This is a genomic window from Geomonas sp. Red32 (assembly GCF_023652955.1).
Classification (GTDB): Bacteria; Desulfobacterota; Desulfuromonadia; order Geobacterales; family Geobacteraceae; genus Geomonas.
Map to the genome: position 1 here is coordinate 1,488,833 of NZ_JAKLOY010000001.1, position 57,671 is coordinate 1,546,503.

Here is a 57,671-nt window from a genome sequence, read left to right on the forward strand (position 1 = left end):
GGAGGCGCTGTACTGGAGGTAGTGGGGGGCGGGGGAGCAAAATCTACGTGAGGGAACGGCTTTAGTGTGAAAAAATGCTAATGTTGTCTCGTTCGCCAGTTAGCGCGAAGGAGGGATCATGAGCAATTTCACTGTCGATGCCCTGTTCCGCCATGTCTTGGTCTTCCGCGGGGCTTTGGCGAGTGCTGCTGCGAAGGGTGTTTCATTGCCGACACTCGACGATTTCCCCCGTGGCGCCTGCGCGGATGCGTCGTTGCTGCTGGCCAAGCACCTCCAGGAGAAAGGATGGGGGAATGCATTCCTGGTGGTGGGAGAGCGCCGGGGGGAGAGACACGCTTGGCTTCAACTGGGTGACGTCACCATTGACATCACTGCGGATCAATTCGAAGACCAGCCCTGCGGAGTCATTGTCAGCGCCGAAAGCCGTTGGCACTCCGCATTTGAAGCCCATGCCAGTGGGGTTGCCGATTTCTGCCTGTACGAGCCGGCCTCCGCCACCGCACTGGCCAATGCCTATGAGGCAATCGCGAACTCTATGACTGTTCCTGCCGTCGGGGATGCGAATGGCACAATGATCTGAGTCCGCCGGGGGGAGACGGGCGGAGCAGATACAGAGAGGGCTGATCCTGGAGACCGCATAATGAAGTTACGGGAGACGACGCTGCGGGATGGTTTCGCGCCCCTTCCCCAAAAAATGGAAATGGGCCGGGGCTAGGAGCGGCCGTGGGGGATACCGAGCTTGTCGAGACGCCAGCGGAGGGTGCTGGGATTGACGCCTAAAAGCTCGGCGGCGCCGTTCGGGCCGTAGATCTTTCCTTTGGCGATCTTCAGTACGTCGCTTAGGTGCCGCGCCATCGCTTCGTCAAGCCTCAGTACGACGGGGGCCCCGTCACGGCGCGGCGGCTGATGGAGCTCTTCGCGTCTCTCCAGCGGCAGTAACTCGAACCTCAGCTTTCCTCCCTGGTGCAGGATCAGCTCCCGTTCCACCAGGTTTTCCAACTCCCGGACGTTGCCACGCCAGCTGTAGTTGACCAGCCGCTCTATCGCTCCCGGCGCCAGCTCCGGGGCCCGGTCCATCCCCAGTTCCTGGCTCTTGCGCTTGATGAAGAAGCGGGTAAGGGGGAGGATGTCCTCTTTGCGCTGCCGCAGGGGGGGGACGATGATCGGGAAGACATTCAGCCGGAACCAGAGGTCCTCGCGGAAGTCCTGCTTGGAGACCATCCGCTCCAGGTTCCTATGGGTGGCGGCAATGACGCGGATGTCGATAGGGATCGGGCGGCTACCTCCCACCCGCTCGATCTCGCGGTTCTGGAGGACCCTCAAGAGGCGGACCTGGGCAGCTGGGGGGAGCTCGCCTATTTCGTCGAGGAAGATGGTCCCGCCATCGGCGCGCTCGAAGCGGCCGCGGTAATCGCTGGCCGCCCCGGTGAAGGCTCCCTTCTCGTGCCCGAATAGTTCGCTGTCCAGGAGGTTTTCGGGGATGGCCCCGCAGTTCACCTTGATGAACGGTCCATTTTTCCTGGGCGACGCGGCGTGGATGGCGTTGGCAATCACCTCCTTGCCGGTACCGGTCTCTCCCAGAAGAAGCACCGTGTTGTTGAGCGGCGCCACCTGGCGGACCATCTCGGCTACATGGCGCAGTCCACCCTCGGCGCCGATGACCGGTCCGGTCAGGCCGATCAGCTCCTTGCTGAGGAAGTGGTTGTCGTCCAGAAGCCGGTCGCTGTACTTGAGGAGTTTCTCGTAGGAAAGGGCATTGACCAGGGCGATGGCGAAGGGATTGGCCACCCGGGTAATCAGCTTGAGGTGGCACGGAAGGTACCTCCCCTCACCGTGGGCGCCAAGGACCAGGGTCCCGATCCGCTCCGCGTCCAGCGTGAGAGGTACCGAGATCAGCGAATTCCCCTTGAGCCGGATGTAGGGGGCCAGCAGGGTGAAGTACTCGTCCTGGTCGTTATGGATGATGGTGGGAATCGGCTGCCGATCCTGCATCCGTTGCCACACTTCCTTCGGGAGGTGGATTACCTGGTCGAGCTGTTCGCTCCCGGCCACGATGGTGGCAATTCTCCTGATCGCCTTGAGGCTCACGTCCTGGATGTTGATGCTCAGGGTGTCCAGGGGGAGGTGGAGACTCATGTAGTCGAAGGCCCGCTTGAGGGCGGTCTTCACGTCAAGGCTGCTGCAGATCCTGACCGTCACTTCTCGGAAGAACTCATCCTTGTTGACCATCGTTGCTCTCCTCCCGTGATGAACTATCGCAACATATTGCTGTATATCATTAAAACACAACATATTGCAAAATTAACCGCAACATGTTGCGTAAAAGATATGGTTGATACAGCTAAAACCATAGAATAACAGCGACTATTGGATTGGCACGCGGATGGCAATGGAGAGTGCGTGAGTGAAAGGAACGTTTCACCCGCCGCCATCGCCTCCTCGTTGTCCCTCCTGTGGGGGGGCGGTGGCGGCGGGTGGACGTTCCGTTCTTATTTCCAGAACAGGAGGAACCATGAAGAGAAGCACCGTTTTGCTGTCGGCACTCTCCCTCATCCTGGCGGGGAGCAATTCTTACGCGAAGCCTTTGGAGGACATCCTCAAGGAGAAGGGGGTGATTTCCGCAGAGGATTACCAGTCGGTGAGCAAGAGCAGTCCGGTTTCCTACGCCCCCGGTAACGGCGTCACCATCACCTCGCCCGACCGCAACTACAGCCTGAACCTCGGCACCTCGCTGCAGCTCCGCTATACCTTGACCGACCTCGACGACGTCAACAACAACGCCACCAAGCAGGCCCAGGACTCCAGCAAGTTCGAGCTTCGCCGCATCAAGATGTACCTGAACGGCAACGCCTACTCGCCGGATCTCACCTACAAGGTGATGATGAATCTGACCAACCTGCAGGGAGGCGGGGTGAAAAACGGCGGGATCCTGGAGGAGACCTACCTCAATTACCGGCTGGCCGACGAATTCCAGATTCGCGCCGGGCAGGACAAGATCCCGTTCGGACGGCAGTTCATTACCTCTTCCACCGCGCAGCAGTTCGTCGACCTCTCGGTGGTCAGTAACGCCTTCGTCCCCGGCTACGACACCGGCGTCATGCTGAACGGCCGGATTGCCAATGGCCTGGTGAACTACAACGTCGGCGGCTACGGCGGCGTGGGGCAGAACACCTACCGCTCCACCACCGACAACGCCTTCGCCGCCCGCCTGACCGTCAATCCGCTGGGAGACATGAAGTATTCGGAAGGCGACGTCGAATACAGCGAGAAGCCGCTGCTGTCGGTGGGGGGGAGTTTCTACCGTAACACCCTCAACCCGAGCGAGTACAACAGCGCCACGGCGACCAACAACAACATCATGTTCGCCAACGTCAACACCGGCTGGTTCGGGCTGGGTAACCAGCTCTCGCCGTCGGCCAAGCAGATCTCGGTCACCGAGTCGGCCGACATCAACACCGCCGGCTTCGACACTGCCTTCAAATGGCGCGGCTTCTCGGCCCAGGGCGAGTACTTCATGGCCCAGGCCGACGGGCAGACCACCGGAAACCGTTTGCGGGCCGAGGGCTTCTACGTCCAGGCGGGCTACTTCGTGATCCCCAAGACCCTGGAGCTGGCCGGTCGCTACTCGTACATCGATCCCAACCAGGACGTCGCGGGAGACCGCTGGACCGAAAGCACCGGAGCCGTCTCCTGGTACATCAACAAGCACAACCTGAAGCTGCAGGCTGACTACACCAACGTCCACCGGCAGGCCCTGATCGCCACCACCAACAAGGGGGCCAGCGCCAACCCGACCGACGATCAGCAGGTCCGCCTGCAGGCACAGCTTCTCTTCTAACCCTGCCACTTCCCGCCGGTCCCGGAAGGTTGACGGGCCGGCGGGAAGAGACCGGTTGAAGGCGCCGGGCCTCTCCCGGCCAGGCTGATCCGTCAGCAGAATTCAAACAAGGAGTACCAAGATGAAGAAGATCGCTCTACTGTTGTTCGCCGCTTTGCTCTCCCTCCCCATGGCCGCCTCGGCCGCCGAGGCGGGGAGTGTGCAGGGCAAAAACCCCTGCCTCCTCGGCTCGGAGAAGTGCCCGGCGGGCCAGGCCTATACCATCCAGGAGATCATCACCGGCCTCCAGGCCGAGCTCAACAAGGGGGGCAAGGTCTACACCCGGGAGGAGTTGGTGACGCTGCAGGCCAAGTTGGATGACTACCAGCACCTCCTCGTCAGCATGACCACCAACTGACCCGGAATATCGGTGGCCGGTCATTCGACCGTGGCCGCCTCCCAGAACCGGCAAACGGGTGTACCAAGCGGTGCACCCGTCGTTCTTTCTCCACCCTTCCTTCCCATCAAAACGCCGCTGGAGAAGCATTGACCGCCAGCTACCGTTTCTCTTCGTGGGCCCCTTCTACTCACTTCCTCTTGCCGTGCAGCAGCGACACCGCGATGGCGGTGGCGAGGGATACGAAAATGACGGCCAGCGATACCGGCGTCGAGATCTCCCAACCGCTTACCCCCGCAATCATCTTCCCTCCCACGAAAACCAGTACGAAGGCGATCGCGTACTTGAGGTACACGAACATTCCCATGACACCGGCCAAGAGAAAGTAGAGCGACCGCAGCCCCATGATCGCGAAGATGTTCGAGGTGATCACGACGAACGGGTCAAGGGTGATCGCCAGGACGGCCGGTATGGAGTCGAGGGCGAAGATCAGGTCGCTCCACTCGATCAGCACGAGTGCTACTAAGAGCGGACTCGCCACCAGCACTCCGCGGCGGCGGGTGATGAACCAGTCGCCCCTGGTGCGTTTGGTCACCGGGAGGATACTCCGCACCGCCCGCACCACGAAGTTCGCCTCCGGCTCGGGCTCGCCCTGGCCGCCGAAGGCCATTTTGATGCCGGTCACCACCAAAGCCGCTCCGAACAGGTAGAAGAGCACGTGGAAGCGCTCCAAAAGCTGGATGCCGGCCAGGATGAAGACGATCCGCATGATGAGCGCGCCGATGATCCCCCACTTCAGGACCCGGGCCTGGTGCTCTCCCCGGACCCCGAAGTAGGAGAAGATCATGATGAAGACGAAGAGGTTGTCCACCGACAGCGACTTCTCGATCACGTAACCGGTGAAGAACTCGAGCGCCCTGGCACTTCCCATGGTGAAGTAGATGGCGGCGTTGAAGGTCAAGGCAAGGAGGATCCAGACGGCACTCCAGGCCCCCGCCTCCTTGAAGGAGACGTGGTGGCTCTTCCGGTTGAGCCCGAGATCGATAAGAAGCATGACGCCGAAAAGAACGGCGAAGACGATCCACATGGTGGCGGTAACGGTCATCGCGGGATTCTCCTTTTACCTGCCGTTTCCCCGGGCCATCGCTTCCAGTCGCGCGATCCGCTCCTCCATGGGGGGATGGGTCGAGAAGAGGTTCATGAGGCTCCCACCGGTGAGCGGGCTGACGATGAAAAGGTGGGCGGTTGCCGGACGGGCCTCTTCCATCGGGATCGTCTGGGAGGCGTTGTGGAGCTTGGCGAGTGCCCTGGCCAAGGCCAGCGGGTGGCCGCAGATCCGTGCACCGGTCTCGTCGGCCAGGTACTCGCGCGACCGCGAGACCGCCATCTGGATCAGCATGGCGGCGATGGGGGCGATGATGGCCATGACCAGGGAACCGACGATCCCGCCTGCGTTATCTTCGTCGTCGTGACGCCCGGCGCCGAGGATGGCTCCCCACTGGAGCATGCTGCCGAGCATGGAGATTGCCCCGGCGAAGGTGGCGGCAATGGTCCCTATCAGGATGTCACGGTTTTGCACGTGGGCAAGCTCGTGGGCCATGACCCCTTCCAGCTCTTCCAGGGAGAGGATGCGCAGGATCCCTTCGGTGGCCGCCACCGCGGCGTGGGAGGGATTGCGGCCGGTGGCGAAGGCGTTGGGGCTTTCGGTCGGGATGATGTAGACGCGCGGCATCGGGAGGTTCGCCTTGGCGGCCAGCCGGCGCACCATTCCGTAGAAGGCGGGGTGATCCTGCTCCTGGATTTCCTTGGCTCCGTACATGGCGAGGACGATCCGGTCGGAAAACCAGTAGGAGAAGAAGTTCATGGCGCCCGCCATGATGAAGGCGAAGACCATGCCGGTCTTGCCGCCGATGGCGCCGCCCATGAGCACCATCAGCATGGTGAGAAGGGAGAGGAGAAGGGTGGTCTTGAGTCTGTTCATTGTGTACCTCCGACGATAGATTTTTCGCCGGGGGCATAAAAAAAAGACCTTTACCCCCGGCATGGTTGCCTGGAATAAAGGTCTTGTTGGCAGGTGATCTGCCCCGGTCCCGGGCCTTGCGGCCGTATTGACGAGATCCGGGTCGGCCTTTTGGGGTGGCCGATAACTACTCCCCTTTACTTGGCCATACTATAAGCAAGGATATGGTCTCTGTCAAGCTGTTGTATATGACAGCCTGCCGGTTATGGACTCACTCTCAGCGTGCAGCTGGTGACTTTGAGGTCTCGGTGGTGACTGTCCCTGAAAGTGAAGCGGCCAGGGGAATGCCAGATGGCGGTTACCAGTGAGTGTCCCTCCTAGTACCGCTCGAAATTATCGTCGCCCGGGCTAAGGTCGAGGTCGGTCCCGACGGCACGTTGAACCGGCGCCGCTTTCGGCTGCGGGGCAGCCTTGGCCTTGGTCAGGCGGGGAACGCTCTTCTTGGCGGGCACCGGCCCTCGGCCACCGTGGTCTTTGAGCTTGAAGAAGCCGATGGTGGTCTGCAGCTGCTCCGACTGGGAGGCGAGCTCCTCGGCGGTGGAGGACATCTCCTCGGAGGCGCCGGCGTTTTGCTGGATAACCTGGTCGAGCTGCTGGATGGCCTTGTTGATCTGGATGGCGCCGGAGTCCTGCTCGCGGCAGGAAGCGCTGATCTCCTGGACTAGCTCCGCGGTGCGCTGGATGTCCGGCACCATGCGGGTTAAAAGCTCCCCGGCCTTCACGGCGATGTCGACGCTGCTGGAAGAGAGGTCGGAGATCTCGGCGGCGGCTTTCTGGCTCCGCTCGGCGAGCTTGCGAACCTCGCTCGCCGCCGGCGACCCCCTTGCCGTGGTCGCCGGCGCGGGCGGCCTCGATGGCAGCATTCAGGGCGAGGAGGTTGGTCTGGCGCTTGGCGGTGGCTCGCTCGGCAGGAGGAGTGCGGTGGAGCGCCCGGTGACGACCGGGGGGATGGAAGGCGGTGACGGGGAACGGAGCAGCGTTTCGCCGGTGGCCGCGACCGTGGGGCGGGCGTGTTCCTCCTGGCGGGAAGCGGCCATCTCCTGGCAGACGACCGCCCGCGGTCCCATGGTCCGGTGATGGTCCCTTGAGCAGAGATCGGGTATGCGCATCCCCAGGAATGCGAGGACGATTGACAGCAGGATTATCGTGAAGGCCGCGCGGTTTTTCAGCGTGATCCTCCAATTGGGGGAAACGGTACAGGGGTAGATCATGACGCCTTTTCGGTACGTTAGGGTGGCTGCCCTACCACTATCGGCGACAAGGGGGTTCGCTTAAGTAACAATCCGGTTACAGGGTGGTCATTCTGGGTGGGTGGAGGGGATGGCGGGGAGAATTCCTTATTTCTTGTGACAGCCGTCACACATGGTGGGGGCCTGGAAGCTGGCGTCGAGGGACTGGTGGCAGCCGAGGCAGAACTTGTGGGCGAAGGCTTTGCCGGAGTCGGCTATCGAGGGGAGGTTGTCGTGGCAGGTGGCACACTGGGGAACCGGCTGGTGCCGGTCGTGATCGAAGGTCACCTCGCCGTTTTTAGCGGGAAAGGTTATGGGGCCCATGTGGGTGGCGGCCGATCTTTTCAACATCTCCGCCGAGGCGCCTGCGGCCAAAACGCAGACGAGGAGTGCCGCCAGAATCGTTTCTCTCATTCTCATGCCCCTCCTCGAATCGATCTCATTGGATCCCGCTTTCCTGCCGGGCGCAGCATAACACGGTGCGGTTTCACCTTCAACGGCAATCGTCTATCCAAATCGGCGCCGGGTCCGTCACAATAAATCCGGGATTCCTAAACAAAGACAAAAGCTTGCAAGAACATTTCGGCCGGCCGAAATGGGTTCGGCGCACCTTATCGTCCCGCCGGGAGTTAATCTTCGCCCGGCTCGCCGCCGCAGACGTGGGAGAGCATGGCCATCCTGAGCCCCTGGGCCGATCGTCATCCCGGGGCTCGTCTTGAAAACTCTTGGGTTCTCCCGTCAGTTATGTTACGGAAGGGCTAGTGCTTAATGAGGAGAGCGGCGCGGAGCAACGGGAGTCGGATCACCATGGACAGTAAGGTCAGTGCCGGAAGTTGTGTCTTTGCAGGATTCGTCACCTTGATGGTGGCCATGGGGATCGGCCGGTTTCTCTACACCCCGCTCCTCCCGATCATGCTTACCGAGTACGGGATGAGGACCGATCAGGCCGGGCTTCTCGCCTCGCTCAACTACATCGGGTACCTGGCCGGTGCCTTTTCCGCCGGGCCACTCTCTCACCGGTTCCGGGAATACCGGGTGCTGGCGGCCGGCCTTATCCTCTCCTGCCTCACCACGGCCGCTACCGGCCTCACTACCGATTTCGGCTGGGTCTCGGCGGCGAGGCTCGTGGCGGGCGCCGCCAGCGGCCTCGCCTTCGTAGCGGGGTCCGGCATGGTGCTGGTCGTGATGGCGCGCGAAGGGAAGGAGCGCCTGGCCGGGCTCTACTACGGCGGTGTGGGCGCCGGCATCGTGGCGACCGGCCTGGCCGCCTCGCCGGCCGCACGCGTGATGGGCGCCGCCGGTACCTGGGTGGTATTCGGAGTAGTTGCCGCCTTCCTCTCGGCGATGATCCTCTTCCTGTTGAGACACGAAGGAGGGGAGCGCAAGAGCGCCGCGGTGGCCAAGGAGGCTCTCCCCCGTTCGCCCGCCTTTCTCCGCCTGGTGATCGCCTACGGGCTGGAGGGCTTCGGCTACATTATCACCGGGACTTTCATGGTGGCGGCGGCCAATGCCACCGTCGGCTCCACCGGGGCGCAACTGGCCTGGGTGGTGGCAGGGTGCGCCGCGCTTCCCTCCGCCTTCCTCTGGTCGCTGGCGGCCCACCGGTGGGGGCGGCTGAAGCCACTGGTGGCCGCGTTCTTCCTCCAGTCCGCCGGGGTGATCCTCCCCGCGCTCTGCCCCGGCGTGGTCTCTCTCTTCGCAGGCGCCATCCTTTTCGGGGCCACCTTCATGGGGATCGTCACCCTCGCCCTTTCGGAAGGCGCCTCCTTCGCCCCCACCGCCCGCTCCCGGGTGGTGGCCCTGATGACCGGGATCTACGGCATCGGACAGATCCTCGGCCCTTCCCTGGCCGGCTACTTCTCCGCCCGCACCGGGTCGTACCTCTGGTCGCTCTCCATCGCCTCGGCCGCGGTGGCCCTGGCCGGAATCCTTATTGTTTACGATGCCTTCAATCCCCGGGATCAACCCGGTAGCTAAAGGAGATGCCATGTTCAAACGGATAGATCATATCGAGATAGTCGCCCGCGATTTCGAGGGCGCCATCGCTTTTTACTCCGAGGTTCTCGGTTTCACCCTGAAGGAGCGGATGCCGGTTCCGGCTCCTCCGCTGAAGGAGATCGCCTACCTCTCCCTGGGAGACACGGTGTTGGAATTGATGCGGGTGGAAGGTGCCACCGATCCCGAGCGGGCTCCCTGGGAAATGGGGTACCGGATGATGGCCATCGAGGTTGAGGATATGGACCGCGCGCTCGCCTTCCTTGCGGGAAAGGGGGTGCCGGTGACCTGGGGACCGGTGACGCTGGGGCCGTCGAAACGGACAGAGATCAAGGACCCTGATGGCAACTCGATTGAGCTGAGACAGTGGTGAGCCGAGCTGTGAGAGTGAGCACCGAGCACAGGTAAAGGGAGCCTGGAGCTAACGGCTTCAGGGCAGGCGAGCCTTCACGAATCCCTCCCCACCAACCCTTTTTTTCTATCTGTAAGCCTTCTGTAAGTTCGCCCCGAATACACTTGCCCCTCAAAATCCCGAACCCCGGTGACAGCCAGCCCGGCTGGCACCGGGGTTCGGGCCAAGGCTAGTTGTCTATGCGGTGTCTCTACAACCAGAGGTGCAATTGAAAAGGGAGGAGCAATGGGAATGGTTTCAAGGATTTGGTCGGTAATTTTTGTCGCGCTGGTAATCGCCGGATGCGGCGGGGGAGGGTCGTCGTCGCCGGCCCCGAACAAGGTAAACCTGAGCGGGCTGGTCTCGATCGGCCCGGTGAACAAAGCGACCGTAAAGGCGTGGGGGCTGGATGCCAACGGCAAGAAGACCGTGGCCTTCGCGGTGGCGACCTCGGCCAGCAACGGGAGCTACACCCTCCCCACCTTCGAGCACAACGGCAGCATCCTGATCGAAACAAAAGGGGGCACCTATAAGGACACCGCCGGGGCTACGGTGGACAATCCGGGGCTGAAGGCCGTCATCCCGAGCGCATCGGGGTCGGTCCGCGTGCCGGTCACTCCCCTCACCCACCTGGCGTTTTCCTGCGCAAGCTCCTCCAGCACCGGGCTCACCGCAGCCAACATCGCCAAGGCCAACGCTACCGTCACCACCGCCTTCGGGATCGACGTCACCAATACCTCGCCGATCGACGCCACCGACCATGACGCGGTCACCGCCGCCACCACCACCACTCAGCAGGTGCAGTACGGCGTCGCCATCGCCGCGGTTTCCAAGGTCGGCATGACGAGCTTCCTTTCCGAGGTTAAACCGGACCTGTTGAAGCCCACGCCGCAGTTAAGCGCCACCACCGAGGAGCACCTGATCACCGCCATCAACGATCTGGTCGACGCGGGGACTCTCGACGGAACGCTTACCGCCATCACGACCGCCACCAGCACGGTGACCACCACCATCACCAATAACGCCAACTCGCCGATCCTCGTGTCGCAGAACGCCAATGCGGTGGCCAACGCCAAGCAGCTGGTGACCGACCTGCGCAATACGGCCCTCTCCTTCTACAATTACACCTCCGGCCACGGCACCGGCGGCATGAACGCGGTGCTGCTCACCCCGTACAACGCGCTCTCGAATGAGGTCCAGACCAAGATCCAGCCGGAGCTGGCCGCAGTGGTCGAATCCATCGGCTGGGTGACCAATTTCTCCAGCATCCCGGCGGGAACCACCGTTACCGGCCCCAACGGAAATACCCTCACCATAACCGACTCGGGAACGACCAGCACCTTTACCGTCAAGGACCCCAACGGCACGACCATCGGCTCCGGGACCTTTGCCGCCGATTCCGCAAACCAGCCCACTACCGCGACCATCAACGGCAACCTGACCACTCCCAGCGGTACTTCCACCGTGACGGCACAGCTCTCGGGGATCACCTGGGATGCCAACCAGAACATCACCGGACTCTCGGTTTACGGCTCGTTCGTCACCAAGGACACTGCGGGGAACACGGTGATGACCGTCAACCTCGGTTCGGCATCGAACCAGTGCTCGGCTCACTTCACCACCAACACGGCCACCAACACCTTCTACATGACGAGCCTCAGCTTCAACGGGTCGGTCACCTCCGCTACCACCCAGATCACCGGTTCCATCAGCATGCCGTCCCTGGTGTTCAACCCCAATTACAACTCCTCGTTCCCGACCAAGGCCACCGTGACCGGGACCATCAAGGCGCTGAACACCAACGGTCTGATCCTGAACGGCACCCTGCAGGGCGACCTGACCAACGCGGCGACCATGGCAAGGTCGGTGACCGCCTCCAGCTTCCCGATCTGGGACGCCTCGTTCACCGGTTCCGTGGTCGCCAACACCGGCCTGAACGTCAGCACCACCCTGACCGCCAGCAGCAACACCTACGACGTGGTCAAGTTCACGGTCCAGTTCCAGAGGGTGCGGCCGGACGGCACCAAGTTCACCCTGAGCGGGACGGGCACCTACGACGGGAGCAGCGACACGGTCACCGCCCAGGTCACCAACCAGGACGGCCTGGCCATCAACCTCAACTTCGCCAAGCAGAACAGCGGCGGCTTCTCGGGGAACATCACGGTCAGCACGACCGACACTACCACGGTGGCCTTGCTTTACATGCAGCAGTCGGTACCGTGCATCAAGTTTGCGGACAACTACTTCGAGTCCGTATTCTAAGGCCGCCAATGTCCAACCGCATCACCAGAAGGGGGGGGCTCAACGCCCCCCCCTTGCATATCGTTTTCCTGGCGCTGGTGCTCTTCTCCCTCGCCGGCTTTGTTTTCCCCGCTTACGGCGCCTCGCCCCTGAGCGGGTTCAACCCCGCGCGGCTTGCCGGGGGGGGGCGGGAGGCCTTTGTGGAGACCAGCGTCTTCGCGGGCGACACCGCCCTGACCCTGGCCGGCATCAACAACGACACCTGGAGCGGGAGCTTCACCCCGCGCGAGCACGGCCACGGCGAGGCCTACTGGAACATTGCCGGCGGAGTGGTCCTCAACGGCTTCAGAGTGGCGGCCGTCAACCGGGGTGAGTGGTTCGTCAAGGCCAACAAGGACACCCAGGAGTTCTTCTACCGGATCAAGAAGCATCTGGATTTGCCGGTGGGGAAAACCTACGACATCAACCTCTCCATCAACGGATTCGCCGCCACCGGCGTGGAACTCTCCTACGGACGCTCTCTCGGCGATTTCCTGCCCGGCGCCAGCGTGGGCGCGACGGTCCGCTACCTCCGCCCGGCCACCATGCAGGAAGGGTCCGTAAAAGGGACGGTCACTCCCAACAGCCGCAATACCTACGACTTCAATCTCAACGTGAATTACGAGTACGACCGGAACATCCTCTACCGGCGCAGGAATACCAGCGTGGGCGACGGCCTGGGGTACAGCGCGGATGTGGGGGTGGCCTACCAGCGGGAATCGTTCCGGTGCGGCGTGTTGGCTCGGGACTTGGCGGGAGAGATCATCTGGTATGCGGTTCCCTACACCGATGCCGTGGCGAGCACCGACCGGTTGACGACCTCCCCGGACGGCTACCAGAATTTCAGCCCGACCATCAGCGGCTACGAAGGGAACAAGAGGTTTCACCAGCGCATCCCCTTGAAGGTCGACTTCGAGGCAGGGTACACCGCCGGAGATCTGGACGGCCTGGTCACCGTCAACCTGGTCGACAACGAGCCGCACTATTGGCTGGAAGGAAGCTACCGCCTGGGAAGCCGGTCAAGCGTTTCCCTGGGGTACAACGTCGAATACTCGGCGGTGAAGGCCGGGTTCGCCTTCCACGACTTTTCGGTTTCGGTCCTCTGCGACGACGTCAGGCTCGCCTCGGCGAAGGCCTTCGGAGGAGAGCTCGCCTACCATTATTCCTGGTGAAGCGGATTTCCCCGCATCAGCAGGAGCCGGACACCGTGTTCCCCTGTTCCTGAAGGCAGTTGGCCAGCCGCTGGCGCAACTCCCCGGCCGGGGTTTCCTCCTTCAGGCCCCTCCGGTACCAGGCGGCGGCATGCTCCCACTCCCCCCGCGAGGCGAAGTGGTCGCCGACCCGGGTCAGCAGCCCCAGGAAATCGCCGGCCAGCCGATCCCTCATCGGGAAGGCCCACGGTTCGTCGTCTCCGGGGAGAAAGCGTCCCTGGTAAAGGGAGGCGCACTTCTCCGCCAGCGACTCAATGCGTGCCGGGCTTTCCTGCCGGTCATCCTCTTTGAGAGCCTCTTCGACCTCGCCCCGCAGGCGCTCGAAGGCCCAGGTGTCGAGCCAGCAGAATCTCGGGTCGAGGGAAAGCTTTCCCGCCTGGAGCTGCAACGCTTTCTCGCACCCCAACTGTTTCCTCAGCCGGTGCAAGGTGGTGTCGAAGGAGCGCTGGGCGAGGTCCCCGTCGGCATCGGGCCAGAGCGCGTCGCAGAGGCTCTCCACCGGCACCCCCTTTCCTCCCAGCGCGATCAGTGCCTTCATGAGCTCCACCGGTTTCTTCACCTTGCCGGCGATGGCGATAGGCGCCCCATCCCCCAAAAGCTCGAAGCCCCCCATGGTCCGGATCTTGAGCGGCCACGGCCAGGCGTCCAGATGCAGGGGCGGCGACTCCGGCACCAGCCCCCATTTGTGGACCAGTCCCCTGACGTATTCCGGCTCGATGCCGTTTTCAAGAGCCTTGACGCATAACCGGAGCAGCGGAGACGGGCAGGTCAGCCAGCTCCCGGCGTACCCTCCCGCCCGGCCGATCGCCATGGTCCGGGCCAGCAGGTCGACCGCCTCATTTTCCCGGCCGGCGTCCAGTTCGAGGAGCACGGCCGACAAGAGGCAGAAGAACTCGAGGAAGCTGTTTTGGAAAGCGCGAGCCTCATCGATTCCCTGGGAGAGGTACTCCCGGGCCCGGTCGATGTTCCCCATTGCTCTCATGTTCTCCGCCATGAAATTCAACGTCACCGCATTCACCGGGCGGAATCCGGATGCCTGGAATTCTCGCAGGGACTGCTCCAGGTGCTGAGAGGCCGCCGCGTGCTCCTTGCTCCGGGTCCTCTGCCACCCGCGCAAAAGGTGGAAGTAGGCCTTGTCGAAAGCGGTCCACCCTCCTCCCAAGCGGCGCTCCAGCATTCCGATCAACTGCTCGGCGGTGGAGAAATCTCCCATGCTGAGGGCGCAGGACGCCCCGTTCCCCAACAACTGGCAGTCCAAGACGTGAAGGCCGATTTCGTCGGCCAGCTTGATCGCGTCAATCGCCACCTGGACCCCCGATGCCCAGTCTCCGGTGAAGAAGGCGTGGAGCGCCAGGCCGTTTCTGATGGTGATGTCGGTCATGGGGGAGAGCTTCCCGGAGCGGGCCATCCGCTGGACCTGTTCCAGCATGAAGGTGGCCCGGACGAAGTTTCCGTTCCAGAGGTCGTGGACCAAAAGCTGGACCGCCGAGGTGAGCCGGAAGTTAATGTCCGCCTCTCCATTGACCACGGGAGCACCCAGCTCGCGCCATCTCGCGATCTCGGGGTGATCCGGCTGCCTGAAGGCGAGGGCGTTGTAGATGCTCATGGCGATTTGATCCTTCAGATGCCGGGAAGGAAAGGTCACGTCGTCTATCCGCATCCCCTCGAGCAGCGCAAGCCACTGGTCCAGATGGGTAAAATCACCGTCGTAGAGGGAGACTTCCGCGCCGCTCGACCAGGAGAGGAAGATCCCGATGCCGTCGTTGGCCTGGCTGTAGAGGTCGAAGGCTTTGCGGAAATACTCCCGGCTCCGGATGGGGGGGTGCAGCAGGAGGCAGACCCCCTTCCAGTAGAGAAGTCCGGGCACCGCGTCCCGAATCTCCGGGGGAATTCGTTCCAGCCACCCATGAACCGTTTCCAGACGCCCCTCGGAGGCGAAAAGCGGCGCCGACTTCATGATCAGTCCGGTTACCCCTTCCCAATCGGCCGCGTCGATAAGCAAAATGGCGGCTTCCTCGACCTGTCCGGCTTCCTCCAGGACGGCGGCAGTTTGGCATCGTAGCTGCCTCACTTCCTCGGCCGAATAGGTCTGCTTGGCCCGCTCCAGGAGGAACTCGCGGAAAAGGGGATGGTACTCGTAGGTGGGATCGACCGGCGAGTGTTTGCCGGTGAAGAAAGAGTTGCGGTACAGGCGGGCCAGAGTCGGCTCCGCACTCGCCAAGCCGGACAACCGCTCGGCCATCTGCGCCGTCACCCCGGGGGCGAAGGCAGTCTTCAATAAAAGGGTCTGCAACTCGGGGTCCCCGGCATCGAAAATCCTGTTGGCGAAGAAACCGAATACGCTTTCAAGGGGGAGTTTTTCCAGGGCCTGGTAATCGAGGCCGGTCCCCTTGAGGCTTTCCAGGACCATGAGCAGCCCGGCTATCCACCCGTCCGTCTTCGAGTACAGACACGCCAGCGTCTCGGGGGGGAGGGGCTGTACACTCTGCCTCCCGGCAAATTCACCGGCTTCGGCGTAGGAGAAACGAAGGTCGTTCCAGCCGAGGTGTGCCGTGGCCTGGGCGAGGGGCGGCGCGGTAAGAACCGGTGGCGGTTCGTTTCTGCTCAAGGCGACCACGGCGATGCCATCCGGAATAAGGGAAAGCCCCTCAAGAAGCAGGACATGGAAGAGCGAGCTAGCCGAAACATCCTGGTAGTTGTCGAGGACGATGACGGAAGGGGTGGGGAGGCAGGAGAATAGATCCTGGAAATAGTGACGGGTGAAGGTGGGGAGGCCGGGAAGGAATTCGGGGGTTAAAAGCGGCAAGGTTACCGGAGAATCGGGAACCGCTTTCTTAAAGGCCTCGCCCATGTGGTAGAAGAACGAGGCGGGGTCGGCGTCGCCTGCATCCATCTGGTACCAGATGGCGGGAATACCGCGGCTTTCCAGGTAGCTTGCGACCAGGGTGGTCTTGCCGGAGCCGCCGGGGCCGGAGATCCAGTAGAGGGGCTTTCCGCCGCGCCGGTCCAAAAGGTTGAAGAGCCTTTCGCGATGCACGATTCCTGGCAGAACGACCGGGGGATTGGTCTTATGAGTCATCATGCTGAGGCCTCCCTTGCAGAGAGAGATGTGAACAGGGAGTAGCCGGCACTGTGCAACACCCGGAAATGGATTTGGAATTCGGCAGATGCACCTTGTGTGTGTCATCTAGGCTATCGGAGACATCCAGTATTTAACTTATACTTGCTTAAGACAAAAAAGCAATATTTTGTCAAGCAAAACCCTAGTCCGGGTGAGGGGCCTGACAGCTATCTAGATACCGTTCGAAGGACAAACTCAGAAAAACAACGGATATGATTGTCTCTTTAGTTGCCGCCGCTGGCCTACTTCAGTAAAAAGGGAAGGAGCATGGCGGCGACACAAGGCGGGTGGTGACGATGACGTGAGGCTGGGGAGGGGAGGGAACCTGCCGGGCCTGAAAGGATTGCCCGGCTTGGCGGTGGGGTGCGCGCGGGTAGGGCGCGCAGGGTCAGTTGGAGAACGGGACGCAGAGGGCGCGCTGGGCCTCGAAGTTGGCCAGGTACTTCTGAACCAGCAGGGAATTTCCCTTGAGGACCAGCAGGTTCTCGGCGTTCTTCTCTTCGGCGGCCCGGGTGAAGTTGAAGCTCCCGGTGATGATGGTGGCGCGGTCGATGATCATGATCTTGCTGTGGGCGATCGCGTGCCGCTCGTCGATCAGCACCTCGATGCCGGAGTTGGCGAGAAAGGTCGCCCCCGAGTAGCGCTGGGTCCTTTGGCTCTTGTCCATGATTGCGACGACCTTCACCCCGCGCTTGTGCGCTTCCAGAAGGGCCTTGGCGATCGGCTTCGAGGTGAAGCTGTAGGCCTGGACCAGGATCTCCTGCCGGGCCTTGCCAATCTCGCGGATCACCGCGTCGGCGGCTCCGCCATGGGGGGAGAAGTATACCTCGACGGTTCCTGTCGAGGGGAAGGGAGCGGCGGTAAGCGGGGCGGAGACGAAAAGGAGCATGAACGCCGCCACCAGGAAGCGCGTGACGATCAAACGAGAAAAGCCCGCGGCAAAGCCGTGGGCTTTTTTGGTATCTGCCGGGAGTGGGATCGGGTCGATCGAGGTTCCGTCAAGCATGTGATAGTTCTTTCTGCCGGGGTAGTTGGGGATCGGCAGCCTTAACCTAGCATCTGCACCCTGCCGCGGTCAAACAGATTACCCTTTGAGCCTTTGGGCGATCCGGGCGACGTGGGCACCCTGGTAGCGGGCGATGGCAAGCTCGTTCTCGGAGGGCTTGCGCGAGCCGTCGGCGCCGGCCAGCGTCGATGCTCCGTACGGGGAGCCGCCGGTAATCTCGGTCATGTTCAACAGCCGCTGCTCGGCGTAGGGAACCCCGACGATGATCATCCCCTGGTGCAGCAGCGTGGAGTGAAAACTGGTGATGGTGGTCTCCTGGCCGCCGTGCTGGGTGCCGGTGCAGGTGAAGACGCTTCCGACCTTGCCGACCAGGGCCCCCTTCACCCACAGCCCGCCGGTCTGGTCGAGGAAGTTCCGCATCTGGGCGGTCATGTTGCCGAAGCGGGTCGGGGTGCCGAAGATGATGGCGTCGGCATTGGCCAGTCCTTCAACGCTCGCCAGCGGTACGTTGGCGAAGGCGGCGCGGGCGGCCTTGGCGCCGGAAGCTTCCAGCACCGCATCGGGCATCAGCTCGGGGACCTGCAAGAGCTTCACGTCGCAGCCGTCGACGCTGCGCGCTCCCTCGGCAACGGCTTCCGCCATGGTGTAGATGTGGCCGTACATGCTGTAGAAAACGATCTGGATGTTGGTCATGGAACGCTCCTCACGTGCGGATTTGGTTGGTAGGAATCCTGCCGTTTTCAAGAATAGCCGGTGACACTCCGGTTAGCACGTTCAAATGTTTCCGCCACCCCTTCCCTCTCTTCACTCATTCAAATCCCGATCGCTCCTTCAAACCTCCCTCACCCCGGCCCCTCTTCCGGAGGCCGGGTGAGGGAGGTTTCCGCCTATCAAAACGCAAAGCACATGCATCCGCTACCGCCTCCGAAGACGCCGAAGCGGCGGGCGTGCCGGTGGAACGGATCGCGGCAGCTTTCCCGCGCCACCGCGCTGGCCCCGGCCGTGGGCGGGGGCGTGGCCAGCCCGGCGCGGTAGGCCCCGCCGTAAACGCCGGTGGGAGCCCAGTCCGGGGAGACCGGCGGCAAGGGCGGTGCCAGGTTGCCGAACTCGCCGCTGGCATGCACCACCTTCCCGTTCATCATGGTCAGTACCGACTCGATTCCCTTGATCTCTTCCTCCGGCACCTGGAAATAATCCGCGGACAACACGGCCAGGTCGGCGAACTCTCCTTCGGCTAGCCGCCCCTTCTTGCCTTCGTCGCCGGAGAACCAGGCGCTCCCCTCGGTGTAGAGTCTGAGCGCCGCGGTGCGGCTCAGCCGGTTCTTCTCGTCGTACAGCGGCAGACCGCCGACCGTCTTGCCGCTTACCATCCAGTACAGGGAGACCCACGGGTTGAAGCTGGCCACTCGGGTCGCGTCGGTGCCGGCGCCGACCGGGATTCCCAGGTTCAGCATCCGGGAGATCGGCGGGGAATGGGCGGCCGCTTCCGCGCCGTAGCGGTCGACGAAGTATTCTCCCTGGAACGCCATCCGGTCCTGCACGGCGATCCCGCCCCCGAGCGCCCTGACCCGTTCGAGGCTTCGTTCGGTGATGGTCTCGGCGTGGTCGAAGAACCAGCGCAGGCCGTCGAAGGGGATATCGCGGTCGACCTGCTCGAAGACGTTGAGGAATCGGACGATCGACTCCTCGTAGGTGGCGTGCAGCCTGAACGGCCACCGTTTTTCCACCAGCAGGGCGACCACTTTCCGCAGTTCCCCCTCCAGGGAAGGCGGGAGGTCGGGGCGCGGCTGGAGGAAGTCCTCGAAATCGGCCGCCGAGAAGACCAGCATTTCACCGGCGCCGTTCAGCCGGTAGGTGTCGCTTCCCTGGCCGGGGGTGACCTGCCCGGTCCAGCCGGCGAAATCCTGCAGCTCGCCGTTGGGGTGCTGGGTGAACAGGTTGTAGGCGATCCGTACCGTCAGCTCGTCGCGGCCGGCCAGCCGCTCGATGACCTCATAGTCGTCGGGATAGTTCTGGAAGCCGCCGCCGGCATCGATGGCGCTGGTGATGCCGAGCCGGTTGAGCTCGCGCATGAAATGCCTGGTGGAGTTCACCTGGTCGTCCAGGCCGAGCTTGGGCCCCTTGGCAAGGCTCGCGTAGAGGATCATGGCGTTCGGCTTGGCGATCAGCAGCCCGGTCGGGTTGCCGTGGCGGTCCCGATCGAGCTGTCCGCCCGGGGGATCGGGCGTCTCCCGCGTGTATCCCAGCGCGCGCAGCCCCGCCCCGTTCACCAGCGCGCGGTCGTAGAGGTGGAGGACGAAGACCGGCGTGTCGGGGGAAACCTCGTTGATCTCCTCCAGGGTCGGCATCCGCCTCTCGGCGAACTGGAACTCGGTCCATCCCCCCACCACCCGCACCCACTGCGGAGCGGGGGTGCGCCGGGCCTGCTCCTTGAGCATCCCGAGCGCGAGCGACAGCGAGGGAACCCCGTCCCAGCGGAGCTCCATGTTGAAGTTGAGCCCTCCCCGGATCAGATGGAGGTGGGAATCGTTGAGTCCGGGGACGACGGTGCGCCCCTTGAGGTCGATGACCCGGGTGGCGGCGCCGCGGAAAGGTTCGATCGCCTCCCTCTCTCCCACGGCCAGCAAGCGTCCGGCCTTGATGGCCGCCGCGCTCGCCTCGGGGGCAAGGGGATCGAGGGTGGCGATGCGCCCGTTGATGAGGACGCAGTCGGCATGCACTGTTTTCATGACGGCCTCCTCACTGCCCCGATCCCGTGCGGCTCGGCGGCGCGCCATGCACCATGGTGTAGGCGTACTCCACCCCCTGCCCGTAGGCCCCGCCGTGCTCTTTGACGGCGGCGATCACGTCGTCGTAGGTCTCCTTGCGCGCCCAGTCGCGCTGGTACTCGAGCATGACCTGGAGGGCGGTCATCGGGATCACCCCGGCCTGTTCCATCCGCCGCATCGCCGCGTTGTGGGCGGTCAGGCTGGTGCCGCCGGAGGCATCCTCGACCGCGTAGACCTCGTATCCCGCCTTGACCGCTTCCAGGGCCGGGAAGGCCAGGCAGACTTCGGTCCAGAGGGCGGCGATCACCAGTTTCTTCCGCCCGGTGGCGGCCACTGCCTCGATGAAATTTTTGTCCTGCCAGGAGTTCATCGAAGTCCTCTCGATGGGAGTCTTGTCCGGGAAGACGTCCAAAAGCTGGGGCCACATGTTGCCGGAGAAGCTTTTGCTTTCGACGGTGGTGAGGATGACGGGAACGCGGAAAATCCTGGCGGCCTTGGCCAGGAGCATGACGTTGTTGAAAAGGGTCTGGCGGTCGATGCTGGCGACGCCGAAAGTCATCTGTGGCTGATGGTCGATGAAGATGACCGTGCTGTTTACCGGGTTCAAAAGTTCTGTCTTCATGATCTGCCTCCTTGGAGCAGTACTCACACTGCCATGTACCAAAGGGTAGACCCATCTGAAGTAAAGGGGCCCATACTCTTTTCGTCTGCCAGATATGCCCTTTTGTTATACTTGTAGAGTCATGGAACTTCGCCACCTCAGATACTTTCTCGCCGCCGCGGAAGAGCTCAATATCAGCAGGGCCTCCCGCCGTCTGCATGTTTCACAGCCCGCGGTGAGCCGGCTGATCCACGACCTGGAGGATGAGCTCGGCAACCCGCTTTTCGTCCGGGAGCGGTTCGGGCTGGCGCTGACCCCGGCGGGGAGCGTCCTCCTCGGCTACGCGCGCCAGATACTCGACCTGACCGGTGAGGCGGTCCGCGTGCTCGGCAACCAGCCTCGCAAGCCGGTAACCATCACGGTCGGCTTCCTGGCGTCCGCACTTGGCTCCTTCCTGGGGGCCGCGCTGAAATCGTTCCGGGAGGCCCACCCCGAGGTGGCGATCAACATCCACGAGCTCACTCCCGCCGGCCAGGTCCGCGCCTTGGCCCGAGGGGAGATCGACGTCGCGCTGATCGGCAACCCCTGCGGGGCGGTGCACGATCAGTTCGAGACCCTGGTGCTCTTCGACCTGAGGCTGGAGGCGGCGGTGCCGGCGGGGCATTCCTTGGCGGGGAGAAAGAGTATCAGCCTGAAGGGGTTGGAAGGGGAGCCGTTCATAGGGTACCGCGAGGAGAGTTTTCCCGGGAGGAACCAGACCATCGTGGCTGCCTGCCGGGTGGCGGGGTTCAAGCCTCAGTTTGCCTTCCAGGCGGACAGCCTGGTGGAGGTGCTGGCCCTGGTCGGGGCGGGAGCGGGGGTATGCCTGATGCCGGGCGACGTGGCGAGCCTTTCCCATCCGGGAGTCGCGCTGGTAGCGATCAAGGACAAACTGGAGCCGATCCACTTCACGGCGGCCTGGAGACGGGACGACGATCGCCCGATCGTCGCGGCGCTCCTGGAACATGCCGTCAAGCAGCGGGCTCCCGGAAACGGGTAGGGGTAGTAGCCTGGCCGGGTCAGATCCGCCTGCTGTCGTAGGCCCAGTGCAAAAGGGCCTGCCGCTGACGGCGGCGGCACCCGAGGTCGCCGGGGAGGCAGTTCTTCTTCAACTGGGCGATGTGGCGCTTAATCGCCTGCCATCTCTTGATCTGACGCGCATCGTCCGCGCACCTTCTCCCCATGTAGTAACGGCAGTACCACTGGAACCACCCCCGCGGGTCCTCGTGGTAGATCCACCCCTTGGCCCGCCAGTAGGAGAGTGGCTTGGAGGCGTTGACGCCGAAGTAGTTGAGCTCGGGAAGGTGCTGCTCGTGGCAGAGCTTCGCCTCCGTGAACCAGTCCGGCGGAAACTCGTCCCGGCAGTCGGTCATGTATTTGCCGCCGAAGATCCCCAGCTTCAGGAGCTCCTTCGGGGTCAGCTCCGGCCGGAAATCGGGGTGGAAATTCTTTCCCTCCGGTTCGGTCCGGTAGTACTGGTAATCCTTCTGCATCAGGTCGTGTACGGCTACCCTGGTTCCTTCCATGATTCGCTCCCGGTGAATGATTCGTATATCTATACCGTGCCCTGCCAAGGTGGCAACCTCCTCCTCTGTTTTTGCCGCGAAGGCGAGAGATTGATGTAGCTCGTCGGCAGAGAGCGGAGGTTTGTCCTGTCAGAGAATTAATTTGCTTGCCCGCTTATCACTCTGTGATTGATTCGATCATTTCTTAATAGAATTTAATCAAATTCACTGTCTGTCCATGGCATCTGCTCACCGCTAAACTGTCGGCGATAATAAGAAAAATGGAGGTACTATGCCAGATCGGGAGATAGATGATATTATTGAACCCGTCAATCCAGGCGCCGATCCGGGCCTGCGTCTCCACGGCGGATAGGAGAGCTGCCCGCAGGGGACGGCACCCCCCCCGGGACGGCCTGCCGGGATGGCCGCGGCAACGACCACGGAGATATTCGCCGAAGGAGGAGTAGCAACCTTGACGAAACCTTTTGACATCCCGGTATTGACCACCCTCTCGCTGCTGTTTGTGGAAGATGACGCCATGGCCCGGGAGACCGCGAGCTTTTCTCTGAAGCTCAACTTCCCCAACCTGCGCATCTACACGGCCGGTAACGGGCAGGAGGGGTTGGAGCAGTACCGGAAATTTCATCCCGACATCGTGCTGACCGATATCAAGATGCCGGTCATGGACGGCATGGAGATGTCCCAGGAAATCCTCGCCATGGAGCCGGGGGCGCACATCATCGTCACCTCGGGGCATTCCGATCTCACCTACCTTTTGCAGGGAATCAAGATGGGGATCCGGCGCTACGTGCTGAAGCCCCTCGACCACGAGCTTCTTTTCGAAGCGGTCTCCGACTGCATGTCCCGCGTGCTGATGCAGAGGCAGATGCAGCAGCAGGAGCAGTACATCGGCCTTCTCTCCCAGGCGGTCGAACAAAGCCCGAGCCTCATCCTGATCGCAAACCCCGAGGGCCGGATCGAGTACGCCAACGGCAAGTTCCTGGAACTGACCGGTTACTCGGAAGAGGAGGTTCTCCGGATGGACCTGCGTGAGTTCCATCTCCAGGACCCCGACGTCCCCTCCTTCGAGGAGGTGTGGGAGCGGGTGAACTCGGGGGTGGACTGGCACGGAGAAGGGGTGAACCGAAAAAAGGACGGCCAGCTCTACCGCGAGGCGGTGGCCATCTCCCCCATCATGGAGGGGGAGGGAAAGATCGCCCATTTCGTCACCGTCCGGGAAGACGTCACCCTGAAAAAGCGGGCCGAGGAGGAGATGATCCTCTCCCAAAAGCTCAAATCCCTCGGTGTGCTGGCCGGTGGGCTCGCCCACGACTTCAACAACATCATGACCGGCGTCCTCGGTAACATCTCGTTCGCCCAGGCTTCGCTCTCCGACCCCGCGCGGGTGTCCACCTGCCTGGCCCAGGCGGAGAAGGCTTCGCTGCGCGCGGTGGAACTGACCCGCCAGCTGCTGACCTTCGCCCGCGGCGGCAAGCCGGTCAAGAAGCAGGTCGCGGTGCGGCACCTGATCGAGGAGTCGGTCGCGCTGGGGCTACGGGGGAGCAAGGTGCAGGGGGTGGTGCGGGTTCCGGCCGTCATCGCCCAGGTGGAGGTCGACAGCGGTCAGATCATCCAGGCCTTCAACAATATCCTGATCAACGCGGTGCAGGCCATGCCCGAGGGCGGAACGGTCACCATCGAGGCGGAGAGCGTCGAGCTCGGGGAGGGAAATTCCCTGGGCCTCTCCGAGGGGAGCTACGTCCGGGTCAGTTTCACCGACCAGGGGTGCGGCGTCCCCGACAAGGTGAAGGGAAAGATCTTCGATCCCTATTTCAGCACGAAGAGCGGCAACTCGGGCCTCGGCCTGACCACCGCCCACTCGATCGTCTCCCGCCACGGCGGCCACATTGGGGTGCAAACTTCCGCGGGCGGCGGAGCCACCTTCGTCTGCCACCTCCCCGCCGTCCAGGCCCTCCCCGGCCAGGTCGAGCCGCCGCCCAAAGCGACCCCGGCCCCCCAGCCGGGAACCGGGCAATCCATCCTCCTCATGGACGACGACCAGGACGTCCGCACCATCGGCTGCACCATGCTGGAAAGCCTGGGGTTCCAGGTGGCGACCTGCAGCTGCGGCGAGGAGGCCATCGATCTCTACATGGAGGCTAACCGGAGCGGGAAGCGGTTTGCCGCGGTCATCATGGACCTGACGGTCCCGGGCGGCATGGGTGGGAAGGAGGCGGCGAAGCGGATTCTCGCCCTCGACCCGGCTGCCTGCCTGGTGGTCTCCAGCGGCTATTCCGACGATCCGGTCATGGCCGATTACCAGCAGTACGGCTTCTGCTCGGTGCTTCCCAAGCCGTACGTGATGAGCAGCCTGGCCGAACTGATGAGCACCCTGCACGGAGGCGTTCCCGGGAGTTGACCGGAGAACGAACTGGCGGTATCTTAATGATTCCGCCAAGGGTGTTTATCTAACGTAACAGGGGCCGATCCAGTGAGGCTTTCCAAACCGGTCGTAGACGAAGTGAGATCTCAGGGGCGAAGCGCGGAAGAGCTCGCCGCGGAGAACGCGGAGCTTCGCCGCCGGCTGGCCGAGGCCGAGCGGCGCGCGGAGGCCGGTATCCTGCGGGTGAACCGCCTCTACGAGGTGCTGCGGGCGGTCGACCAGGCCATCGTCCATCTCTCCGACCGGGGGGAGCTCTTCGAGGAGTTCTGCCGCGCCGCCGTCGAGCCGGGAGGATTCCGCCTGGCGGCGGTCGGGCTCGTGGAGCGGGAAACCGGGGCCATCAGGATGGCCGCCTCCCGCGGCGAGACCGCCTACCTCGACAAGGTCCGTATCTCCTCGCACCCGGTGCCGGAGGGGATGGGCCCGGCCGGAGTCGCCATCAGGGAAGGGAGGCTCGCCTTCTGCAACGACTTCGCCAAGGCCGAGGCTACTTTCCCCTGGCTCGAGACGGCGCTCTCCCATGGCCTCCGTTCCGGCGCCAGCGTGCCGGTCAGGGAAAACGGCGAGGTGGTCGGCTGCATGACGCTCTGGGCAGGCGAGGTGGATGCCTTCGACGCCCGCGACCTGGAGCTCCTCGAGCAGATGGGGGCCGACATCTCGTTCTCGCTGGACAACCTCCAGCTCGAAGCCCGGATCCACGAAGCCCAGCTGAAGGCCGAAATGGCCGGGGAGCGGGAACGCTCAGCCGAGGCCTTGCGGGAGAGCGAGGTACGCTTCCGTTCCCTCTTCGAAAACACCCCCGACGCCGTTTTTCTCACCATTCCCGATGGCCGCATCCTGGCCGCCAACCCCGCCGCCTGCGCCATGTTCGGCCGCTCCGAAGAGGAGATCTGCCGGCTCGGCCGCGAGCCCCTCATGGATCACAGCGACCCGCGCTTCCAATCTGCCCTCGATATCCGGAGCCGGACCGGGCGCGCCTCGAAGCTCGAGCTCCGCTTCCTGCGCAAAAACGGGGAATCCTTCCCGGCCGAGGTCGATTCCGTCATCTTACCCGGCAACCCTCCCAGCTCGTTCGTCATCCTGCGCGACATAAGCGGCCGCAAACAGGCCGAGGAGGCGCTGCGCCTCTCCGAGGAGAAATTCTCCCGCGCCTTCGCCGAGAGCCCGGCCGCCCTGGCACTGAGCACCCTCGAGGAAGGGATCCTCGTGGACGTGAACGACACTTGGCTGGCGGTCCACGGCTTCGAGAGGAATGAGGTGCTGGGGAAATCGGCCCGTCGGATGGGACTGTGGGCGGACGAGGAGCAGATGGTCCGCTTTGTCGCCGAGCTGAAAGAGCATGGTTCGGTCAGGGGGTGGGAGGCCCAGTTCATTAAGAAGGACAAGGCTCCCTTCTTCGCCCAGCTTTCCGCCCAGGTGCTGTCGGTAGGCAACGATATGGTCATCCTCCTCACCATCGTGGACATCACCGAGCGCAAATGGGCCGAGCAGCGGCTCACCGAGATGAACGAGGAGCTGGAGCGCCGGGTGGCGATGAGGACTGCCCAGCTGGAGACCAACATGGAGATGCTGAGGGCGGAGACCGCCGAGCGGATCCGGGTCGTGGAGGAGCTCAGGAAGAACGAGCAGCTGTTGATCCAGCAAAACAGGCTGGCGGCCCTGGGCGAGATGATCGGCAACATCGCCCACCAGTGGCGCCAGCCCTTGAACTCGCTGGGGCTCTTGATCCAGCAGCCCTCACTCTGCTTCGCCCGAGGCGCGCTGACCAAAGAGATCCTGGACGAGACCACCGGCAAATCGATGACCCTGGTCAGGCATATGTCCAGGACCATCGACGACTTCCGGAACTACTTCAAGCCGGAGAAGGAGAAGGTTTCCTTCCGGGTCCTCGACGAGCTGGAGAAGACCCTGTCGCTCATCGAGGGGAGCTTCCAGGGGCAGAAGATCGACATGGAGCTGATGGCTGAGGCCGATCCGGAGGTGCTCGGCTATCCCAACGAGTTTGCCCAGGTGCTCGTCAACGTGCTGATCAATGCCCGGGACGCCTTCCAGGAGCGCCAGATCGCCAAGCCGAAGATCCTGATCAAGGTCGGCCTCGCCGGGGAACGGGCCCTGGTGGCCATCGCCGATAACGCCGGGGGGATACCCGACGAGATCCTCGGCAAGGTCTTCGACCCCTATTTCACCACCAAGGGGCCCGCGGTCGGCACCGGCGTCGGCCTCTTCATGTCCAAGACCATCATCGAGAAGAACATGGGCGGCCGCCTCACCGTCCGCAACATCGAAGGGGGCGCCGAGTTCGTCATCGAGATCTGACGCAGCGTCCCGTCTTTCTCACCATTCACTCCACGAAGATCATCTTTTTGGTCATCCCCCCGTCCACCACCAGGTTCTGCCCGGTGACGAATCCGGAGCGCCCGGAGGAGAGATAGAGGACCGCCTCGGCGACGTCGTCGGGGCGTCCCACCCGCCCCACCGGGTGCTGCTCGTGATCCTCGGTGGTGAGTTTGGGCGGGGCCGCCAGGGAGCTCTTCTTCCAGTCGTCCACCGCGATCCACCCCGGACTCACGCAATTTACCCGAACCTCGGGACCCAGGCTCGCCGCGAGCGCGTGGGTGAGCGCCACCACCCCTCCCTTGCTGGCCGAGTACGCCTCGGTGCCGGCCTCGGACTGGATTGCCCTGGTGGAGGCGATGTTGACGATGGTCCCCCGGCTTTGGCGCAGGTGCGGAACGGCATATTTGGAACAGAGGAAGACCCCGGTGAGGTTGGTGTCGATCACCCGCTTCCAGTCGGCGAGGGAGAGCGATTCGATGGGTGCCGCGTGGGCGCGGGCGATGGCGGCGTTGTTGACCAGGGTGTCGATCCGTCCGAAGCGGGAGATGAGGTCGGCAATCGTCTTCTGCACCCCCTCCTCGTCGGCTACGTCCAGCTGGTACGGGACCGCGCTGCCGCCGGCTCCGTAAAGGAGGGCGGCCTCGGTGGCGGCTTCCCCGTCGAGATCGGCGACCGCCACCGTGTACCCTTCCTCCACGAACCGCTTGACCAGGCACCTTCCGATACCCTGTCCTCCACCGGTGACGATGGCGACTTTCATAGATCCCTCCTTAAGCGTCTCTCCTGCGAAAGTATGAACGGTACCGCACCCGGGAAAGGTAATCAACCTCATCTCCCCCGGCAAACGGCTGCCGGTTGGCGCAAAAATTTGCGTGCGGCTGCGGCAACCCTCATTTTTTCTAAAGCAAACGCACCTTTAGTGTGGTAGTTTTTAACCTTATTTTTACCAAACCATGGGAGGGCTTTGCTGCCAATGCAACGAAGCGCTATCGAGAAAATTCTCCAGGAGCTTGCCGAGGGGACCGTCGGCGTGCCCCAGGCGCTGGAAAGCCTGAAACATCTCCCGTTCGAGGACCTGGGATGCGCCACGGTTGACCACCACCGCACCCTTCGCCAGGGGTTCCCCGAGGTCATCTTCGGCCAGAGCAAGAGCGTCGACCAGATGCGGACCATCATCGCAGCCCTCCTCGACAAGGGCTCCAACGTGCTGGCAACCAGGATCGATCCCGAGAAGGGTGACCAGCTGGTGGCGAGCTTTCCGCAGGGGATCTACCACCCGGACGCCCGGGCCTTCACCGTCGAGCAGCATCCGGCCGGGATCCGCGGCAAGGGGACGGTGCTCGTGGTCTGCGCAGGGACCTCCGATATCCCGGTGGCCGCCGAGGCGGTCCTCACCGCGCGGATGATGGGGAACGAGGTGGAGAAGCTCTACGACGTCGGGGTGGCCGGTCTGCACCGCCTACTGGCAAGACGCTCGCTTCTCCACGACGCCTCGGTGATCATCGTGGTGGCGGGGATGGAGGGGGCGCTTCCCTCCGTGATCGGCGGCCTGGTGGACAAGCCGGTGATCGCCGTCCCCACCTCGGTCGGCTACGGCGCGGCTTTTGGCGGCGTCGCGGCGCTCCTCGGGATGCTTAACTCCTGCGCCGCCGGGGTTACGGTGGTCAACATCGACAACGGTTTCGGGGCCGCCTACGCGGCGAGCCTCATGAACAGGATTCATGCATGAAGTTTCTGTATTTCGACTGCTTTGCCGGCATTGCCGGAGACATGACGGTAGGGGCTTTGCTGGAGCTGGGACTTCCCCTCGACACCCTTCGCGAACAACTGGCCGTTCTCCCTTTTTCCGGTTACACCCTGGAGAGCTCCCGGGCGGAGCGCCACGGCGTGACCGGCACCTCGTTCCGTGTCCGTCTTGCCGCCGAAGACCAGCCGCACCGGCACTACTCCCACATCGCCCGCATGATAGACGAGGCGCCCCTCTCCCCGCGCGTGAAGGAGCTTTCCCAGCGGATCTTCCGCAGGCTTGCCGAGGCTGAGGCGACCGTCCACGGGGTGCCGATGGAGCGGGTCCATTTTCACGAGGTGGGCGCGGTCGACTCCATCGTGGATATCGTGGGAGCCGCCATCGGCCTCGACTATCTCGGCATCGACCGGGTCTGCTGCTCGCCCCTTCCGTATGGGCGCGGCTTCGTCAAGACCGCCCACGGCCTCTTGCCCGTCCCGGCTCCGGCCACCGCCCAACTTTTGACCGGCATCCCGCTCGGCGCCGACATCGGCGAAGGCGAGCGGGTGACCCCGACCGGGGCCGCCATCGTCGCCGCCCTGGCCGAGTCGTTCGGCCCGCCCCCTGCCATGACCGTGAAAGGGATCGGCCACGGCGCGGGCGAAAAGGATTTTCCCGAGGTCCCCAACCTGCTCCGCATCGTCATGGGCGAGGACGCAGGGGACCCCGGCGAAGAAGTGATGGTGCTGGAGACCCACCTCGACGACGTGACCCCGGAGATCCTCGGCTTTTTGATGGAGCGGCTTTTCGCCGAAGGTGCCCTCGACGCCGCCTTCTCTCCGCTGCAGATGAAGAAGAACCGTCCGGGAACGAGGCTTACCGTGGTGGCCCGGCGGGAAGATCTCGACCGGCTGGCGCGCCTGGTGCTCGCGGAGTCGACCGCCATCGGCGTCCGCTACTACCCGGTCCGCCGTCTCACCCTCGGCCGCAAGCTCGAGGAGCGGGAGACCTCGCTCGGTACGGTGCGGGTCAAGGTGCTCGACAACGGGAGGATCACCCCCGAGTTCGAATCGTGCCGGGAGATTGCGCTGGCTAGATCGCTGCCGCTTCTGGATGTCTACCGGATCGTGGAGAGGGAGATCGGCGCGCCATGAAAAGCTTCATCGTCCTGGCCGCCACCTGGTTCGGTACCGGATTCGCTCCCTTTGCCTCCGGCACCGTCGGTACCGTGGGAGGCATCCCGTTCTACCTGGCGCTCAGCCTTTTGCCGCTGCCGCTCTACCTGCTGACCACCGCCGCCTTCACGCTCCTCGCCTGCTGGGTTTCGGGACGGGCCGGGGTGATCTTCGGCGAGCACGACTCGGGGAAGATCGTCATCGACGAGGTGGCCGGCTACCTGGTGACCATGATCGCGGTCCCCCCGACCTGGCAGGGGGTACTGGCGGGATTCTTCTTTTTCCGGCTCTTCGACGTCACCAAGCCGCAGCCGGCCCGCTACTTCGATCGCTCGGTGAAAAACGGCTACGGCGTCGTCATGGATGACATCTGTGCCGGTGTGTACGCCTGCTTGGCCACCCATCTGCTTCTGAGGTTCGTGTGAAGGTAGCGACGCTTTCCATAGGGGACGAGCTTCTCTCCGGCGAGGTGGTGGACACCAACGCCTCCCACATCGCCGGGCGCTGTTTCGAGATCGGCCTGCGGGTGCAGAAGCACCTGACGGTTGGGGATCGTGAGGAGTCCATCGTGGCGGCGCTCAGGGAACTGGCGTCGGAGAGCGATGCCGTCATCGTGACCGGCGGGCTCGGTCCCACCCCCGATGACCTCACGTCAGCCGCGGCTGCCTGTGCCGCCGGCCTGGAAATGGAGGTGTCGGCCGAGGCGCTGGCCCACCTGGAGCGTTTCGCCGCCCGGATCACCGGCGGGCTTCACCCCGGCAACCAGCGTCAGGCCCTACTTCCCAAGGGGTGTCCGCTGATCCCCAATCCCCTGGGGACCGCCTGCGGGTTCGAGCTCCCGATCGACGGGGCGCGGCTGTTCTTCATGCCGGGGGTTCCCTTCGAAATGAAGCGGATGCTGGAGGAGACCGTCCTCCCCGCCCTGGCTGAGGAGGGGAGGGAGCCCAACTGCAGGATCGTATTGAAGCTCTTCGGGACCTCCGAGGCTGCCGTCGCGGCGAGGCTGGAGGGGGCGCTTCCCCCCGGCTCCCCGGTCGAGCTCGCCTACTGCGTGAAGTTTCCCGACATCCACATCATCCTGAGAGGCGAGGCCAAGGACGCGGACCTCGTGGAGCGGGCGGCCGCGGAAGTAGCCGGCCGGTTCCCGCGGGAGCTCTTCGCCCGCAACGACGAGACCATGGATGAGGTGCTGGCTGCCCTCTTCCGGGAAAAGGGGCGCACCCTTTCGCTGGCGGAATCCTGCACTGGCGGGATGATCGCCTCCCGCATCACCTCCCAGGGAGGAAGCTCCGCGTACTTCCTGGAGGGGGCGGTAACCTACAGCAACCAGGCCAAGAGCAGGATGCTCGGGGTGCCGGCCGATCTCATCGAAGCCAAGGGCGCGGTCAGCGCGGAGGTGGCGGTGGCGATGGCCTCCGGCGCACGGATCGCGGCCGGTAGCGACCTGGCCCTCTCGGTCACCGGCATCGCCGGCCCCGAAGGGGGGACTCCCGAGAAACCGGTCGGGACGGTGTACATGGCCCTGGCGGACGCCAACGGCTGCCGGGTCACCCGCTACAATTTCCAGGGCGGCCGCGATGCGGTCCGGTCGATAACCACGGTGAGTGCGCTCGACTGGCTCAGGCGGTACCTGCTGGAGGAAGTGCAATGATATGAAGCGGCCTCCCGCCATCCGTGGGGAGGACAACGACTGCCCCCCTCCCGACAGGGCGGGGGATGTGATGACCAGGTGGATAGGTGGCCGATTTGCACTACGCACCGATCATACTGCTCGTGGTCTGCGAGTTACTGCTGTTCTGGGCCGACCGGCACGCCCCGTTGCCGGGCTGGTTCCACATTTCAGTGGTGGTCATCCTTGCGCCCGTGCTGGTGATCCTGCCGGCGGCGCTCCGGAAGCGGGACGGGGACGTGGTGGACGACCTCCGGATGGAGCTGACGGGGATGCAGCAGGAGGTCGCCAAGGCCGCCCGGCGCTACAAGTCGCTTTTGGAGGGGGCCGGTAACGCCATCTTCGTCTTCAACGCGGAGACGGGGGCGCTCGAAGAGGTCAACGGGCTGGGGACGGAGCTCCTCGGCTACAGCAAGGAGGAACTTTCCTCCATGGAAGGGCGGGATCTTCTCCACGTGGACGAGCGTGAGAAATTCCGCTCTTTTGTTTATCAGATCAAGAGACGGGGGATGGTCTCCGGCGAAGCGATGCGGTTCCAGAGAAAGGACGGCTCGCTGTTCCTCGGGGAGATCAACGCCCGGCTGATCGACCTCCGCGACGAGCAGGTGGTCCACTGCATCCTGCGCGACATCACCCAGCACGACAGGGTCGGGAGGGAGGTCCAGCAGCGGAACCGGGAGCTCTCTGTCCTGATCAAGATCCTCACCGGGATCACCAGCGGGCCGGGGCTGGACGGGGTTCCCCAGGACACCTTGGTGGAGATCATCGATCTCTTCGATGCCGGCGGCGGCACGGTACACCTCCTCGATGCCGACGGGAAGGATCCGCACTTGAGCGTATCGAGGGATGTCTCCCCCCATCTCGCCCGGCTGCTCGGGGCCTTCGTGGCCACCGCGCCGGAGCGGTTCAAGACCGTCCGCCTGGCCGGGGGCCCCTCCGAGGACACCCTGCTCCAGGGGGCCGCTGCCGAAGGGTGGAGCAGCCTCACCGTCATCCCGCTGATGGTGCAGGAGAACCTCATCGGGGTCATGCACCTCGTACACTGCTCGATCCCCAGCTATTCCGAGCGCGAGATCCTCTTCCTGGAAAGCGTCGGCAAGCAGGTGGGAAGCCTCGTGGAGCGCAACCGCCTGTTCGCCGAGGTGAACTGGAAAAGCGCCGAGCTCCTTCGTTCCCACCACCTCCTCGAGAAGGCCAGCCATAACCTCTCCATTTCCGAGATCAAGCTCAAGCAGAACCTGGCGCTGGTCGAGCAGGCCAACCTCGAGCTGAGCCGGCTCGACCGGATGAAGAACCAGTTCCTCGGCATGGTCTCCCACGAATTCAACACCCCGCTCACCAGCATCATCTCCGGCGCCGATCTGCTGCTCAAGCACCCGGACTGCACTCCCGAGGACATCGTGGTTCTCACCGCGGTGCTGGAGGGGGGGATGCGGCTCAAGGAGCTGGTGGCCGATCTTCTTAAGCTGATCAAGCTCGAGGCGCGCGGGGGGGAGATGGCGCACGTTCCCATCCAGCTCGATCTCTTCCTCGACAGCGTCAAGGAGCAGCTCAAACCCCAGCTCGTTCAGCGCAACCAGACCGTGAAGCTGACCCAGCTCGAGGAGCTTCCCTTCTTCGCCGGCGACCGGGAATCCCTGGAGCGGATCTTCGCGGAGCTCCTTTTGAACGCCATCAAGTACAGCCCGGACGGCAGCGAAATCGAGGTCACCGGAGAGGTGGTGGACAGCCGGGCGCTCTGGGAGCGCAAGGCGACCCTCGACCGGTTCAATCCCGGCTTCCTCAAGCGCTGCGGCGACCGCTGCTATCTGGAGGTCCGGGTGAAGGACCAGGGGATGGGGATCCCCCCGCAGGAGCAGCAGGGGATCTTCGAAATCTTCTACGAGATAGGGGAGATCCGCCACCACTCGAGCGGCAGCAGCAGGCTGCAGGGGAAGGGGGCCGGGCTCGGCCTCGCCATGGTCAAGGGGATGGTCGAGGCCCACGGCGGCATGGTCTGGGTGGAGAGCGGCCGCGGGAGCACCTTCTTCCTCCTCCTCCCCCTGGAGCCGGAGGTCAGCCAGCCGGAACTGTTTTAACCCCGGTTCTACTTCCCCCATCCTCACCCTGGCCCTCTCCTTGAAGGAGAGGGGACCTGGCGATTGACCTCGTGAGTTGCGCGACATAATCTGTCGCGGTCTCAAGCTACAAGCAACCTACCGATGGCGGAGCCCCTGGTGCACCAGGTAGCCCTCCGTCGGTACGGTGGCCGCCGGCGTAGTTAACCTAGAACCTTGAACATCTAACGTAGAACCGAAGTTTTGTAAGTTATCGTTAGCCGCTTGAAAGCGGCCGATGGTTGTGTTATGTGTCATTGATTCCAATTTTCCATTAAAGACCGGGACCTAGCCCCGGAGAGGAGATATACGAGATGGCAACGCAGGATAGAGATAAGGCGATTGAGCTGGCCCTGGGCCAGATTGAAAAGCAGTTCGGCAAGGGGGCCATCATGAGGCTCGGCAACGACGAGCCGTTGCCGGACGTGGCTGCCATCCCGACCGGCTCGCTGTCGCTCGACCTGGCCCTCGGCGTCGGCGGCGTTCCCCGCGGCCGCGTCATCGAGATCTTCGGACCGGAGTCCTCCGGTAAGACGACCCTCGCGCTGCACATCATCTCGGAGGCCATGAAGTCCGGCGGCATCGCCGCCTTCATCGACGCCGAGCACGCCCTCGACATCGGCTACGCCAGGAAACTCGGCGTCAAGACCGACGACCTGCTGGTCTCCCAGCCGGACACCGGCGAGCAGGCGCTCGAGATCGCCGAGACGCTGGTACGAAGCGGCGCCATCGACGTCCTCGTCGTCGACTCCGTGGCCGCGCTGGTCCCCAAGGCCGAGATCGAAGGGGACATGGGGGACTCGCACATGGGTCTCCAGGCCCGCCTGATGTCCCAGGCCCTGAGGAAGCTTACCGGCATCATCTCCAAGTCCAACTGCTGCGTCATCTTCATCAACCAGATCAGGATGAAGATCGGCGTCATGTTCGGCAACCCCGAGACCACCACCGGCGGTAACGCCCTCAAGTTCTACGCCTCGGTCAGGATGGACATCCGGAAGATCGCCGCCCTCAAGCAGGGCAACGACATGATCGGCTCCCGCACCCGCGTGAAGGTGGTCAAGAACAAGGTGGCTCCCCCCTTCAAGGAGGTCGAATTCGACATCCTCTACGGCGAAGGGATCTCCAAGGAAGGGGACGTCCTCGACCTGGCGGTCGAGCGCAACGTCGTCGAGAAGAGCGGGGCCTGGTTCTCCTACGGCAAGGAGCGCATCGGCCAGGGGCGCGAGAATTCGCGGCTTTTCCTGAAGGAGCATCCCGAGATCACCGCGGAGATCAGGCAGAAGCTGATCGCCCCGGAGGCCGCGGCACCGGCGGTATAAACCATGGCTATGGAACTCAACGAAATTCTGGCGGTAGCAATGAAGGCCAAGGGGTCGGATATCCACCTCAAGGCCGGCCTTCCCCCGATCATCAGGATCGACGGCGCGCTACGGGCCATCCCTAACGCCGAGCGGCTCTCCAACGACGTGGTCCGCACCATGGCGTTCAACATCATGAACGACCGCCAGAAGAAGATTTTCGAGGAGAACTACGAGGCCGACCTCTCCTACGGGGTGCCGGGCCTCGGGCGTTTCAGGGTCAACGTCTTCGCCCAGCGCGGGACGGTGGCCATGGTGCTTCGCGCCATCCCGATCGCCATCCCGACTCTGGACGCGTTGAATCTCCCGCCGGTCTTGAAGAAGATCGCCCTGGAGCAGCGCGGCCTGGTGCTGGTCACCGGGACCACCGGCTCCGGTAAATCGACCACCCTCGCCTCCATCATCGACCACATCAACGAGAACCGGACCTGCAACATCATCACCATCGAGGACCCGGTCGAGTACCTGCACAAGGACAAGAAGAGCCTGATCAGCCAGCGCGAGGTCGGCTTCGACACCCTGAGCTTCGGCAAGGCACTCACCTCGGCCCTCAGGCAGGACCCGGACGTCATATTGGTCGGCGAGATGAGGGACTACGAGACCATCGAGACCGCGCTGACCGCCGCCGAGACCGGCCACCTGGTGCTTTCCACCCTGCACACCCTGGATGCCGCCGAGACCATCAACAGGGTCATCTCGGTCTTTCCTCCCTTCCATCAGCGGCAGGTGAGGATGCAGCTGGCCGGCATCCTGAGGGGGGTCATCTCCCAGCGCCTGGTCCCGCGCGCGGACGGCAAGGGGCGCGTGCCGGCGGTCGAGGTCATGGTCGGTACCGCCCGCATCAAGGACTGCATCGACGACAAGGAGAAGACCAAGCAGATCCCGGACGCCATCGCCCAGGGGTTCACCACCTACGGCATGCAGACCTTCGACCAGTCGCTCATGCAGCTTTTCACCAAGAAGTTGATCACCTACGAAGAGGCCATGAGGCAGTCGAGCAATCCCGACGACTTCGCCCTCAAGTGCTCCGGCATCTCGTCCACCTCCAACGCCACCTGGGATGAGTTCACCAAGGAAGATACCCCGGCTGAAGATGGGGAGATGGTGATCGAGAAGTACTAGGTGAAGGAGCGCTCTCCCCTCGATAGCGCCCTCCGGATGCTGACCCTGCGGGATCATTCCGAGGCGGAGCTTTCGAGAAAGCTCCGCGAAAAGGGGTTCGAGGAGCAGATGGTCGTCGACACCGTGGCGAGGCTCAAGGAGCTCCGCTACCTGGACGATGCCCGCTTCGCCCACCAGTTCGCCGCCGCCGCGGTGAGAAACGGCAGGGGTTACGGAGTCCGGCTGAAGATGGAGCTGGCCCGTCGCGGCGTCTCCCCCGCCATCGTCTCCGAAGTGATGGACGAGATCGAGGCCGAGCACGGCGAGCAGGAGCTGATAGCCGAGATGATGGAGCGGCGGTTCGCGAGCTTCGATCCTGAGAGCGCCACCGAGAAGGAGCGGCGCCGGATCATCGGGTATCTGCAGAGGAAAGGGTTTTCGCTGTCGGCAATCTTCAGGCAGCTAAAGTCAACGGCTTGGAACGCGGGTGACGCAGATTGAGCGTCAATCAGATTTGATCCGTGTTCCATTGGCTTTTGGTTTAATCCGCGTCATCCGCGTTCTAATGCTTTTATGGTTTTGTGTTTAAATTCAAATAGATTAGAGGTTAGTACATGACAGGTAGAGAGATCCGGGCCAGATTCTTCGAATTCTTCCAGAAAAAGGGACACACCCTGGTTGAGAGTTCCAATCTTATTCCCAGAAACGACCCGACCCTCCTTTTCACCAACGCAGGGATGAACCAGTTCAAGGACACCTTCCTCGGTCTCGAAAAGCGTGACTACGTGAGGGCGGTCTCCTCCCAGAAATGCGTCCGCGCCGGCGGCAAGCACAACGACCTCGAAAACGTCGGCCGCACCGCCCGTCACCACACCTTCTTCGAAATGCTCGGGAACTTCTCCTTCGGGGATTACTTCAAGAAGGAAGCGATCGGCTTCGCGTGGGAATTCCTCACCCAGGACTTGGGCCTTTCCAAAGACCGCCTTTACGTCACCGTCTACAACGACGACGACGAGGCCGCCGACATCTGGCACATCCAGGAAGGGGTGCCCCGCGAGCGAATCTACCGCTTCGGCGAGAAGGACAACTTCTGGGCCATGGGCGACACCGGCCCCTGCGGCCCCTGCACCGAGATCTTCTGGGACAACGGTCCCGGCACCGGCTGCGGCAGCCCCGACTGTGCGGTCGGCTGCGACTGCGACCGCTACATGGAGATCTGGAACAACGTCTTCATGCAGTTCAACCGCGACAAGAGCGGCACCCTCACCCCGCTCCCCAAGCCGTCGGTCGACACCGGCATGGGGCTTGAGCGTATCTCCGCCGTCATGCAGGGCGTCACCTCCAACTACGACACCGACCTCCTCCAGGGGATCATCCGCCACATCGAGAGCCTGGCCGGGAAGAAGTACCGCGCCGACGAGAAGGACGACGTCTCCATGAGGGTCATGGCAGACCATGCGCGCGCCACCACCTTCCTGATCTGCGACGGCGTCCTCCCCTCCAACGAGGGGCGCGGCTACGTCCTCAGGCGCATCATGCGCCGCGCCGCCCGCCACGCCAAGATGCTCGGCATCAGCGATCCGGTCATGTACAAGGTGGTGGACGCCGTCAACCTGATGATGGCCGACGCCTACCCGGAATTGATCGAGCGCGAAAGCTACGTGAAGAAGGTCATCTTCGCCGAGGAGCAGCGGTTCGCCGAGACGCTCGACCGCGGCCTCGCCATCCTCAACGAGGAGACCGCCCGCCTGAAGGCCGCCGGCGAGAAGGTCATCTCCGGCGAGGTGGTCTTCAAGCTGTACGACACCTTCGGCTTCCCGGTCGACCTCACCGCCGACATCGTCGAGGCGGAAGGGTTCACCCTCGACGAGGACGGCTTCGTTCTCTGCATGGAAAAGCAGCGCGCCAAGGCCCGCGAGAACTGGAAAGGTTCCGGCGAAGAGGGGCTCGCCAACATCTACAAGGAGCTCCACGGCACTGGCATCTCCAGCAACTTCGTCGGATACTCCGAGCAGACCGCCTACTCCCCGATCAGCGCCATCATCAAGGACGGCATCGTGGTCGAGGAGGCTAACGAGGGCGACACCGTCGAGATCGTCACCGCCACCACCCCGTTTTACGGCGAGTCGGGCGGCCAGGCTGGCGACACCGGCGTCATCTCCACCGGTTCCGGCCACGTCGAGGTGTCCACCACTCTGCGCCCGTACCCGGACCTGATCGTACACCGCGGCAAGGTGGTCTCCGGCTCCGTCCGCGCCAGCGAGGCCGCCGATCTCAAAGTCGCCACCGCCAAGCGCTCCGCCACCGCCCGTAATCATACCGCCACCCACCTTTTGCAGGCAGCTTTGCGGGAAGTGCTTGGCGACCACGTCAAGCAGGCCGGCTCGCTGGTGGCTCCCGACCGTCTCCGTTTCGATTTCACTCATTTCTCGGCCATGACAGCCGATGAGATCCGGAGGGCGGAGACCCTGGTGAACGCCCACATCATGGAAAACGCCACCGTCGACTCCCGCGAGATGGCCGCCACCGAGGCGCTCGCCTCCGGCGCCACCGCCCTCTTCGGCGAGAAGTACGGCGACGTGGTCCGCGTGGTCAAGGTAGGGGACGTCAGCTCCGAGCTCTGCGGCGGCACCCACGTACACGGTGCGGGTGAGATCGGCTTCTTCAAGATCGTCTCCGAGATGGGGATCGCGGCCGGCGTGAGGAGGATCGAGGCCCAGACCGGCAGCGGCGCCCTCGCCTTCGTCCATGCGCTCGAGGACGAGCAGCGCACCATCGCCACCCTCCTGAAGGCCGAGGCGGGCCAGGTGGTGGACCGGGCCGAGAAGGTCATGGCCGGTCAGCGCGAGCTGCAGAAAGAGGTCGAAACCCTGCAGGGCCGCCTCAACGCCTCCAAGTCCGCCGACCTCATCCAGCAGGTCCGCGAGCAAAACGGGGTGAAGATCCTCGCCGTCAAGGTGGAAGGGGATGCCAAGGGGCTGCGCGAGCTCTCCGATACCCTGAAGGAGCGGATCGGTTCCGGCGTCATCGTGCTTGGTACCGCCGACGGCGTCAAGGCCAACCTCCTGGTGGCGGTCACCTCCGACCTCACCTCACGCTGGAAGGCCGGCGACATCATCAAGGCCATCGCCCCCATCGTCGGCGGCAACGGCGGCGGCAAGCCCGAACTGGCCCAGGCCGGCGGCTCCAAGCCCGAGAACCTGGCCGAGGCGCTGGAAGCCGTCTATACCATCGTCGGTTAAGTAATCCTTTGACCGTCCTGCTCCCCCCTTTGAAAAGGGGGGGGGATTTATGGTTCTCTCAATACACAAAGGCAAATCCCCCTAAATCCCCCTTTATCAAGGGGGACTTCAAGCAAGGATGGTTGGCACGCTTAGCTGAACCAGTAACGTCGTACGAGGTGCCGGAGTATGCTCGAACTTACCCAGCAGTCGGACCTGGCGCTGCTCCAGAATCGGGACACGAAGACGATCCTGGTGGTGGATGACGAGCCGGTCATTCGTGATCTGTGCATGCGGGCCCTCCACGACTACACGACGGTCGAGGCCGGCGACGGTGAAGAGGCCCTCGACATCTTTATGCGGGGCGGCATCGACGTGGTTCTCACCGATGTGATGATGCCGCGGCTGGACGGCCTCGAGCTCCTCAAGCGGATCAAGGACCGCGAGCCGACCGTGGTGGTCATCATGATGACCGGATTCGCCGACAAGGAGCTGATCCTCAAGGCGCTCAAGGCCGACGCCGACGACTTCATCACCAAGCCGCTCAACCTCCTGCAGCTCAAAAGCGCCGTCGACAAGGCGCTGGTCAAGAAGGCACTCAAGGAAGAGATCGCCAACCTCAAAAGCCTCGACCGCTTCAAGTCCAACTTCCTCTCCATCATCTCCCACAAGTTCCGGACGCCGATCACCTCGATCTCGCTGTTCCTGGAGAACCTCGCCGCCGGCGTCTACGACCCCGAGGACGAAATCACCAGGGAGAACATCGGGCTGGTGTACAAGGAGGCCTGCCACCTGGGCCGGCTGGTCACCGACCTCCTCTCCTTCTCCACCGTCATGGACAGCGACCGCTCGCTGCACCGGGCGCCGTGCGACCTGAACACCCTGGTCCCCAAGCTTCTCAGCCGTGCGGTGAGCCGCTCCGAAAAGCGGGGGCTGGAAACCAAGCTCGACCTGACCCTGGTTCCCGAGATACTACTGGACCAGGAGAGGATCAGCTTCGCCCTGCAGCAGGTCATCGATAACGCCATCAAGTTCTCCGACGACAGCGGCGCCATCAAGGTCTCCCTCGCCACCTCCGACCATGCCTGCCTCGTGGTGGTGGAGGACGAGGGGATCGGCATCGCGAAGGAGGATCTCCCCAAGGTCTTCGAGAAGTTCTACCAGGTCGACGCCGACCGCACCGGCCAGGTCCGCGGCTTCGGTCTCGGCCTCTTCTATGCCCGCGAATTCATCAGGATGCATGGCGGCAGTATCTCGATCGACAGCGAGCTCGGCGAAGGGACCCGGGTAGAGATCTCGCTCCCCCTCAATGCCGCTCAAAGCGGCTGAAATCCCACCTCATTTCCCCCATTTGGAGTTGATTATCTCCCCCTTTGTGCTATATTAGCCTCTTTCTACTGAGGTTTAATTAAGGGGACTGGCTCCTTTGTCAAAGGCGGCTCTCCCCCTAGTATTTAAAATCGAGGACTGTCATGCAGAAACTCATAGAAAAGGCGAGCACTCTCATGGAGGCGCTCCCCTATATCAGGCGTTTCTCCGGAAAGACCATCGTCATCAAGTACGGCGGCCATGCGATGGCTGACGAGAAGCTGCGGAAGTCGTTCGCGCTGGACGTCATCCTCCTCAAATACATTGGCATCAACACCGTGGTGGTACACGGTGGCGGCCCCCAGATCAATGAGACCCTCAAGCGTTACGGCATCGTGTCGGAGTTCGTGAAGGGGATGAGAGTCACCGACGCCGAAACCATGGGCGTGGTGGAAATGGTGCTGACCGGTCAGGTGAACCGCGAGGTGGTTGGCTACATCAACCAGCACGGCGGCCGCGCGGCCGGTCTCTCCGGTAAGGACGGTAACCTCCTTCTCTGCGAAAAGCTGCTCCAGGAAGTAAGGCGCGAGGACGGCAGCATGGAGAAGGTTGATATCGGTTTTGTGGGCGACGTGGTGGAGGTCAATCCTTCGCTGCTGGAGGCTCTGGAAAAAGGAGGATTCATCCCGGTCATAGCGCCGATCGGGGTGGGCCGAGACGGGGAAAGCTACAACATCAACGCCGACGTGGTGGCGGGGAAAGTGGCGGCGGCCTTGAAGGCCGAGAAGCTCATGCTGCTGACCGACGTCTCCGGGGTGAAGAACAAGGAAGGGGAGCTCCTCTCCTCCATCGCCCTGGGCGACATCCCCGAGTTGATCGACAACGGGACGGTGACCGGCGGGATGATCCCCAAGGTCACCTGCTGCACCGATGCTCTGGCCGCCGGGGTCAAGAAGGCCCACATCGTGGACGGCCGCATCGAGCACTGCGTCCTTTTGGAGATCTTCACCAACGTCGGCATCGGGACGGAGATAGAGGCTTAAACAGCCTCATTCTCCTAAGTCCCTCTTGTCAAAGGGGGATTTAGGGGGATTTGCCTCTTGCTGGCCTTTCCTTGCGCCGGCCTCCCCCACCCCCTGCCCCCCTCCCTCAAGGGGATGGGGAAGATTAAAAGGAGTGATTCGATATGAATTCTGCTGCCTGGATTGAAAAGGCTGACAAATACATCATGAAAACCTACGGGCGGTATCCGCTGGTCCCGGTGAAAGGGGAGGGGTGCTACGTCTGGGACGCGGACGGCAAGAAGTACCTCGACTTCCTGGCCGGTGTCGCCGTCAACAACCTCGGGCACTGCCACCCGGCGGTCACCGCCGCTTTGAGCAAGCAGGCCCATGAGCTGATCCACTGCTCGAACTACTACCACATCCCCCAGCAGATCGAGCTCGCCGAGCTCCTCTGCAGCCACAGCTTCGCGGACAAGGCCTTCTTCTGCAACTCCGGCGCGGAAGCCAACGAGGCCGCCATCAAGCTGGCCCGGCGCTACAGCCGGGAGAAGCACGGCTCCGACCGCTACGAGATCATCACCGCGCTGAGCTCCTTCCACGGAAGGACCATGGCGACCGTGTCGGCCACCGGCCAGGAGAAGGTCCAGAAGTTCTTCGATCCCCTGCTCCACGGCTTCCGTCACGTCCCGTTCAACGACGCGGCGGCCTTGAGGGAGGCCATCTCCCCCTGCACCTGCGCGATCATGCTGGAGCCGATCCAGGGCGAGGGGGGCGTGGTGGTCCCCGACGCGAGCTACTTCCAGGAAGTCAGGAAGATCTGCGACGAGAACGGCCTCCTGCTCATCTTCGACGAGGTCCAGGTCGGCATGGGCAGGACCGGCAAGCTCTTCGCCTACGAGCACTTCGGAGTCACCCCGGACATCATGACGCTCGCCAAGGCGCTGGCGGGAGGCGCCCCCATCGGGACCATGCTGGCGACCGACGAGATCGCCCAGGCCTTCGTACCGGGCACCCACGGCTCCACCTTCGGCGGCAATCCGCTGGTGACCGCCGCCGGCATCGCCACGGTGAACACCATCCTGAGCGAAGGGATCCTTAACCGCTGCGAGGAGATCGGGGAGTACCTCATGGGCGAGCTGGAAGCGCTCAAGGGGAGATTCCCCATCATCGCCGACGTGCGCGGCATCGGCCTCATGATTGGCGTGGAGCTGAACGCTCCCGGCGGCGACATCGTGAAGAAGGCTCTCGAGCGCGGCCTGCTCCTGAACTGTGCGCAGGAGAAGGTCCTCCGCTTCGTTCCGCCGCTCATCGTCGGCAAGAAGGAAGTGGACGAGATGCTGGCCACCCTGACCGACATTCTCGAAGAGATGAAGTAACCAGACAAACCACCATCCCCCCTCCCCTTGAGGGAGGGGGCGAGGGGGTGGGGGTAGCTGCCGACGGCGTTGCCGGTGGAACCTTCCCCCTCACCCTGACCCTCCCCCTCCAGGGGTGAGGGAACAATATTTCCCGCCTCCCCTAGTTGGGAGTGAGATCACTCAAGAAAGGTGAGACGCCATCCCATGGAAAAAGACTTCCTCGCCCTCAGCCGTTTCTCCAAAACCGAACTGGACGCCATCTTCGCGCTGACGAAAGAGCTCAAGCAGAAGCAGAAGAGCGGCATCGAGCATCACCTCCTCAAGGGGAAGACCCTGGCGATGATCTTCGAGAAATCCTCCACCCGCACCAGGATCTCTTTTGAAGTCGGCATGTACCAGTTGGGCGGCCATCCGCTCTTCATCTCCGGCAAGGACTCCCAGATGGGGCGCGGCGAGCCGATCAAGGACACCGCCCGCGTCATTGCCCGCTACTGCGACGGCGTCATGATCCGCACCTTCGCCCAGGCCACCGTCGAAGAGTTCGCCAAGTACTCCTCTGTACCGGTCATCAACGGGCTCACCGACCTCCACCACCCCTGCCAGATCATGGCCGACATCTTCACGGTCATCGAGCACAAGGGGGGCTATGAAGGGCTCAAGTTCGCCTGGGTCGGTGACGGCAACAACATGGCCAACTCCTGGATCGAGGCGGCGGCCATCTTCGGCTTCGACCTGACCCTGGCCTGCCCGGAAGGGTACGACCCGGACGCGACCGTGCTCGAGTGGGCGCGTGCCAAGGCCACCTCCAAGATCGTCATCACCCGCGATCCCAAAGATGCGGTCAAAGGCGCCGACGTCCTCAACACCGACGTCTGGGCCAGCATGGGGCAGGAAGAGGAGCAGAAGATCCGCGAGAAGGCCTTCGCCGGCTACCAGCTGAACGAGGAGCTCCTTGCCCTCGCCAAGCCGGACTGCGTGGTGCTCCACTGCCTACCCGCCCACCGCGGCGAGGAGATCACCAACGGCGTCATCGAAGGGAAGAACTCGGTAGTGTGGGACGAGGCCGAAAACCGCCTCCACGTGCAGAAGGCCATCATGGCCACGCTGATGAAATAACTGAAAGTCCCCCTTTAACAAGGGGGGAGCGTTAGATCAGTCGCAGATAGAGATGCTAGCAGTCGGGATCACCATCCTGGTAGAGCTAATACAGAAATCCTAAGGAGAACCCATGGCTAAGAAAGAAGTCAAGAAGATCGTACTTGCCTATTCCGGCGGGCTCGACACCTCCATCATCCTCAAGTGGCTCAAAAACGAGTACGGCTGCGAAGTCGTCACCTTCTCCGCCGACCTCGGCCAGGGCGACGAGCTCGACCCGATCCGCGACAAGGCCTTCGCCACCGGCGCCGACAAGGTCTACATCGACGACCTCAAGGAAGAGTTCGTGCGCGACTTCGTCTTCCCGATGTTCCGCGCCAACGCCATCTATGAAGGGCACTACCTCCTCGGCACCTCCATCGCCCGTCCGCTGATCGCCAAGCGCCAGATGGAGATCGCCAAGATCGAAGGGTGCGACGCGGTCTCCCACGGCGCCACCGGCAAGGGTAACGACCAGGTCCGCTTCGAGCTCGGCTACTACCACTTCAATCCGGCCATCACCGTGATCGCCCCCTGGAGAGAGTGGAAGCTGAACTCCCGCCAGGCGCTCATCAACTACGCCAAGAAGAACGGGATCCCGATTCCGATCACCAAGAAGCGTCCCTGGTCCTCCGACCGTAACCTCCTCCACATCTCCTTCGAAGGCGGCATCCTCGAGGACACCTGGATGGAAGCCCCGGAGCAGATGTACGTCTTGACCAAGTCCCCGGAGAAGGCCCCCAACAAGCCGCAGTTCGTCGAGATCGAGTTCGAGAAGGGTAACGCGGTAGCCGTCGACGGCGTCCGTATGTCCCCGGCCCAGCTCCTGGCCCACCTGAACAACCTGGGCGGCGAGCACGGCATCGGCCGCGTCGACCTCCTCGAGAACCGCTCGGTCGGCATGAAGTCCCGCGGCGTCTACGAGACCCCGGGCGGCACCATCCTCCGCGAAGCCCATATGGCGGTGGAGCAGATCACCATGGACCGCGAGGTCATGCACCTCAGGGATTCCCTCATCCCGCGCTACGCCGAGATGGTGTACAACGGCTACTGGTTCGCTCCGGAGCGCGAGATGCTGCAGACCCTGATCGACGACTCCCAGAAGACCGTCAACGGCGTCGCCCGCGTGAAACTCTACAAAGGCCACTGCCGCACCGTCGGCCGCAAGTCCGAGAGCAACTCGCTCTTCAACCTCGACTTCGCGACCTTCGAGAAGGACCAGGTCTACAACCAGGCCGATGCCGAGGGCTTCATCAAGCTCAACTCGCTCAGGCTGCGGATCCGCTCCCTCATGGAAGCCAACAAGAAGTAGTTACCCGGCAGCATCAGGAGGTCATAGGGGCACGAGCGCGGTTCGTGCCCCTATCCCATTTTTATGGACGCAGTAGCATTCAAGGCCAATCACATCGTCACCTCGGTGGTCGCCGTCATCGTCGACAACGAGGGGCAGGTCCTCCTTACCCAGCGCAGGGTCCCCCCTTTCCAGGGCGAATGGGTGATGCCCGGCGGCAAGATCGACCTGGGCGAGCCGATCGTCAAGGCGCTCAAGCGCGAGGTCCGGGAGGAAGTCGGGCTGGAGGTGGAGGTCGGCGACCTGGTCGACATCTTCGAGCACGTCACCCCCGGCGAGGACAACTACCACTTCATCATCATCTACTACCGCTGCACCCCCCTCTTCTGCGATGTGAAGCACAACGAGGATGAGGTGCAGGAGGCGCGCTGGGTAAAGCCTGCGGACTTCAACCAGTACAAGATTCCCGCGGGTGCCCGTTTCATTCTGGACAAGATGTTCGCTGCCTCCCCATAACCGACGCACCAAATCCCCCACGCCCCCCCTTTTGCTAAGGGGGGAGGGATTGTGACCGCCATGGCCAAGATCATCGAGAAACACCTGCAGCTTGAGTTTCCCCTGGGTCACCACCTCCACTGCATGATCGCCCAGCTTCCCAACCGGTTGAAGCGGCGCGATCATCTCTTCTGCCTGGAGGATGCCGGCGAGAAATGGCGGCAGGTGAAATCGGTGCTCGACCTGGTGGCGGGAGGGGAAGGAAACCTCAAGAGGCTCCACTTCCTGATGTTCCCCGAGTGCGCGGTGCCGGTCTCCCGGTTCGACGAGATGATCGACTTCATCGGCAAGGAGTTCCGCCCCAACACGGTGACCATGTTCGGCCTGGAGCAGACAACCCTCCGGGAGTACCGCACCATGCTGATCCGCTTCCACGCGGACAACGCGGAGGCGATCGACCTGGTGGAGGCCGACATCGATTCCGGCGACATCCTCGGGATGCCGGTCAACTGGTGCTGCATCGCGGTGAAGGACGCCAAGGGGAAGCTGAAGGTTTTTCTGGAGGCCAAGACCCACCCCTTCCGGGGGGAGGAGTTCCTCGACAAGGATCACGACCTGTACCGGGGGCGCCACTTCTACCTCTTCCGCGGCGAGCCGGCCTGCTTCAACTTCATGACGCTGATCTGTCTCGACTACCTCTACCGGGACCTCTACTCCTCCAACATCCGGCAGATCATCGACCACGCCGACCGCATGTTCTTCACGATGCGGCAGTCCCTGGACGCCATCTTCGTGATCCAGTGCAACCCGAAGCCGGAGCACCGCTCCTACCGCGACGTTTTGACCGGCTTCTACGGCGAATACCTGGAGGATACCCCCGGTGTGCGGGACACCATCACTGTGTTCGGCAACTCCTCCAACGAGAGCGAGATCGACGGCATCCAGTGCGATTCCTGCTACGGCTTCTCCTACGCGGTGATCAGCGGGAGGCACAAGATGATGCCCTACCAGGAGAACGAGTTCTCCAGCGACGATTTTCACGGTACCCCGGTCTGCCGCCTCAGGTTCGGGCCGGGTACCCGGCTCTACTATTTCAACCTCCCGCTCCACCACGAGCTCGATCCGCGCAGTTCACGGGTCCCGTTGAAGGTCCATTCGGTCCTCAAATGGGAACCCGAGCAGGGCTGGATCAAATCGGTGGACGGGATGGAAGGGAACGCCTGACCCAACTCAACCAACCCACCCCCCTTTGAAAAAGGGGGGCCAGGGGGGATTTATGGTTTCCGAGCAGCAAGCCGAACCAAATCCCCCTAAATCCCCCTTTTTCAAAGGGGGACTTACATTGCCAAGAGAAAGAAATATCACGTAGGGAGATCATCATGTCCAAAGACAAGCTCTGGGGGGGACGCTTCACCCAGCCCACCGACAAATTCGTTGAGGAGTTCACCGCTTCCATCAACTTCGACAAGCGCCTCTACCAGCAGGATATCCGCGGCTCCATCGCCCACGCCACCATGCTCGGCAAGCAGGGGATCATCCCGCAGGAAGACGTGGACGCCATCGTCAACGGGCTGAACGATATCCTGGCCCAGATCGAAGCCGGCAATTTCGATTTCTCCGTCTCGCTGGAAGACATCCACATGAACATCGAGGCGAGGCTTTCCGCGAAGATCGGCGACGCCGGCAAGCGCCTCCACACCGGCCGCTCCCGTAACGACCAGGTCGCCCTCGACATCCGCCTCTACCTCCGCGACGAGCTGGTCGAGATCATGGCCTACATCGAGAAGCTGATGGATTCGCTCCTCTTCCAGGCCGAGGAGAACCTCTCCGTCATCATGCCGGGCTTCACCCACCTCCAGACCGCCCAGCCGATCCTCTTCTCGCACCACATGATGGCCTACTACGAGATGTTGAAGCGCGACAAGGGGCGGATGGAAGACTGCCTGAAGAGGACCAACGTGCTGCCGCTCGGTGCCGGTGCGCTGGCCGGGACCACCTTCCCGATCGACCGCGAGTTCGTCGCCGAGCAGCTCGGCTTCCCGGAAGTCACCCGCAACTCGCTGGACTCGGTCTCCGACCGCGACTTCGCACTGGAATTCTGCTCCGCCTCCTCGATCCTGATGATGCATCTCTCCCGCTTCTCGGAGGAGCTGATCCTTTGGTCCACCAGCGACTTCAAGTTCGTCGAGCTTACCGACTCCTTCTGCACCGGCTCTTCGATCATGCCGCAGAAGAAGAACCCGGACGTCCCCGAGCTCGTGCGCGGCAAGACCGGCCGGGTCTACGGCAACCTGATCGCGCTTCTGACCGTCATGAAGTCGCTCCCGCTCGCCTACAACAAGGACATGCAGGAAGATAAGGAGCCGCTCTTCGATACCATCGACACCGTCAAGGGGAGCCTCAAGATCTTCGCCGACATGGTCCGCGAGATGAAGGTGAACGAGGCGCGGATGAAGAACGCGGCAGGCGGCGGCTTCTCCACCGCCACCGACGTGGCCGATTACCTGGTCCGCAAGGGCCTCCCCTTCCGCGACGCCCACGAGGTGGTCGGCAAGGCGGTCCGCTACTGCATCGAAAACCAGATGGACATCCCGGAGCTCTCGCTGGCCGAGTGGCAGGTCTTCTCCGCGAGGATCGACGCCGACATCTTCGGCTTCATCACCCTGGAGGCTTCCGTGAACGCCCGCAAGGCGACCGGCGGCACCGCGCTCGAGCGGGTGAAGGCCGAGATCGCCCGCGCCAGGGAAGGGCGCTAGCCTCGTGGCGTCAGTGACCCGATCGATACCGGTCCTCATCCTGGGGGCCGGTCTTCTTCTCTCCGGCTGCGGAAAGAAGGGGCCGCTCATCCCTCCCGAGGCGCTTGCGCCCGCGCCGGTGACCGACCTGGCGGTGGCCCAGAAGAACGGCCGCTTCGAGATCAGCTGGTCCGCGCCCGGCAGGGAAGAGGGAGGCGGCCGTCTGCGCGACCTGGCCGGATTCCTCCTCTTCAAGCGGGTGGTCCTCCCTCCCTCGGAAGACTGCGAAGAGTGCCCGACCGCGTACGGGCCGCCGTCGCGGATAGATCTGGATTACCTCAAGGGTGTCGAACGGGTGGACGGGCTGTTCGTTACCGGGGATACCGGTCTCGTCAAGGGAAAGACCTACCAGTACAAGCTTCGCTCCTTCAACACTGACGGGGTGGAGAGCAAGGACTCCAACAAGGTGCGGCGGACGGCGGTGACCGCTCCGTTCCCGCCGGTCCTCGAGGCGCTTCCCTCCCAGAGCGGGGTGGTGGTCGCCTTCGTGAGCATCCCCCCCGAGGAGGGGACCGCGGAAGGGTACCGCCTGTACCGGGCCAAGGAGGGGAGCCCGATGCCGCGCACCCCGTACCGCACCGTGTCCGCCATCGCCAACAAGTTCGAGGACACCGAAGTCCTGATCGGGACCAATTACACCTACTGGGCCACCTCCCTCGCCAAGGTCGGCACCGACCTCGTGGAGAGCGCTCCCTCCAACCCCGCCACCGCCTCCATGAGCGGGCGCGACTGACGTAATCGGAGCCGCGTCCAAAAGCTCAGCACATACTCTCAAGACGGCGGTTACCTTGCCTTTTAACGCCGTTCGTGATAATAACCGGTAGTCTATCACCACCCCCGGGGCGCCCCTCGGCGCCTCTTGGAGCACGCATGAAAATTACCAGAGCAGAGGTCGAGCACGTAGCCAAGCTCGCCCGTTTGGAGCTTTCCGAGCCCGAGCTCGACACCTTCACCGCGCAGATGGACTCCATCCTCGCCTACGTGGAAAAGCTCAACGCCCTCGACACCGACGGCATCGTCCCGACCTCCCACGCGGTCCCCATGGAAAACGCCTTCCGACCGGACCAGCCGAAGGATTCGATCGGCGTCGAGGCCGCCCTGGCCAACGCCCCCCAGCACACCGACAGCTTCTTCCAGGTGCCCAAGGTAATTGAATAGTGGTCAGACGTCAGACCTGTCAGACCTGTCAGACCTGTCAGACCTGTCAGACCTGTCAGACGTCCGACTTTTGAAAACGGAGCTTTTTCAATGGAAATTTTCGACCTCACCCTACATGAACTGCACGAGAAGCTGAAGGCGAAGGAGCTTTCCTCGGTGGAGGCCACCAAGGCCATGCTGGCCCGCATCGAAGCGGTCGACGGCAAGGTCCACGCCTACATCACGGTCACCCCTGAGCAGGCTCTGGCCGAGGCCGAGGCCGCCGACCAGCGGATCGCCGCCGGGAACATCGATCTTCTCACCGGCATCCCGGTCGCTCTCAAGGACATCTTCGTCACCAAGGGGATCCGCACCACCTGCGGCTCGAAGATCCTCGAAAATTTCATCCCCCCCTATGACGGAACCGCAGTGGCCAAGCTCAAGGAGCGCGGCGCCGTCATCGTCGGGAAGCTGAACCAGGACGAATTCGCCATGGGCTCTTCCTGCGAGTCGAGCTACTTCGGATCGTGCAAGAACCCCTGGAACCTCGAGTGCATCCCCGGCGGCTCCTCCGGCGGTTCGGCGGCGGCAATCGCCGCGCGCGAGGCGACCGCCACGCTGGGCACCGACACCGGCGGATCGATCCGCCAGCCTGCCTCCCACTGCGGCATCGTCGGCCTCAAGCCGACCTACGGCCGGGTCTCCCGTTACGGTGTCATCGCCTACGCCTCGTCGCTGGACCAGGTTGGCCCGATGACCCGCGACGTGAAAGACGCCGCCATCATGCTGGGTGCGGTGGCCGGGCACGACCCGATGGACTCCACCTCGGTCGATACCCCGGTCCCCGATTACCTCGCTACCCTGGAGGCGGGCGTGAAGGGGCTGAAGATCGGCCTTCCGGCGCAGTACTACATCGAGGGGCTCGATCCGGACGTGAAGCGTTCGATGGACGAGGCGATTGCCCTCTATAAGAGCCTGGGGGCCGAGATCTGCGAGGTGAGCCTGCCGCATACCGAGTACGCGGTCGCCACCTACTACCTGATCGCCACCGCCGAGGCGAGCTCCAACCTGGCCCGCTACGACGGCGTCCGCTTCGGGCACCGGAGCGAGAACGCCAAGGGGCTCATCGACATGTTCGCCAAGAGCCGTGCCGAAGGGTTCGGCGACGAGGTGAAGCGGAGGATCATGCTCGGCACCTACGCGCTTTCCTCCGGCTACTACGACGCCTACTACCTCAAGGCCCAGAAGGTCCGCACCCTGATCATGCAGGACTTCCTGAAGGCGTTCGAAAGCGTGGATCTCCTCCTCACCCCGGTGGCGCCGACCCCGTCCTTCAAGATCGGGGAGAAGCTGGCCGACCCGCTGCAGATGTACCTTTCCGACATCTTCACCATTCCGGTGAACCTGGCCGGGACCTGTGGCATGTCGATCCCGGCCGGCATGAGCGCCGCCGGACTCCCGATCGGCCTGCAGCTGATCGGCAAGCCGTTCGGCGAGGAGACCGTCCTGCGCGCGGGCTACGCCTTCGAGCGCGAGACCGACTGGCACAACCTCAGGGCCGCCCTCTAGCCATCAAGTCCCCCTTGTTAAAGGGGGATTTAGGGGGATTTGCAGTAGAAGATAGTTAGAGGCAAATCCCCCCCAGCCCCCCTTTGACAAGGGGGGAGTACTTGTTGTCCCAATTCTCCACATGCGGAGCCTTCTATGAAATACCAGGTAGTGATCGGGCTTGAGGTTCACACTCAGCTCACCACCAAGACCAAGATCTTCTGCGGCTGCTCGACCCGCTTCGGCGCCACCCCCAACTCCCAGACCTGCCCGGTCTGCTTAGGCTTCCCCGGGGCGCTTCCGGTGTTGAACCGCCAGGTAGTGGAGTACGGCATCAAGGCCGGCCTCGCCACCAACTGCTCCATCACGCCGCGCAACGTCTTCGCCCGTAAGAACTACTTCTATCCGGACCTCCCGAAGGGGTACCAGATCAGCCAGTTCGACCTCCCGATCTGCCAGCACGGCCACCTCGACATCGAGACCGAGGCCGGAGGGAAGAAGCGGATCGGTATTACCCGCATCCACATGGAGGAGGACGCCGGGAAGCTCGTCCACACCGACGTGCCGGGTGTCGGCGACGATTCCTGCGTCGACCTGAACCGCGCCTGCACTCCGCTTCTGGAGATCGTCTCCGAGCCGGACATGCGATCCCCCGATGAGGCGATCGCCTACCTTAAGAAGCTCCACCAGATCGTCATGTACTTAGGGATCTGCGACGGGAACCTGGAGGAGGGGAGCTTCCGCTGCGACGCCAACGTCTCGCTGATGCCGGTCGGCTCCAACGTCTTCGGCACCCGCGCCGAGCTCAAGAACATCAACTCCTTCCGCTTCATCAAGCAGGCCATCGAGTACGAGATGGAACGCCAGGCCGAGATCCTCGACGACGGCGGCAAGGTGATCCAGGAAACCCGCCTCTTCGACCCGAACACCGGCACCACCCGCTCCATGCGCGGCAAGGAAGAGGCCCACGATTACCGCTACTTCCCGGATCCGGACTTGGTCCCGGTGATCATCGACGACGCCTGGATCGAAAAGGTGCGCGCCGATCTTCCGGAGCTGCCGGAGGCCAAGTACGAGCGCTTCATGAGCGAGCTGGGACTCCCGCAGTACGACGCCGAGGTGCTGGTGGCGAGCCGCGAGCTTGCCCAGTACTTCGAGGATACCGTCGCCCTCTTCAACCAGCCGAAGACCGTCTCCAACTGGGTGATGGGCGAGGTGACCCGTGCCCTCAACGACGACGGCAAGGAGATCACCGGCTGCCCGGTGACCCCGGCCCTGCTGGCCGACCTCCTCAAGCTGATGGAGAAGGGGACCATCTCCGGCAAGATCGCCAAGACCGTCTTCGACGAGATGTACAAGACCGGCAAGGAACCGGCCAAGATCGTGGAAGAGAAGGGGCTCGTGCAGGTTTCCGACACCGGCGCCATCGAGGCCATGGTGGACGAGGTGCTCGGCCGCAGTGAGTCGCAGGTTGCCGAATTCCGGGCGGGTAAGGAGACCCTCCTCGGCTTCTTCGTGGGGCAGGTCATGAAGGCCTCCAAGGGTAAAGCCAACCCCGCCGTGGTCAACGAGCTCCTCTTGAAAAAGCTTAAAGGGTAACAGTCGAGGTACCACATGTCTTTTAGAACGATCGAATGGCGGGACAACAAGGTGATCATGATAGACCAGACCAAGCTTCCGGGCGAGGAGGTCTACAACGAATACACGGACTTCACCGGCGTGGCCGAGGCGATCCGCGGCATGATCGTCAGGGGAGCCCCCGCCATCGGGGTCGCCGCCGCCATGGGGGTGGCCCTGGGAGCCCGCGACATCATCGCCGACACCTTCGACTCGTTCTACCGCCAGCTGGAAAACGTCTGCGACGTGCTCGGCCGTACCCGCCCCACCGCCGTCAACCTCTTCTGGGCGCTGGAGCGGATGAAGAAGGTCGCCCAGCAGCATAAAGAACTCGACCTCAACTCCATCCGCGAAATCCTGAAGGCCGAGGCGATCAGCATTGAGCAGGACGACCTGAAGATCTGCAAGGAGATCGGGAAGCACGGCGGCGCGCTGGTCAAGGAAGGCGCCTCCATCCTCACTCACTGCAACGCGGGCGGCCTGGCTACCGCCGGTTACGGCACTGCGCTCGGCGTCATCCGCGCCGCCCACGAGGCGGGCAAGGGGATCAAGGTTTTCGCCGACGAGACACGCCCCTGGCTCCAGGGGGCGCGGCTGACCGCCTGGGAGCTCATGAAGGACAGCATCCCGGTCACCCTCATTACCGACAACATGGCGGGGTGGCTGATGAGGACCGGCCAAATCGACTTCGTGGTGGTCGGTGCCGACCGCATCGCCGCCAACGGCGATACCGCCAACAAGATCGGCACTTACAGTGTCGCGGTACTGGCAAAGGAAAACCGCATCCCCTTCTACGTCGCCGCCCCTATCTCCACCCTCGACCTTAAGCTCGCCAGCGGTGACGACATCCCCATCGAGGAGCGTGCCTCCACCGAGGTCACCCACATTCAGGGGGTGCGGATCGCGCCGGAGGGGGTGAAGGTGAGAAATCCCGCCTTCGACGTGACACCCGCCCGCTACATCACCGGCATCATTACGGAAAAAGGAGTCATCCGGGGCGACTACGAGAAGGAGCTCAGGGCGCTGGTCGGCCTATGAACAGCCTGGCAGGGTTAGCAACGTCGCTGGCCGCTGTTCTCTCCGTCGAGAGCACCGAGGGGCTTCCGCAACTCCTCGAACAGGCCGGGTTCATCTATCCGGTCCGCTCCGCCGAAAACCTCCGTCTTTTGCGCGAGGCGCTCCCCACCGCGCAGCTCGTCGAGTTGACCCTCGCCGCGCTGGCCACCCCGCTTCCCGACATGGCCCTCAACGGGGTCGAGCGCGTCTCGGCGATCGCCGACGGCGATGCCTTCCGCGACGTCTGCCTGCACCGCTCCCTCGCCGTCCAGCTCATCAATGTCTGCGGTTCCTCCCCCTTCCTCACCAACATCATCTGCAAGGACCCCTCGTATTTCCAGCGGCTCTTCATCGAGCGTGAGGTCATGGAACGGCGGACGGAAAGCGAGATGCTCGCCGCGCTGCGCAGCCGCATTCCGGCCGGTGCCGGCTACTCCGACGTTTTCCCGCACCTGCGCCGCTTCAAGCATGCCGAGGTGCTCCGTATCGCCACCAGGGACCTCAACGGGCTGGCACCGTTGGAGGAGGTGACCGAGGAGCTCTCCTCGCTGGCTGCCGTCACCCTCCAGATCGCTTACGAGACCGCCTACCGCGACCTGTCCGCAGAACATGGCATCCCCATGGCCGATACCCCGGATGGTCCCGTTGAGGCCGAATTCACCATCATTGGTATGGGGAAATTCGGCGGACGGGAGCTCAATTTCTCCTCCGACATCGATCTCATCTACTTCTACTCGACCGACAGCGGCCAGAGCGTTGGCGTTCCCGACGGCAAGGGGGGGATGAAGGGGCGGATCTCGCTGCACACCTTCTTCGTCAAGCTCGGCGAGATGATCGGCAAAGCGATCTCTCAGGTCACCGAGGACGGCTTCGTCTTCCGTGTGGATCTGGGGCTGAGGCCGGATGGGAAGGCGGGCGATCTCGCCGCCTCCTGGCGGTCGGCGGAGATCTATTACGAGTCGTGGGGACAGTCCTGGGAGCGGGCGGCGCTCATGAAGGCCAGGCCGGTGGCGGGATCGCTCATCCTGGGAGAGAACATCCTCGCCTCGCTGACCCCGTTCATCTATCGGCGCTACCTCGACTACAACCTGATCGAGGACATGATGTCGATGAAGCTCCGCATCGACGCCTCGCTCACCAGGCTCCACGAGGCCGACATCAACATCAAGCTCGGGCGCGGCGGAATACGGGAGATCGAGTTCTTCATCCAGGCCCTGCAGCTCGTCTATGCCGGCAAGGACCCCAAGCTGCGCGAGCGGAACTCGCTACGGGCGCTCCAGATCCTCAGAGAGTCCCGCATCATCAAGGAAGCCGACTGCGTCGCCCTCAGCGAAGCCTACCGCTTCCTGCGCACCGTCGAGCACCGCATCCAGGTGGTCCAGGAACGGCAGACCCACGCGCTCCCCACCAAGCCGGAGGAGATGACAGCCCTGGCCAGGCGCTGCGGGTACCTGCGGCGGGACGGCACTGTCAAGTTCCAGGAGACCCTGGAGGTCCACCGGCAGACCGTTTCCGCCATCTACGGGGACCTTTTCCTCTCCCGCGACGAGCGGCTGAAGGAAGAGGTGCTCCCGGAGGTCTACTTCTTCCTCGACCCCGGCGCCAACATCGATCTGATCAAGGACATGCTGGAGGAGCGCCACTTCGAGCACCCGGACGCCGCCTACGGCAACCTCCTGATCCTTCGCGACGGCCCCCCCAAGCAGAACCTCACCGAACGCGCCCGGCACACCCTGGAAAAGATCGCCCCGCTCTTTTTGCAGGAGGTCTTCGCTTCTCCCGACCCGGACTTGGCCCTCACCAATTTGGAGCGCTTCCTCACCTCCAGCCGGACTCGCTCCACCGCGTACGCGCTCCTCGCTGAGAACCGGGACATCCTCAAGCTGATCACCTCGATCTTCGGGATGTCGGAGTTCCTCTCCAAGATCTTCATCGGCCATCCGGAGCTGCTGGAGAGCCTGACCGGCCGCGGCTATGCGTACCTGCGCAAGGAGCGGACGTCGATGGCTGCCGAGCTGGAGACTGAGCTCGCCCAGGCGGACGACTTCGAGGAGCGGCTGGACGTCATGCGGCGCTACCGGCACGAGGAGTTCCTGCGCATCGGCATGAACGACATCCACGGGAAGATGGGGCAGCCGGAAGTGGCCCTGCAGCTGACCAACCTGGCGGAGGTCTGCCTGGATGCCGCGGTGGAGATGGCACGCAACGAGCTGGCGCGTTTCGGACGGCCGATGGTGCAGGAGGAGGACGGCTCGCGGCACGAAGCATCGTTCGCCATCGTCGCCATGGGGAAGTTGGGGGGCAACGAGCTCAACTACCACTCCGACCTCGACATCATCTACATCTACAACGGGCAGGGGATGACCGATGGCGAGAAGAGCATCACCAACTGGGAGTACTTCGCCAAGCTGGGGCAGAAGATCATCCTGGTGCTCACCACCCAGACCAGGGAAGGTTTCGCCTACAAGATCGACACCCGGCTCCGCCCGTCGGGGAACGCCGGGCCGCTGGTCACCTCGCTGGAATCGTTCATCACCTATCACTCGAACGAGTCGCAGATCTGGGAGCGCCAGGCGCTAACCAAGGCGCGGGTCTGCTATGGCGACGCCAGGCTGAAGGCGGCCATCGAGGAAGTCATCGAGCGCGCCGTCTACGGAAAAGGGGCCGAGGACATCGTGCGGACCGAGATCCACCGGCTCAGGATGCGGATGGAAAACGAGCTCGCCAAGGAGAGCGAGGGGAGCTACAACATCAAGACCGGTCGTGGCGGTATGGTGGACGTGGAGTTCATCATCCAGTACCTGCAGCTGAAGTACGGCTTCGAGCATAACGAGATTCGCGGGAGCAACACACTGGAGACGCTGGAAGCGATCAGGAAGCGGGGAATTTTGCCGGAGGGGGACTGTCAGGCGCTCTTCGACGGGTACCGGTTCCTGCGGCGGCTGGAGAACCGTTTGCGGATCATTCACGACTACTCGATGAACGACCTGGGCGGGCCGTTGAAGTATCTGAACAAGCTGGCCCGCCGGCTTGGCTACGATCTCCAGTTGAAGAACCCGGGAGAGGCGCTGATGGCCGACTACGAGCGGATGACCAGCGGTGTCCGCGCCGTCTACGAGCGGGTGTTCTTCAACATTGCACTGTAAGTTCGGTGGCGGGACCAACTTTGGCTAAAATCCCCCCTGTCCCCCCTTTGACAAGGGGGGGACGCGGCGCAAGCCTTTTCCCTTAATGGATGGCTTTCCCGCGGGGGCATTACCGGGAATCTGGAGGTTTGATGGACGTACGGATTTACTACGAGGACACCGATGCCGGCGGGGTGGTTTACCACTCCAACTATATCAACTACCTTGAGCGGGCGAGGGGCGAGTTCCTGAGGGGACATGGTTTTTCGGTGCGCCAGATGCATGACGACGGGATCA

46 protein-coding genes and 1 pseudogene (1 of these 47 cut by a window edge) are annotated in these 57,671 nt (G+C 63.2%); 34 read left to right on the forward strand and 13 right to left on the reverse strand.

The genetic code is table 11. The annotated features are described in order from the left end of the window. The first annotated feature begins 118 nt into the window (after positions 1 to 118). On the forward strand, positions 119 to 580 hold the full coding sequence (locus L4X63_RS06465; RefSeq protein WP_250677760.1) for a hypothetical protein: 462 nt from the start codon (positions 119 to 121) through the stop codon (positions 578 to 580). A 131-nt stretch (positions 581 to 711) separates the two neighbouring features. On the opposite strand, the gene L4X63_RS06470 is transcribed toward L4X63_RS06465, so the two are convergent. Further along, positions 712 to 2,229, reverse strand: coding sequence for a sigma-54-dependent Fis family transcriptional regulator (locus tag L4X63_RS06470; RefSeq protein ID WP_250677761.1), 1,518 nt, complete (start codon positions 2,227 to 2,229; stop codon positions 712 to 714). A 283-nt stretch (positions 2,230 to 2,512) separates the two neighbouring features. Here L4X63_RS06470 and L4X63_RS06475 point away from each other — a divergent pair, with 283 nt between their 5' ends. Both L4X63_RS06475 and L4X63_RS06480 read left to right on the forward strand, forming a co-directional pair. Next, entirely contained in the window at positions 2,513 to 3,838 is a 1,326-nt protein-coding gene (locus L4X63_RS06475; protein ID WP_250677762.1) for a porin, read from the forward strand. 121 nt (positions 3,839 to 3,959) lie between these two features. Then, positions 3,960 to 4,235 carry a hypothetical protein gene (locus tag L4X63_RS06480; protein ID WP_250677763.1) on the forward strand — a complete coding sequence of 92 codons (276 nt, stop codon included), beginning with the start codon at positions 3,960 to 3,962 and terminating at the stop codon, positions 4,233 to 4,235. A 169-nt stretch (positions 4,236 to 4,404) separates the two neighbouring features. Here the strand turns inward: L4X63_RS06480 and L4X63_RS06485 are convergent, their stop codons facing one another. The 5 genes and pseudogenes from L4X63_RS06485 to L4X63_RS06505 all read right to left on the reverse strand — a co-directional run bounded on the left by L4X63_RS06485 (position 4,405) and on the right by L4X63_RS06505 (position 7,877). Beyond that, the gene (locus L4X63_RS06485) at positions 4,405 to 5,319 is read right to left on the reverse strand and encodes a TerC family protein (protein ID WP_250677764.1); all 915 of its coding nucleotides are present in this window, start codon (positions 5,317 to 5,319) and stop codon (positions 4,405 to 4,407) included. 15 nt (positions 5,320 to 5,334) lie between these two features. Continuing rightward, positions 5,335 to 6,195 carry a zinc metalloprotease HtpX gene (gene htpX, locus L4X63_RS06490; protein ID WP_250677765.1) on the reverse strand — a complete coding sequence of 287 codons (861 nt, stop codon included), beginning with the start codon at positions 6,193 to 6,195 and terminating at the stop codon, positions 5,335 to 5,337. Positions 6,196 to 6,551: 356 nt separating this feature from the next. Continuing rightward, a pseudogene (locus L4X63_RS06495) lies at positions 6,552 to 7,122 on the reverse strand (methyl-accepting chemotaxis protein); the annotation flags it as partial. After that, entirely contained in the window at positions 7,098 to 7,343 is a 246-nt protein-coding gene (locus tag L4X63_RS06500; RefSeq protein WP_250677895.1) for a hypothetical protein, read from the reverse strand. The pseudogene L4X63_RS06495 and the gene L4X63_RS06500, both read right to left, overlap by 25 nt. 228 nt (positions 7,344 to 7,571) lie before the next feature. Further along, positions 7,572 to 7,877, reverse strand: coding sequence for a cytochrome c3 family protein (locus tag L4X63_RS06505; RefSeq protein WP_250677766.1), 306 nt, complete (start codon positions 7,875 to 7,877; stop codon positions 7,572 to 7,574). 393 nt (positions 7,878 to 8,270) lie between these two features. Between L4X63_RS06505 and L4X63_RS06510 the strand changes: the two genes are divergently transcribed. The 4 genes from L4X63_RS06510 (at position 8,271) to L4X63_RS06525 (ending at position 13,301) form a co-directional block, all read left to right on the forward strand. Next, the gene (locus L4X63_RS06510) at positions 8,271 to 9,440 is read left to right on the forward strand and encodes a YbfB/YjiJ family MFS transporter (protein ID WP_250677767.1); all 1,170 of its coding nucleotides are present in this window, start codon (positions 8,271 to 8,273) and stop codon (positions 9,438 to 9,440) included. A 10-nt stretch (positions 9,441 to 9,450) separates the two neighbouring features. Beyond that, complete coding sequence (locus L4X63_RS06515) at positions 9,451 to 9,831, forward strand: VOC family protein (RefSeq protein ID WP_250677768.1); 381 nt, start codon at positions 9,451 to 9,453, stop codon at positions 9,829 to 9,831. Between the two features lie 270 nt (positions 9,832 to 10,101). Next, positions 10,102 to 12,111 (forward strand): autotransporter outer membrane beta-barrel domain-containing protein, encoded by a 2,010-nt coding sequence (locus tag L4X63_RS06520; RefSeq protein ID WP_250677769.1) that lies wholly within the window; start codon positions 10,102 to 10,104, stop codon positions 12,109 to 12,111. Between the two features lie 8 nt (positions 12,112 to 12,119). Then, on the forward strand, positions 12,120 to 13,301 hold the full coding sequence (locus L4X63_RS06525; protein WP_250677770.1) for a hypothetical protein: 1,182 nt from the start codon (positions 12,120 to 12,122) through the stop codon (positions 13,299 to 13,301). 16 nt (positions 13,302 to 13,317) lie between these two features. Here L4X63_RS06525 and L4X63_RS06530 read toward each other — a convergent pair whose 3' ends face one another. The 5 genes from L4X63_RS06530 to L4X63_RS06550 all read right to left on the reverse strand — a co-directional run bounded on the left by L4X63_RS06530 (position 13,318) and on the right by L4X63_RS06550 (position 20,857). Continuing rightward, positions 13,318 to 16,422, reverse strand: a complete 3,105-nt coding sequence (locus tag L4X63_RS06530) for an AfsR/SARP family transcriptional regulator (RefSeq protein WP_250677771.1) — start codon at positions 16,420 to 16,422, stop codon at positions 13,318 to 13,320. A 427-nt stretch (positions 16,423 to 16,849) separates the two neighbouring features. Further along, positions 16,850 to 17,383, reverse strand: coding sequence for a phospholipase D family nuclease (locus tag L4X63_RS06535; RefSeq protein WP_250677772.1), 534 nt, complete (start codon positions 17,381 to 17,383; stop codon positions 16,850 to 16,852). A 162-nt stretch (positions 17,384 to 17,545) separates the two neighbouring features. Continuing rightward, on the reverse strand, positions 17,546 to 18,160 hold the full coding sequence (wrbA, locus tag L4X63_RS06540) for an NAD(P)H:quinone oxidoreductase (protein ID WP_250677773.1): 615 nt from the start codon (positions 18,158 to 18,160) through the stop codon (positions 17,546 to 17,548). A gap of 197 nt (positions 18,161 to 18,357) precedes the next feature. Beyond that, on the reverse strand, positions 18,358 to 20,196 hold the full coding sequence (locus L4X63_RS06545; protein ID WP_250677774.1) for an amidohydrolase: 1,839 nt from the start codon (positions 20,194 to 20,196) through the stop codon (positions 18,358 to 18,360). A gap of 10 nt (positions 20,197 to 20,206) precedes the next feature. Further along, entirely contained in the window at positions 20,207 to 20,857 is a 651-nt protein-coding gene (locus L4X63_RS06550; RefSeq protein ID WP_250677775.1) for a hydrolase, read from the reverse strand. 121 nt (positions 20,858 to 20,978) lie between these two features. Between L4X63_RS06550 and L4X63_RS06555 the strand changes: the two genes are divergently transcribed. Then, positions 20,979 to 21,875, forward strand: coding sequence for a LysR family transcriptional regulator (locus tag L4X63_RS06555; RefSeq protein ID WP_250677776.1), 897 nt, complete (start codon positions 20,979 to 20,981; stop codon positions 21,873 to 21,875). 19 nt (positions 21,876 to 21,894) lie between these two features. Here the strand turns inward: L4X63_RS06555 and L4X63_RS06560 are convergent, their stop codons facing one another. Continuing rightward, positions 21,895 to 22,401 carry a hypothetical protein gene (locus L4X63_RS06560; RefSeq protein WP_250677777.1) on the reverse strand — a complete coding sequence of 169 codons (507 nt, stop codon included), beginning with the start codon at positions 22,399 to 22,401 and terminating at the stop codon, positions 21,895 to 21,897. A 451-nt stretch (positions 22,402 to 22,852) separates the two neighbouring features. Between L4X63_RS06560 and L4X63_RS06565 the strand changes: the two genes are divergently transcribed. Continuing rightward, on the forward strand, positions 22,853 to 24,799 hold the full coding sequence (locus L4X63_RS06565; protein WP_250677778.1) for a response regulator: 1,947 nt from the start codon (positions 22,853 to 22,855) through the stop codon (positions 24,797 to 24,799). 72 nt (positions 24,800 to 24,871) lie between these two features. Continuing rightward, positions 24,872 to 27,139 carry a PAS domain S-box protein gene (locus tag L4X63_RS06570; RefSeq protein WP_250677779.1) on the forward strand — a complete coding sequence of 756 codons (2,268 nt, stop codon included), beginning with the start codon at positions 24,872 to 24,874 and terminating at the stop codon, positions 27,137 to 27,139. Positions 27,140 to 27,164: 25 nt separating this feature from the next. On the opposite strand, the gene L4X63_RS06575 is transcribed toward L4X63_RS06570, so the two are convergent. Then, positions 27,165 to 27,920 (reverse strand): SDR family oxidoreductase, encoded by a 756-nt coding sequence (locus L4X63_RS06575; protein WP_250677780.1) that lies wholly within the window; start codon positions 27,918 to 27,920, stop codon positions 27,165 to 27,167. A gap of 213 nt (positions 27,921 to 28,133) precedes the next feature. Here L4X63_RS06575 and larB point away from each other — a divergent pair, with 213 nt between their 5' ends. The 24 genes from larB to L4X63_RS06695 form a co-directional block, all read left to right on the forward strand. After that, positions 28,134 to 28,889: a nickel pincer cofactor biosynthesis protein LarB gene (gene larB, locus L4X63_RS06580; protein WP_250677781.1), complete on the forward strand. Its 756-nt coding sequence runs from the start codon at positions 28,134 to 28,136 to the stop codon at positions 28,887 to 28,889. Beyond that, entirely contained in the window at positions 28,886 to 30,040 is a 1,155-nt protein-coding gene (larC, locus tag L4X63_RS06585) for a nickel pincer cofactor biosynthesis protein LarC (RefSeq protein ID WP_250677782.1), read from the forward strand. The genes larB and larC overlap by 4 nt, the downstream gene beginning before the upstream one ends. Continuing rightward, entirely contained in the window at positions 30,037 to 30,486 is a 450-nt protein-coding gene (locus L4X63_RS06590) for a phosphatidylglycerophosphatase A family protein (protein WP_250677783.1), read from the forward strand. Before larC ends, L4X63_RS06590 begins: the two co-directional genes overlap by 4 nt. Then, positions 30,483 to 31,712, forward strand: coding sequence for a competence/damage-inducible protein A (locus L4X63_RS06595; protein WP_250677784.1), 1,230 nt, complete (start codon positions 30,483 to 30,485; stop codon positions 31,710 to 31,712). Before L4X63_RS06590 ends, L4X63_RS06595 begins: the two co-directional genes overlap by 4 nt. An 86-nt stretch (positions 31,713 to 31,798) precedes the next feature. Next, a complete protein-coding gene (locus L4X63_RS06600; protein ID WP_250677785.1) occupies positions 31,799 to 33,808 on the forward strand; it encodes a sensor histidine kinase in 2,010 nt (669 codons plus the stop codon). 332 nt (positions 33,809 to 34,140) lie between these two features. Further along, positions 34,141 to 35,145 (forward strand): recombinase RecA, encoded by a 1,005-nt coding sequence (gene recA / locus L4X63_RS06605; protein WP_250677786.1) that lies wholly within the window; start codon positions 34,141 to 34,143, stop codon positions 35,143 to 35,145. A gap of 9 nt (positions 35,146 to 35,154) precedes the next feature. Further along, positions 35,155 to 36,306, forward strand: coding sequence for a type IV pilus twitching motility protein PilT (locus L4X63_RS06610; RefSeq protein WP_250677787.1), 1,152 nt, complete (start codon positions 35,155 to 35,157; stop codon positions 36,304 to 36,306). Further along, positions 36,307 to 36,786: a regulatory protein RecX gene (locus L4X63_RS06615; RefSeq protein WP_502799896.1), complete on the forward strand. Its 480-nt coding sequence runs from the start codon at positions 36,307 to 36,309 to the stop codon at positions 36,784 to 36,786. A 113-nt stretch (positions 36,787 to 36,899) separates the two neighbouring features. Continuing rightward, on the forward strand, positions 36,900 to 39,527 hold the full coding sequence (alaS, locus tag L4X63_RS06620; protein WP_250677789.1) for an alanine--tRNA ligase: 2,628 nt from the start codon (positions 36,900 to 36,902) through the stop codon (positions 39,525 to 39,527). A 168-nt stretch (positions 39,528 to 39,695) separates the two neighbouring features. Continuing rightward, positions 39,696 to 40,835 carry a hybrid sensor histidine kinase/response regulator gene (locus tag L4X63_RS06625; protein WP_250677790.1) on the forward strand — a complete coding sequence of 380 codons (1,140 nt, stop codon included), beginning with the start codon at positions 39,696 to 39,698 and terminating at the stop codon, positions 40,833 to 40,835. Positions 40,836 to 40,978: 143 nt separating this feature from the next. Next, positions 40,979 to 41,857 carry an acetylglutamate kinase gene (gene argB, locus L4X63_RS06630; RefSeq protein WP_250677791.1) on the forward strand — a complete coding sequence of 293 codons (879 nt, stop codon included), beginning with the start codon at positions 40,979 to 40,981 and terminating at the stop codon, positions 41,855 to 41,857. Positions 41,858 to 42,000: 143 nt separating this feature from the next. Continuing rightward, the gene (locus tag L4X63_RS06635; RefSeq protein WP_250677792.1) at positions 42,001 to 43,194 is read left to right on the forward strand and encodes an acetylornithine transaminase; all 1,194 of its coding nucleotides are present in this window, start codon (positions 42,001 to 42,003) and stop codon (positions 43,192 to 43,194) included. A gap of 186 nt (positions 43,195 to 43,380) precedes the next feature. After that, positions 43,381 to 44,292, forward strand: coding sequence for an ornithine carbamoyltransferase (argF, locus tag L4X63_RS06640; protein WP_250677793.1), 912 nt, complete (start codon positions 43,381 to 43,383; stop codon positions 44,290 to 44,292). Positions 44,293 to 44,404: 112 nt separating this feature from the next. Beyond that, positions 44,405 to 45,622: an argininosuccinate synthase gene (locus L4X63_RS06645; RefSeq protein WP_250677794.1), complete on the forward strand. Its 1,218-nt coding sequence runs from the start codon at positions 44,405 to 44,407 to the stop codon at positions 45,620 to 45,622. A 63-nt stretch (positions 45,623 to 45,685) separates the two neighbouring features. Beyond that, positions 45,686 to 46,117 carry an NUDIX domain-containing protein gene (locus L4X63_RS06650; RefSeq protein WP_250677795.1) on the forward strand — a complete coding sequence of 144 codons (432 nt, stop codon included), beginning with the start codon at positions 45,686 to 45,688 and terminating at the stop codon, positions 46,115 to 46,117. Positions 46,118 to 46,177: 60 nt separating this feature from the next. After that, positions 46,178 to 47,320, forward strand: a complete 1,143-nt coding sequence (locus L4X63_RS06655; protein WP_250677892.1) for a hypothetical protein — start codon at positions 46,178 to 46,180, stop codon at positions 47,318 to 47,320. 155 nt (positions 47,321 to 47,475) lie between these two features. Continuing rightward, complete coding sequence (gene argH / locus L4X63_RS06660) at positions 47,476 to 48,852, forward strand: argininosuccinate lyase (RefSeq protein ID WP_250677796.1); 1,377 nt, start codon at positions 47,476 to 47,478, stop codon at positions 48,850 to 48,852. 13 nt (positions 48,853 to 48,865) lie between these two features. Continuing rightward, entirely contained in the window at positions 48,866 to 49,624 is a 759-nt protein-coding gene (lptM, locus tag L4X63_RS06665) for an LPS translocon maturation chaperone LptM (RefSeq protein WP_250677797.1), read from the forward strand. 137 nt (positions 49,625 to 49,761) lie between these two features. Continuing rightward, positions 49,762 to 50,049: an Asp-tRNA(Asn)/Glu-tRNA(Gln) amidotransferase subunit GatC gene (gatC, locus tag L4X63_RS06670; RefSeq protein WP_250677798.1), complete on the forward strand. Its 288-nt coding sequence runs from the start codon at positions 49,762 to 49,764 to the stop codon at positions 50,047 to 50,049. Positions 50,050 to 50,139: 90 nt separating this feature from the next. After that, positions 50,140 to 51,597: an Asp-tRNA(Asn)/Glu-tRNA(Gln) amidotransferase subunit GatA gene (gene gatA / locus L4X63_RS06675; RefSeq protein WP_250677799.1), complete on the forward strand. Its 1,458-nt coding sequence runs from the start codon at positions 50,140 to 50,142 to the stop codon at positions 51,595 to 51,597. A 135-nt stretch (positions 51,598 to 51,732) separates the two neighbouring features. Next, positions 51,733 to 53,175 carry an Asp-tRNA(Asn)/Glu-tRNA(Gln) amidotransferase subunit GatB gene (gene gatB, locus L4X63_RS06680; RefSeq protein WP_250677800.1) on the forward strand — a complete coding sequence of 481 codons (1,443 nt, stop codon included), beginning with the start codon at positions 51,733 to 51,735 and terminating at the stop codon, positions 53,173 to 53,175. A gap of 15 nt (positions 53,176 to 53,190) precedes the next feature. Further along, on the forward strand, positions 53,191 to 54,231 hold the full coding sequence (mtnA, locus tag L4X63_RS06685; protein WP_250677801.1) for an S-methyl-5-thioribose-1-phosphate isomerase: 1,041 nt from the start codon (positions 53,191 to 53,193) through the stop codon (positions 54,229 to 54,231). Next, positions 54,228 to 57,395, forward strand: a complete 3,168-nt coding sequence (glnE, locus tag L4X63_RS06690) for a bifunctional [glutamate--ammonia ligase]-adenylyl-L-tyrosine phosphorylase/[glutamate--ammonia-ligase] adenylyltransferase (RefSeq protein WP_250677802.1) — start codon at positions 54,228 to 54,230, stop codon at positions 57,393 to 57,395. Before mtnA ends, glnE begins: the two co-directional genes overlap by 4 nt. 131 nt (positions 57,396 to 57,526) lie before the next feature. Further along, positions 57,527 to 57,671 carry the beginning of a YbgC/FadM family acyl-CoA thioesterase gene (locus L4X63_RS06695; RefSeq protein ID WP_250677803.1) on the forward strand. Its footprint extends 251 nt past the window's final position, so only the first 145 of its 396 coding nucleotides appear in the window; it begins with the start codon at positions 57,527 to 57,529; its stop codon lies beyond the right edge, outside the window.

What these genes read in the sequence shown, in the direction of transcription:
- L4X63_RS06575 (WP_250677780.1), bottom strand. Translation starts at nt 27,920, where the DNA reads ATGAAAGTCGCCATCGTCACCGGTGGAGGACAGGGTATCGGAAGGTGC.
- alaS (WP_250677789.1), top strand. Translation starts at nt 36,900, where the DNA reads ATGACAGGTAGAGAGATCCGGGCCAGATTCTTCGAATTCTTCCAGAAA.
- L4X63_RS06645 (WP_250677794.1), top strand. Translation starts at nt 44,405, where the DNA reads ATGGCTAAGAAAGAAGTCAAGAAGATCGTACTTGCCTATTCCGGCGGG.
- L4X63_RS06510 (WP_250677767.1), top strand. Translation starts at nt 8,271, where the DNA reads ATGGACAGTAAGGTCAGTGCCGGAAGTTGTGTCTTTGCAGGATTCGTC.
- L4X63_RS06635 (WP_250677792.1), top strand. Translation starts at nt 42,001, where the DNA reads ATGAATTCTGCTGCCTGGATTGAAAAGGCTGACAAATACATCATGAAA.
- L4X63_RS06525 (WP_250677770.1), top strand. Translation starts at nt 12,120, where the DNA reads ATGTCCAACCGCATCACCAGAAGGGGGGGGCTCAACGCCCCCCCCTTG.
- L4X63_RS06650 (WP_250677795.1), top strand. Translation starts at nt 45,686, where the DNA reads ATGGACGCAGTAGCATTCAAGGCCAATCACATCGTCACCTCGGTGGTC.
- L4X63_RS06590 (WP_250677783.1), top strand. Translation starts at nt 30,037, where the DNA reads ATGAAAAGCTTCATCGTCCTGGCCGCCACCTGGTTCGGTACCGGATTC.
- L4X63_RS06505 (WP_250677766.1), bottom strand. Translation starts at nt 7,877, where the DNA reads ATGAGAGAAACGATTCTGGCGGCACTCCTCGTCTGCGTTTTGGCCGCA.
- glnE (WP_250677802.1), top strand. Translation starts at nt 54,228, where the DNA reads ATGAACAGCCTGGCAGGGTTAGCAACGTCGCTGGCCGCTGTTCTCTCC.
- L4X63_RS06555 (WP_250677776.1), top strand. Translation starts at nt 20,979, where the DNA reads ATGGAACTTCGCCACCTCAGATACTTTCTCGCCGCCGCGGAAGAGCTC.
- L4X63_RS06515 (WP_250677768.1), top strand. Translation starts at nt 9,451, where the DNA reads ATGTTCAAACGGATAGATCATATCGAGATAGTCGCCCGCGATTTCGAG.
- L4X63_RS06610 (WP_250677787.1), top strand. Translation starts at nt 35,155, where the DNA reads ATGGAACTCAACGAAATTCTGGCGGTAGCAATGAAGGCCAAGGGGTCG.
- mtnA (WP_250677801.1), top strand. Translation starts at nt 53,191, where the DNA reads ATGTCTTTTAGAACGATCGAATGGCGGGACAACAAGGTGATCATGATA.
- argF (WP_250677793.1), top strand. Translation starts at nt 43,381, where the DNA reads ATGGAAAAAGACTTCCTCGCCCTCAGCCGTTTCTCCAAAACCGAACTG.
- L4X63_RS06520 (WP_250677769.1), top strand. Translation starts at nt 10,102, where the DNA reads ATGGTTTCAAGGATTTGGTCGGTAATTTTTGTCGCGCTGGTAATCGCC.
- L4X63_RS06655 (WP_250677892.1), top strand. Translation starts at nt 46,178, where the DNA reads ATGGCCAAGATCATCGAGAAACACCTGCAGCTTGAGTTTCCCCTGGGT.
- wrbA (WP_250677773.1), bottom strand. Translation starts at nt 18,160, where the DNA reads ATGACCAACATCCAGATCGTTTTCTACAGCATGTACGGCCACATCTAC.
- larB (WP_250677781.1), top strand. Translation starts at nt 28,134, where the DNA reads ATGCAACGAAGCGCTATCGAGAAAATTCTCCAGGAGCTTGCCGAGGGG.
- gatA (WP_250677799.1), top strand. Translation starts at nt 50,140, where the DNA reads ATGGAAATTTTCGACCTCACCCTACATGAACTGCACGAGAAGCTGAAG.
- argB (WP_250677791.1), top strand. Translation starts at nt 40,979, where the DNA reads ATGCAGAAACTCATAGAAAAGGCGAGCACTCTCATGGAGGCGCTCCCC.
- L4X63_RS06545 (WP_250677774.1), bottom strand. Translation starts at nt 20,196, where the DNA reads ATGAAAACAGTGCATGCCGACTGCGTCCTCATCAACGGGCGCATCGCC.
- argH (WP_250677796.1), top strand. Translation starts at nt 47,476, where the DNA reads ATGTCCAAAGACAAGCTCTGGGGGGGACGCTTCACCCAGCCCACCGAC.
- gatB (WP_250677800.1), top strand. Translation starts at nt 51,733, where the DNA reads ATGAAATACCAGGTAGTGATCGGGCTTGAGGTTCACACTCAGCTCACC.
- htpX (WP_250677765.1), bottom strand. Translation starts at nt 6,195, where the DNA reads ATGAACAGACTCAAGACCACCCTTCTCCTCTCCCTTCTCACCATGCTG.
- L4X63_RS06480 (WP_250677763.1), top strand. Translation starts at nt 3,960, where the DNA reads ATGAAGAAGATCGCTCTACTGTTGTTCGCCGCTTTGCTCTCCCTCCCC.
- L4X63_RS06470 (WP_250677761.1), bottom strand. Translation starts at nt 2,229, where the DNA reads ATGGTCAACAAGGATGAGTTCTTCCGAGAAGTGACGGTCAGGATCTGC.
- L4X63_RS06550 (WP_250677775.1), bottom strand. Translation starts at nt 20,857, where the DNA reads ATGAAGACAGAACTTTTGAACCCGGTAAACAGCACGGTCATCTTCATC.
- gatC (WP_250677798.1), top strand. Translation starts at nt 49,762, where the DNA reads ATGAAAATTACCAGAGCAGAGGTCGAGCACGTAGCCAAGCTCGCCCGT.
- L4X63_RS06625 (WP_250677790.1), top strand. Translation starts at nt 39,696, where the DNA reads ATGCTCGAACTTACCCAGCAGTCGGACCTGGCGCTGCTCCAGAATCGG.
- L4X63_RS06500 (WP_250677895.1), bottom strand. Translation starts at nt 7,343, where the DNA reads ATGCGCATACCCGATCTCTGCTCAAGGGACCATCACCGGACCATGGGA.
- recA (WP_250677786.1), top strand. Translation starts at nt 34,141, where the DNA reads ATGGCAACGCAGGATAGAGATAAGGCGATTGAGCTGGCCCTGGGCCAG.
- L4X63_RS06465 (WP_250677760.1), top strand. Translation starts at nt 119, where the DNA reads ATGAGCAATTTCACTGTCGATGCCCTGTTCCGCCATGTCTTGGTCTTC.
- larC (WP_250677782.1), top strand. Translation starts at nt 28,886, where the DNA reads ATGAAGTTTCTGTATTTCGACTGCTTTGCCGGCATTGCCGGAGACATG.
- L4X63_RS06475 (WP_250677762.1), top strand. Translation starts at nt 2,513, where the DNA reads ATGAAGAGAAGCACCGTTTTGCTGTCGGCACTCTCCCTCATCCTGGCG.
- L4X63_RS06530 (WP_250677771.1), bottom strand. Translation starts at nt 16,422, where the DNA reads ATGATGACTCATAAGACCAATCCCCCGGTCGTTCTGCCAGGAATCGTG.
- L4X63_RS06560 (WP_250677777.1), bottom strand. Translation starts at nt 22,401, where the DNA reads ATGGAAGGAACCAGGGTAGCCGTACACGACCTGATGCAGAAGGATTAC.
- L4X63_RS06485 (WP_250677764.1), bottom strand. Translation starts at nt 5,319, where the DNA reads ATGACCGTTACCGCCACCATGTGGATCGTCTTCGCCGTTCTTTTCGGC.